General features: G+C 44.1%; 61 protein-coding genes and 1 pseudogene (2 of these 62 cut by a window edge). 46 read left to right on the top strand and 16 right to left on the bottom strand.

Annotated elements, in window-relative coordinates; genetic code table 11:
• The 5 genes from BLT07_RS06560 to BLT07_RS06540 all read right to left on the bottom strand — a co-directional run.
• Positions 1 to 250 carry the start of a sigma-70 family RNA polymerase sigma factor gene (locus BLT07_RS06560; RefSeq protein WP_091867357.1) on the bottom strand. 311 nt of this gene lie to the left of the window's left edge, so 250 of the gene's 561 nt are visible here — the first part of the coding sequence; it begins with the start codon at positions 248 to 250; the stop codon falls past the left edge of the window.
• 71 nt (positions 251 to 321) lie between these two features.
• Positions 322 to 843 carry a 5' nucleotidase, NT5C type gene (locus BLT07_RS06555; RefSeq protein WP_091866988.1) on the bottom strand — a complete coding sequence of 174 codons (522 nt, stop codon included), beginning with the start codon at positions 841 to 843 and terminating at the stop codon, positions 322 to 324.
• A 300-nt stretch (positions 844 to 1,143) separates the two neighbouring features.
• The gene (locus BLT07_RS06550; RefSeq protein ID WP_091866986.1) at positions 1,144 to 3,168 is read right to left on the bottom strand and encodes a M3 family metallopeptidase; all 2,025 of its coding nucleotides are present in this window, start codon (positions 3,166 to 3,168) and stop codon (positions 1,144 to 1,146) included.
• A gap of 124 nt (positions 3,169 to 3,292) precedes the next feature.
• Entirely contained in the window at positions 3,293 to 3,784 is a 492-nt protein-coding gene (gene purE, locus BLT07_RS06545) for a 5-(carboxyamino)imidazole ribonucleotide mutase (RefSeq protein WP_091866984.1), read from the bottom strand.
• Between the two features lie 260 nt (positions 3,785 to 4,044).
• On the bottom strand, positions 4,045 to 5,217 hold the full coding sequence (locus BLT07_RS06540; RefSeq protein WP_091867356.1) for a 5-(carboxyamino)imidazole ribonucleotide synthase: 1,173 nt from the start codon (positions 5,215 to 5,217) through the stop codon (positions 4,045 to 4,047).
• 106 nt (positions 5,218 to 5,323) lie between these two features.
• Between BLT07_RS06540 and BLT07_RS06535 the strand changes: the two genes are divergently transcribed.
• From BLT07_RS06535 to BLT07_RS06515, 5 genes are all read left to right on the top strand, one after another.
• On the top strand, positions 5,324 to 6,430 hold the full coding sequence (locus tag BLT07_RS06535) for an adenylate kinase (protein ID WP_091866983.1): 1,107 nt from the start codon (positions 5,324 to 5,326) through the stop codon (positions 6,428 to 6,430).
• A 103-nt stretch (positions 6,431 to 6,533) separates the two neighbouring features.
• A complete protein-coding gene (gene obgE, locus BLT07_RS06530) occupies positions 6,534 to 7,535 on the top strand; it encodes a GTPase ObgE (RefSeq protein ID WP_091866981.1) in 1,002 nt (333 codons plus the stop codon).
• 184 nt (positions 7,536 to 7,719) lie between these two features.
• Positions 7,720 to 8,238 carry a DUF4136 domain-containing protein gene (locus BLT07_RS06525; RefSeq protein ID WP_091866979.1) on the top strand — a complete coding sequence of 173 codons (519 nt, stop codon included), beginning with the start codon at positions 7,720 to 7,722 and terminating at the stop codon, positions 8,236 to 8,238.
• 246 nt (positions 8,239 to 8,484) lie between these two features.
• Positions 8,485 to 8,832, top strand: coding sequence for a hypothetical protein (locus tag BLT07_RS06520; protein ID WP_091866977.1), 348 nt, complete (start codon positions 8,485 to 8,487; stop codon positions 8,830 to 8,832).
• A gap of 266 nt (positions 8,833 to 9,098) precedes the next feature.
• Positions 9,099 to 9,371, top strand: a complete 273-nt coding sequence (locus BLT07_RS06515; protein ID WP_394331306.1) for a hypothetical protein — start codon at positions 9,099 to 9,101, stop codon at positions 9,369 to 9,371.
• Positions 9,372 to 9,440: 69 nt separating this feature from the next.
• On the opposite strand, the gene BLT07_RS06510 is transcribed toward BLT07_RS06515, so the two are convergent.
• From BLT07_RS06510 to BLT07_RS06490, 5 genes are all read right to left on the bottom strand, one after another.
• Entirely contained in the window at positions 9,441 to 15,644 is a 6,204-nt protein-coding gene (locus tag BLT07_RS06510; RefSeq protein ID WP_175455272.1) for an alpha-2-macroglobulin family protein, read from the bottom strand.
• Positions 15,645 to 15,749: 105 nt separating this feature from the next.
• Positions 15,750 to 16,535 carry an SDR family oxidoreductase gene (locus BLT07_RS06505; RefSeq protein WP_091866973.1) on the bottom strand — a complete coding sequence of 262 codons (786 nt, stop codon included), beginning with the start codon at positions 16,533 to 16,535 and terminating at the stop codon, positions 15,750 to 15,752.
• A gap of 139 nt (positions 16,536 to 16,674) precedes the next feature.
• Positions 16,675 to 16,992 carry a cupin domain-containing protein gene (locus BLT07_RS06500; protein WP_091866971.1) on the bottom strand — a complete coding sequence of 106 codons (318 nt, stop codon included), beginning with the start codon at positions 16,990 to 16,992 and terminating at the stop codon, positions 16,675 to 16,677.
• Positions 16,993 to 17,045: 53 nt separating this feature from the next.
• The gene (locus tag BLT07_RS06495; protein WP_217633296.1) at positions 17,046 to 17,390 is read right to left on the bottom strand and encodes a type II toxin-antitoxin system PemK/MazF family toxin; all 345 of its coding nucleotides are present in this window, start codon (positions 17,388 to 17,390) and stop codon (positions 17,046 to 17,048) included.
• Positions 17,383 to 17,613, bottom strand: coding sequence for a hypothetical protein (locus tag BLT07_RS06490; protein ID WP_091866967.1), 231 nt, complete (start codon positions 17,611 to 17,613; stop codon positions 17,383 to 17,385). Before BLT07_RS06490 ends, BLT07_RS06495 begins: the two co-directional genes overlap by 8 nt.
• 387 nt (positions 17,614 to 18,000) lie before the next feature.
• On the opposite strand from BLT07_RS06490, the gene BLT07_RS06485 reads away from it, so the two are divergent.
• The 6 genes from BLT07_RS06485 to BLT07_RS06460 all read left to right on the top strand — a co-directional run bounded on the left by BLT07_RS06485 (position 18,001) and on the right by BLT07_RS06460 (position 24,885).
• A complete protein-coding gene (locus BLT07_RS06485; protein WP_091866965.1) occupies positions 18,001 to 19,353 on the top strand; it encodes a UDP-N-acetylmuramate--L-alanine ligase in 1,353 nt (450 codons plus the stop codon).
• A 57-nt stretch (positions 19,354 to 19,410) separates the two neighbouring features.
• Complete coding sequence (gene radC, locus BLT07_RS06480) at positions 19,411 to 20,109, top strand: RadC family protein (RefSeq protein ID WP_091866963.1); 699 nt, start codon at positions 19,411 to 19,413, stop codon at positions 20,107 to 20,109.
• Positions 20,110 to 20,244: 135 nt separating this feature from the next.
• Positions 20,245 to 21,540: a polysaccharide deacetylase family protein gene (locus tag BLT07_RS06475; RefSeq protein WP_091866961.1), complete on the top strand. Its 1,296-nt coding sequence runs from the start codon at positions 20,245 to 20,247 to the stop codon at positions 21,538 to 21,540.
• Between the two features lie 161 nt (positions 21,541 to 21,701).
• Positions 21,702 to 22,250, top strand: a complete 549-nt coding sequence (locus BLT07_RS06470) for a hypothetical protein (protein ID WP_091866959.1) — start codon at positions 21,702 to 21,704, stop codon at positions 22,248 to 22,250.
• Positions 22,247 to 23,674 carry a DUF5723 family protein gene (locus BLT07_RS06465; protein WP_091866957.1) on the top strand — a complete coding sequence of 476 codons (1,428 nt, stop codon included), beginning with the start codon at positions 22,247 to 22,249 and terminating at the stop codon, positions 23,672 to 23,674. Before BLT07_RS06470 ends, BLT07_RS06465 begins: the two co-directional genes overlap by 4 nt.
• 221 nt (positions 23,675 to 23,895) lie before the next feature.
• Positions 23,896 to 24,885 carry a hypothetical protein gene (locus BLT07_RS06460; RefSeq protein WP_091866955.1) on the top strand — a complete coding sequence of 330 codons (990 nt, stop codon included), beginning with the start codon at positions 23,896 to 23,898 and terminating at the stop codon, positions 24,883 to 24,885.
• On the opposite strand, the gene BLT07_RS06455 is transcribed toward BLT07_RS06460, so the two are convergent.
• Complete coding sequence (locus BLT07_RS06455) at positions 24,882 to 26,159, bottom strand: replication-associated recombination protein A (RefSeq protein ID WP_091866953.1); 1,278 nt, start codon at positions 26,157 to 26,159, stop codon at positions 24,882 to 24,884. The two genes, BLT07_RS06460 and BLT07_RS06455, sit on opposite strands and share 4 nt — an antisense overlap.
• Positions 26,160 to 26,260: 101 nt before the next feature.
• On the opposite strand from BLT07_RS06455, the gene BLT07_RS06450 reads away from it, so the two are divergent.
• Complete coding sequence (locus tag BLT07_RS06450) at positions 26,261 to 27,010, top strand: rhomboid family intramembrane serine protease (protein ID WP_091867352.1); 750 nt, start codon at positions 26,261 to 26,263, stop codon at positions 27,008 to 27,010.
• Positions 27,011 to 27,102: 92 nt separating this feature from the next.
• On the opposite strand, the gene rlmB is transcribed toward BLT07_RS06450, so the two are convergent.
• The 5 genes from rlmB to BLT07_RS06425 form a co-directional block, all read right to left on the bottom strand.
• Positions 27,103 to 27,843 (bottom strand): 23S rRNA (guanosine(2251)-2'-O)-methyltransferase RlmB, encoded by a 741-nt coding sequence (gene rlmB, locus BLT07_RS06445; RefSeq protein WP_091866951.1) that lies wholly within the window; start codon positions 27,841 to 27,843, stop codon positions 27,103 to 27,105.
• A 21-nt stretch (positions 27,844 to 27,864) separates the two neighbouring features.
• Complete coding sequence (locus BLT07_RS06440) at positions 27,865 to 28,665, bottom strand: carboxylesterase family protein (protein WP_091866949.1); 801 nt, start codon at positions 28,663 to 28,665, stop codon at positions 27,865 to 27,867.
• 13 nt (positions 28,666 to 28,678) lie between these two features.
• A complete protein-coding gene (locus tag BLT07_RS06435; RefSeq protein WP_091866947.1) occupies positions 28,679 to 31,402 on the bottom strand; it encodes a T9SS type B sorting domain-containing protein in 2,724 nt (907 codons plus the stop codon).
• Positions 31,403 to 31,556: 154 nt separating this feature from the next.
• A complete protein-coding gene (locus tag BLT07_RS06430) occupies positions 31,557 to 32,987 on the bottom strand; it encodes a SusD/RagB family nutrient-binding outer membrane lipoprotein (RefSeq protein WP_175455271.1) in 1,431 nt (476 codons plus the stop codon).
• A gap of 10 nt (positions 32,988 to 32,997) precedes the next feature.
• Positions 32,998 to 36,261, bottom strand: coding sequence for a SusC/RagA family TonB-linked outer membrane protein (locus BLT07_RS06425; RefSeq protein WP_091866944.1), 3,264 nt, complete (start codon positions 36,259 to 36,261; stop codon positions 32,998 to 33,000).
• A 575-nt stretch (positions 36,262 to 36,836) separates the two neighbouring features.
• Here BLT07_RS06425 and rpsL point away from each other — a divergent pair.
• The 34 genes and pseudogenes from rpsL to eno all read left to right on the top strand — a co-directional run.
• Positions 36,837 to 37,211, top strand: a complete 375-nt coding sequence (gene rpsL / locus BLT07_RS06420; protein ID WP_091866942.1) for a 30S ribosomal protein S12 — start codon at positions 36,837 to 36,839, stop codon at positions 37,209 to 37,211.
• A 94-nt stretch (positions 37,212 to 37,305) separates the two neighbouring features.
• Positions 37,306 to 37,782, top strand: a complete 477-nt coding sequence (gene rpsG, locus BLT07_RS06415) for a 30S ribosomal protein S7 (protein WP_091866940.1) — start codon at positions 37,306 to 37,308, stop codon at positions 37,780 to 37,782.
• 83 nt (positions 37,783 to 37,865) lie between these two features.
• On the top strand, positions 37,866 to 39,995 hold the full coding sequence (fusA, locus tag BLT07_RS06410; RefSeq protein WP_091866939.1) for an elongation factor G: 2,130 nt from the start codon (positions 37,866 to 37,868) through the stop codon (positions 39,993 to 39,995).
• 111 nt (positions 39,996 to 40,106) lie between these two features.
• Entirely contained in the window at positions 40,107 to 40,412 is a 306-nt protein-coding gene (gene rpsJ, locus BLT07_RS06405; RefSeq protein WP_091866937.1) for a 30S ribosomal protein S10, read from the top strand.
• A 247-nt stretch (positions 40,413 to 40,659) separates the two neighbouring features.
• The gene (gene rplC, locus BLT07_RS06400; RefSeq protein ID WP_091866935.1) at positions 40,660 to 41,283 is read left to right on the top strand and encodes a 50S ribosomal protein L3; all 624 of its coding nucleotides are present in this window, start codon (positions 40,660 to 40,662) and stop codon (positions 41,281 to 41,283) included.
• Positions 41,283 to 41,912 (top strand): 50S ribosomal protein L4, encoded by a 630-nt coding sequence (gene rplD, locus BLT07_RS06395; protein WP_091866933.1) that lies wholly within the window; start codon positions 41,283 to 41,285, stop codon positions 41,910 to 41,912. The genes rplC and rplD overlap by 1 nt, the downstream gene beginning before the upstream one ends.
• Positions 41,913 to 41,919: 7 nt before the next feature.
• Positions 41,920 to 42,210, top strand: a complete 291-nt coding sequence (rplW, locus tag BLT07_RS06390; protein WP_091866931.1) for a 50S ribosomal protein L23 — start codon at positions 41,920 to 41,922, stop codon at positions 42,208 to 42,210.
• 79 nt (positions 42,211 to 42,289) lie between these two features.
• Positions 42,290 to 43,114: a 50S ribosomal protein L2 gene (rplB, locus tag BLT07_RS06385; protein ID WP_091866930.1), complete on the top strand. Its 825-nt coding sequence runs from the start codon at positions 42,290 to 42,292 to the stop codon at positions 43,112 to 43,114.
• 13 nt (positions 43,115 to 43,127) lie between these two features.
• Positions 43,128 to 43,406 (top strand): 30S ribosomal protein S19, encoded by a 279-nt coding sequence (gene rpsS / locus BLT07_RS06380; protein ID WP_091866928.1) that lies wholly within the window; start codon positions 43,128 to 43,130, stop codon positions 43,404 to 43,406.
• A 3-nt stretch (positions 43,407 to 43,409) separates the two neighbouring features.
• Entirely contained in the window at positions 43,410 to 43,817 is a 408-nt protein-coding gene (gene rplV / locus BLT07_RS06375; protein WP_091866927.1) for a 50S ribosomal protein L22, read from the top strand.
• Between the two features lies 1 nt (position 43,818).
• A complete protein-coding gene (rpsC, locus tag BLT07_RS06370) occupies positions 43,819 to 44,544 on the top strand; it encodes a 30S ribosomal protein S3 (RefSeq protein ID WP_091866926.1) in 726 nt (241 codons plus the stop codon).
• A gap of 38 nt (positions 44,545 to 44,582) precedes the next feature.
• On the top strand, positions 44,583 to 45,011 hold the full coding sequence (gene rplP, locus BLT07_RS06365; protein WP_091866924.1) for a 50S ribosomal protein L16: 429 nt from the start codon (positions 44,583 to 44,585) through the stop codon (positions 45,009 to 45,011).
• A gap of 6 nt (positions 45,012 to 45,017) precedes the next feature.
• The gene (gene rpmC / locus BLT07_RS06360; protein WP_091866922.1) at positions 45,018 to 45,209 is read left to right on the top strand and encodes a 50S ribosomal protein L29; all 192 of its coding nucleotides are present in this window, start codon (positions 45,018 to 45,020) and stop codon (positions 45,207 to 45,209) included.
• Between the two features lie 13 nt (positions 45,210 to 45,222).
• Complete coding sequence (rpsQ, locus tag BLT07_RS06355; RefSeq protein WP_091866920.1) at positions 45,223 to 45,483, top strand: 30S ribosomal protein S17; 261 nt, start codon at positions 45,223 to 45,225, stop codon at positions 45,481 to 45,483.
• Positions 45,484 to 45,485: 2 nt separating this feature from the next.
• Entirely contained in the window at positions 45,486 to 45,854 is a 369-nt protein-coding gene (gene rplN, locus BLT07_RS06350) for a 50S ribosomal protein L14 (protein ID WP_091866918.1), read from the top strand.
• Positions 45,855 to 45,907: 53 nt separating this feature from the next.
• Positions 45,908 to 46,219, top strand: a complete 312-nt coding sequence (gene rplX, locus BLT07_RS06345; RefSeq protein ID WP_091866916.1) for a 50S ribosomal protein L24 — start codon at positions 45,908 to 45,910, stop codon at positions 46,217 to 46,219.
• Between the two features lie 2 nt (positions 46,220 to 46,221).
• A complete protein-coding gene (gene rplE, locus BLT07_RS06340; RefSeq protein WP_091866915.1) occupies positions 46,222 to 46,773 on the top strand; it encodes a 50S ribosomal protein L5 in 552 nt (183 codons plus the stop codon).
• A gap of 1 nt (position 46,774) precedes the next feature.
• The gene (gene rpsN / locus BLT07_RS06335) at positions 46,775 to 47,044 is read left to right on the top strand and encodes a 30S ribosomal protein S14 (protein WP_091866913.1); all 270 of its coding nucleotides are present in this window, start codon (positions 46,775 to 46,777) and stop codon (positions 47,042 to 47,044) included.
• Between the two features lie 42 nt (positions 47,045 to 47,086).
• Complete coding sequence (gene rpsH, locus BLT07_RS06330) at positions 47,087 to 47,485, top strand: 30S ribosomal protein S8 (RefSeq protein ID WP_091866911.1); 399 nt, start codon at positions 47,087 to 47,089, stop codon at positions 47,483 to 47,485.
• A 45-nt stretch (positions 47,486 to 47,530) separates the two neighbouring features.
• Positions 47,531 to 48,073, top strand: a complete 543-nt coding sequence (rplF, locus tag BLT07_RS06325; protein WP_091866909.1) for a 50S ribosomal protein L6 — start codon at positions 47,531 to 47,533, stop codon at positions 48,071 to 48,073.
• A gap of 10 nt (positions 48,074 to 48,083) precedes the next feature.
• Positions 48,084 to 48,440, top strand: coding sequence for a 50S ribosomal protein L18 (rplR, locus tag BLT07_RS06320; RefSeq protein ID WP_091866907.1), 357 nt, complete (start codon positions 48,084 to 48,086; stop codon positions 48,438 to 48,440).
• Between the two features lie 8 nt (positions 48,441 to 48,448).
• A complete protein-coding gene (gene rpsE, locus BLT07_RS06315) occupies positions 48,449 to 48,976 on the top strand; it encodes a 30S ribosomal protein S5 (RefSeq protein WP_091866905.1) in 528 nt (175 codons plus the stop codon).
• A gap of 113 nt (positions 48,977 to 49,089) precedes the next feature.
• Positions 49,090 to 49,272, top strand: a complete 183-nt coding sequence (gene rpmD, locus BLT07_RS06310) for a 50S ribosomal protein L30 (RefSeq protein WP_091866903.1) — start codon at positions 49,090 to 49,092, stop codon at positions 49,270 to 49,272.
• 19 nt (positions 49,273 to 49,291) lie between these two features.
• Positions 49,292 to 49,744 carry a 50S ribosomal protein L15 gene (gene rplO / locus BLT07_RS06305; protein ID WP_091866901.1) on the top strand — a complete coding sequence of 151 codons (453 nt, stop codon included), beginning with the start codon at positions 49,292 to 49,294 and terminating at the stop codon, positions 49,742 to 49,744.
• 12 nt (positions 49,745 to 49,756) lie between these two features.
• Positions 49,757 to 51,103: a preprotein translocase subunit SecY gene (gene secY / locus BLT07_RS06300; protein WP_091866899.1), complete on the top strand. Its 1,347-nt coding sequence runs from the start codon at positions 49,757 to 49,759 to the stop codon at positions 51,101 to 51,103.
• Positions 51,104 to 51,136: 33 nt separating this feature from the next.
• Complete coding sequence (gene infA / locus BLT07_RS06295) at positions 51,137 to 51,352, top strand: translation initiation factor IF-1 (protein WP_013751343.1); 216 nt, start codon at positions 51,137 to 51,139, stop codon at positions 51,350 to 51,352.
• A 21-nt stretch (positions 51,353 to 51,373) separates the two neighbouring features.
• Positions 51,374 to 51,490 (top strand): type B 50S ribosomal protein L36, encoded by a 117-nt coding sequence (gene ykgO, locus BLT07_RS06290; RefSeq protein ID WP_013305171.1) that lies wholly within the window; start codon positions 51,374 to 51,376, stop codon positions 51,488 to 51,490.
• A 2-nt stretch (positions 51,491 to 51,492) separates the two neighbouring features.
• On the top strand, positions 51,493 to 51,867 hold the full coding sequence (gene rpsM / locus BLT07_RS06285; protein ID WP_091866897.1) for a 30S ribosomal protein S13: 375 nt from the start codon (positions 51,493 to 51,495) through the stop codon (positions 51,865 to 51,867).
• A gap of 103 nt (positions 51,868 to 51,970) precedes the next feature.
• On the top strand, positions 51,971 to 52,396 hold the full coding sequence (rpsK, locus tag BLT07_RS06280; protein ID WP_091866895.1) for a 30S ribosomal protein S11: 426 nt from the start codon (positions 51,971 to 51,973) through the stop codon (positions 52,394 to 52,396).
• An 88-nt stretch (positions 52,397 to 52,484) separates the two neighbouring features.
• Entirely contained in the window at positions 52,485 to 53,090 is a 606-nt protein-coding gene (rpsD, locus tag BLT07_RS06275; RefSeq protein ID WP_091866893.1) for a 30S ribosomal protein S4, read from the top strand.
• Positions 53,091 to 53,107: 17 nt separating this feature from the next.
• A complete protein-coding gene (locus tag BLT07_RS06270) occupies positions 53,108 to 54,100 on the top strand; it encodes a DNA-directed RNA polymerase subunit alpha (protein ID WP_091866891.1) in 993 nt (330 codons plus the stop codon).
• A 71-nt stretch (positions 54,101 to 54,171) separates the two neighbouring features.
• A pseudogene (gene rplQ, locus BLT07_RS21320) lies at positions 54,172 to 54,642 on the top strand (50S ribosomal protein L17); the annotation flags it as partial.
• 440 nt (positions 54,643 to 55,082) lie between these two features.
• A complete protein-coding gene (gene carA, locus BLT07_RS06260; RefSeq protein WP_091866887.1) occupies positions 55,083 to 56,204 on the top strand; it encodes a glutamine-hydrolyzing carbamoyl-phosphate synthase small subunit in 1,122 nt (373 codons plus the stop codon).
• A gap of 107 nt (positions 56,205 to 56,311) precedes the next feature.
• Positions 56,312 to 56,677, top strand: partial view of a phosphopyruvate hydratase gene (gene eno, locus BLT07_RS06255; RefSeq protein ID WP_091866885.1) — the 5' portion only. Its footprint extends 927 nt past the window's final position; the window shows 366 of its 1,293 coding nt (coding positions 1-366); its start codon is at positions 56,312 to 56,314; the stop codon falls past the right edge of the window.

Raw genomic sequence — 56,677 nt, 5'->3', positions numbered from 1 at the left:
CGGCCCTTCCTTTTTTGGAATTGGATCGACGGTAATGGTCGATGACCTTCCGTTTTAAAATGGCGATGAGCCAAGTGCGTTCTGCCGCATCTCCTTTATAATTTTTCGCCGATTTGAGTCCGGCTAAAAACGTTTCCTGCACCAGATCTTTGGCAACTTCGACATCGTTTACACGACCTATCGTATAGTTAAAAAGATAATCGGCGTAGGAATCGACCCATTTTTCCGGATCCAGTACGTGCTCGGTCATTTTGTTTTTGTCGTCTTCAAAGATAAGCGATTTTGGTACAATGATCTTGCATTTGGAAAATGTAGACCGGCTCAAAGCAATTTTTCGGCAACTTCCTGCCAGTTGTTCACCCGCTCGAAACCATTGGTATTCATATTGTGGGGGGATGTAAAGAGCAAAGTCCTACCTTCAAAGTCAGTCAGATTGTAGCTTCGGTCATCGATAAGGATATCCCCTTTTAAAATGTGCTTGTGTCCGCATAGGATACGTTGTTGCCATGTGATGAATGGAAAATATTCATCTAGCCATTCCGACTTTTCCTCAAGGGAATTGGGAAACTGCATGGCGGCCGATGCGATATAGACGTCATAATTGTCGTTCAGTTCCTTTAACACGGCGCGACTGTCAACGATGGGTTTTAAGTCACGAAAGAAGCCGCGGTTACGGGCATGGTTGCGTACACTGGTCTTCCGGTTTTCGGGAACGGTATGCCAGACCTCTTTTCCCCTACAGGCTTCGAGGGTGAGACTTTCTTCGTACTCACGGTTATAAATTTCGACGTGAGCCCCGTAAGTGTCCGCCATTACCTCGTCCATATCAACAAAAAGAATCATAATTGCTATTTTTTGCGAAGTTCGGGAATAAGCGGTTAACGAAAAAAGAATTCCAAAGACTTATCGATTTCTTAAGGCACTTTATTCTAGACATACCCTTAAATTGTAGCGCTTGCAGATGGATTCGGAGCAAGGCTGTAAAATAAAAAAGAGGGCGTCCCCACGCCCTCTTTTTGTCGTTAAAAAAAATTACTTTAACATAACCTTTTTAACCTACTTATGAAAGACAAATGTAGGAGAATAAAATAATAATACATAATCTTTTTCGCAAATATTTTGACTCATTTGTACGTATTGATGTCAGTTTTTTTCTATTAATCCTGCTCTTTTCAAAAGTGCTTCTACCTTAGGCTCGGCGCCCCTAAAACGTTTGTAAAGTACCATCGGATTTTCTGTACCTCCTTTTGAGAGCACGTTATCCTTGAACTTTGAAGCGATTTCTTTGTTGAAAATTCCCTTTTCCTTGAAAAAGGTAAAAGCATCGGCATCGAGCACTTCAGCCCATTTGTAACTGTAATATCCCGAGGAATAACCGCCTTGAAAAATATGGGCGAAGGCCGTACTCATACAGGTTTCTGAGGTTTCAGGATATAGTTTAGTGCCTTCGAATGCTTGGTTTTCATTGGCCTTGACATCGGTGATTTTGGACGGGTCCGTACCGTGCCACGACATGTCCAACAGTCCGAAACTCAATTGGCGGAGCGTTTGCATACCTTCTTGAAAAGTAGCCGAATCCTTAATTTTTTTGATAAGTCTCATGGGAATGGGGGCATTGGTTTTATAATGCGTAGCGAAGAGTTCAAGTGCCTCTTGCTCGTAACACCAGTTTTCCATCACCTGACTGGGTAGTTCGACAAAATCCCAATAGACCGAAGTGCCCGATAGGCTTGGATATACCGTGTTGGCCAGCATCCCGTGCAGGCCATGCCCGAATTCATGGAAAAGCGTGGTTACTTCATTAAAGGTTAAGAGGGATGGTTTAGTGGCCGTGCTACGTGTAAAATTGCATACGTTGGAAATATGGGGACGTATGTTCTCCCCATCCTTTTTATACTGCGGTTTGTAGGAGGTCATCCAAGCACCCCCGCGTTTTCCCTTTCGGGGATGGAAGTCCGCATAAAACAGGGAAATAAATGTATTCTGATCGTCGTACACCCTATAGGTTTTGACCTCTTCATGGTACTTGTCGATGTCGAACACCTCTTCGAAACGAAGTCCAAACAATTTTTCGGCTACTTTAAAGACACCTGAGATGACATTCTCCAATTTAAAATAAGGTTTCAGTTTTTCGTCGTCGAGGTCAAACAGTTTTTGTTTCAGTTTTTCGGAATAATAGCTGCCGTCCCATTTTTCTAGCTGGTCGATGCCGTCGCGTTTTTTGGCGAAATCTTCGAGTTGTTTGAATTCGCGTTCTGCGGCAGGCTTGGCCTTTTCCAGTAGTTCGTTCAAAAATTCCCGGACCTTTTCGGGAGTTTCGGCCATACGCTCCTCCAAAACAAAATGGGCATGGGTTTCATAGCCCAATAGTTTGGCTCGTTCATGGCGTAGATTGGCGATTTTCAGTACGTTTTCTTGGTTGTCGAGTGCATCGCCGTGAAAACCTTTACTGGCGAAGGCCAGGGAAAGATCTCTCCGAAGTTCACGATTTTTGGCATATTTCATAAAGGGGATGTAGCTTGGGTAATCCAAGGTCACGAGCCATCCTTCTTTCTCTTTCGATTGCGCCAATTGCGCGGCCGCTTCTTTTTCGCCTTCGGGCAGGCCATCGAGATCGGCTTCGTCCGTCAGGTGCATTTCGTATTGGTTCGTCTCGGCCAGAATATTTTCTCCAAATGTCAATTTGAGTTTGGAAAGTTCCGCATCGATTTCCCGAAGCCGTTTCTTTTTTTCCTCGGGTAGGTTGGCCCCATTTCTACTGAAGCTTTTGTATTTTTTATCTAATAAGGTCTGCTGTTCGGTGGATAGGTCCAATGCGTCTTTTTGATCGTACACGGATTTTATCCTCTTGAACAAATCCACGTTCAACGTAATATCGTTGCTAAATTCGGAGAGAAGGGGAGAGACCTCTTGTGCTATTTTTTGGATGTCTTCATTCGTTTCTGCGGAATTCAGGTTAAAGAAAACGCTTGAGATGCGGTCGAGCTGTTGCCCTGTAAACTCCAAGGCTTCGATGGTATTTTTGAAGGACGGCTTTTCAGGATTATCGGTAATGGCATCGATTTCTGACCGGGCATCAGCAATGGCCTGTAGAAAGGAAGGTTTGAAATGCTCATTTTTTATTTGGGAAAATGGAGCGGTATCGAATTTTAAAAGTAGGGGATTCATTATGGGAGTTTATGTGTTTATAGGTTTATGGATTTATTTGGTTTTCAGTTAGGAGTTAAAAACTAGAGTTAGGGTTTCATAACTCTGAACTCATAACTTTTTCATTGCTCCCCAAGTCTCGGGACTACTGCTTACCGTTCACTGACTTCGCTCCTTCGATGACTTTTGCCTTCAAACTTTCTTTATAGGCAACAATTTTATCGAGAACGGATGCATCTGAAGTGCCAATGATTTGAGCAGCGAGAATTCCTGCATTTTTGCCACCGTTCAAGGCCACGGTAGCCACGGGAACACCGCCCGGCATTTGGAGAATGGACAGCACGGAATCCCAACCGTCTATGGAGTTACTACTTTTTACAGGTACGCCAATTACGGGCAAAGGCGTTAACGAAGCTACCATACCCGGTAGATGCGCTGCGCCACCGGCCCCTGCGATGATTGCCGAGTATCCTTTTTTGTGGGCATTCTTGCCGAATTCGAACAATTTTTCTGGCGTTCGGTGGGCGGAGACGATATCGACATCGACTTCGATACCAAATTCTTTTAAAATATCTATGGCATCCTGCATTACGGGCATATCACTGGTGCTACCCATTACAACGGCTACTTTGTTCATGAAATGTTGATTTTAAAATTCCAAGATTTTTTGAATCTAGATTTTGTGGTTCTGCTACTGTATTCCTGAACTTGGCGAAATCCCCGCCAAGTTGGTTATTTTGTTTAGAGACGTAAATCGCGATGTGAAATTTCACATTTTTTAGTTTAAAGAACTGTGGATTGCTTAACAACTTCCGATTGAGTCCTCCGGAATTTCCGGACAGTTACTTTTTTGCAACAGTTGCCCAAAAGTGAATACTGCAAAAAATGCACATAGTACTATTTAGAAATCACTTTAATTGTTTCCTTGACCTGCTGCGCAATTTTCCGCGCTTCGTCAACATCGGCATTAACAATAGTTACATGCCCCATTTTCCGGAACGGACGGGTATGTTTTTTCCCGTATATATGTGGTGTTACGCCCTCGAGCTTCAAAATATCGGTCATATTTTCATAAACCACATCCCCAGTATATCCTTCCGCACCGACAAGGTTGACCATGATGCCGGCGACCTTGCTTCGGGTATTTCCCATAGGTAAATCCAGAATGGCGCGGATATGCTGTTCGAACTGGTTGGTGTAGCTGGCCTCGATACTGTAATGTCCGCTATTATGGGGCCGGGGTGCGACCTCGTTGACTAATATCTTGTCGTCTTGAGTCTGAAAAAGCTCTACCGCCAAGAGTCCGACATGTTTAATTTTATCGGCAACCAATAAGGCGATTTCCTGTGCTTTTTGGGCTACTTTGGTGTCGATTCTAGCGGGACAGATAACATACTCCACTTGATTGGCCTCGGGGTGGAATTCCATTTCTACCACAGGGTAGGTCTTTACCTCACCGCTCACACTTCGGGCAACGATCACGGCCAGCTCGTTCTTGAAATCAATCAACTCTTCGGCAATACACTCCCCATCGGGCAACCCGTTGAGGTCTTCCAGTTTTCGTACTACTTTTACACCTTGCCCGTCGTAGCCGAATCGGGCTGCTTTCCAGATGAAGGGAAAATCCATCCCGCCGTTGGCGATACTGTCCTCAATCTCACTTTTGTAGGCAAACCGGTGGAACTCGGCGGTCGGTATCCCCTTATCCACATAAAACAATTTTTGTTGGGCCTTGTTCTGTATGATGCGCAGGGCTTTGGTCGGTGGAAAGACTTTTATGCCTTCTTCTTCCAACTTTTCCAAGGCATCCACATTTACGTTCTCGATCTCGATAGTGAGCACATCTACCTGTTTTCCCAGGTTGTACACGGCGTCGAAATCCATCAGATTTCCCAGGACGAATTCATTGCAGGCGATTTTGCACGGGGCATCCTCGGAAGCATCCATCACCACCGTATGGATATCGAATTTTCGGGTTTCGTAGAGGAGCATTTTCCCTAATTGGCCACCTCCTAAAATCCCCAATTTAAAATCCGAAGAAAAATAGTGTTTTGAATTATCGATTGACATAGGTTCCGTTGTGCTACAAAAATACGTCGAATTCCCAAAACCTACCTCCCACTTTCCAAAAAGCGGAATCAAAATGCTATATTTGGCTTTTTGCTAAATTCGATACGTGATACAGCTCCACGATAAACATTTTAAACCTTTTTTAAGCGAGGCACAGATTTTGGCGGCAGTAAAGACCGTTGCCGAGAAGGTCGCTGCGGACTATAAAAACGAAACCCCTATTTTCGTTGGGGTGCTCAATGGTTCTTTTATGTTCGTTTCCGATTTTTTAAAGGCCTACCCGCATCCGTGCGAGGTATCGTTCGTAAAATTGAGTTCGTACCAGGGCCTTACATCAACGGGTATTGTCGAAACTTTACTCGACGTTTCGGAAAATATCGAGGGTAGAAGCGTGATTATCTTGGAAGATATCATTGACACCGGCCGTACCTTAAAAGAACTGGTACACCTATTTTCCAATACCAATGTAAAGGAGTTCAAGATTGCCAGTCTTTTCTATAAATCGGAAATCTATAACGGCGAATATGCCATCGATTATTGGGGCATAGATATACCCAACAAGTTTATTGTAGGCTACGGATTGGATTACAAAGAACTGGGCCGTAACCTGAGGGAAGTATACCAACTAAACCATAAACATATGATCAATCTCGTTCTGTTCGGGAAACCGGGTGCCGGAAAAGGTACGCAAGCGGAATTTTTAAAGGAAAAATACAACCTAAAACATATTTCTACAGGCGATCTTTTCCGTTATAATATCACAAATGATACAGAGCTCGGTAAACTGGCCAAATCGTATATGGACCACGGCAACCTTGTACCGGACGAAGTGACTATAAAAATGTTGGAGGATGCGGTAAACACCAATCCCGACGCCAGCGGATTTATCTTCGATGGCTTCCCCCGTACCACCGCACAGGCCGATGCTTTGGACAGCTTATTGGAATCCAAAGAGATGAAAATCGATGCCACCATCGCCTTGGATGCCAATGATGAGGTCTTGATACAACGTTTATTGGAGCGTGGAAAACTAAGCGGCCGAACGGATGATCAAGACGAGAGCAAAATCCGCAACCGTTTTGATGAATACAACGAAAAGACCGCCCAGCTCAAGGAGTATTACGAGACCCAAGGCAAGTTTCACAGCGTTAACGGTATCGGCGATATCGATGCGGTTACGCGGCGATTGGGGAAGGTTATCGAGGAATTGTAAAAGGGAGTTTATGAGTTTATAGTTTATAAGTTTATAAAAATTTCATAAGTATCGTTATTCTTTTTTTTACCATCACATTGGCATAAACCCATAAACTTCAGAAATGACCGAAGGCAATTTTGTAGACTACGTAAAGATCCATGCCGAATCGGGCAATGGGGGCAAGGGCTCCGTGCATTTGCATCGGGAAAAATATATTACCAAGGGAGGACCTGATGGCGGCGATGGTGGGCGCGGTGGCCATATCATTCTTCGGGGGAATGAAAATCTTTGGACGCTTATCAACTTCAGGTTCAAAAAACATTTTAAGGCCGGTCATGGCGCGCACGGAAGCAAACAACGCAGTTCGGGAGCGGATGGCGAGGATATCTATTTGGAAGTCCCGTTAGGTACGGTGGTCAAGGATGCGGAAACCGAAGAAACGCTTTTTGAGATTACGGAAAATGGAGAGGAAAAGATGCTGGTCGAAGGCGGTATGGGCGGGCGTGGCAACTGGCACTTTAAAACGAGCACGAACCAGACCCCAAGATATGCGCAACCCGGAATTCAAGGTCGGGAAACCGATGCGATCTTGGAGCTCAAGGTACTTGCGGATGTGGGACTGGTAGGCTTCCCCAATGCGGGCAAATCAACCTTGTTATCCGTAATCACGTCCGCCAAACCAAAAATTGCGGATTATGAGTTTACAACCTTAAAGCCCAACTTGGGAATAGTGGAATACCGCGATTTTCAAAGTTTTGTTATGGCCGATATCCCGGGTATTATCGAGGGTGCGGCCGAAGGAAAAGGTCTGGGGCACTATTTCTTACGCCATATCGAACGCAATGCCACCCTGTTGTTCCTGATTCCTGCGGATAGCAAGGATATCGGAAAGGAATATAGGATTTTACTGGATGAACTCCGCAGATACAATCCCGAATTGATAGATAAGCAACGTCTGGTGGCCATCTCTAAAAGCGATATGCTCGACGCGGAGCTCATGGCGGAAATGCGAACGGAACTTAATAAAGATTTAAAGGATGTGCCCTTTATGTTCATTTCATCCGTAGCGCAGCTGGGCATTACCGATTTAAAGGACCGTCTTTGGGCAATGTTGAACGATTGACCTGTATTTGCCAGTATCGGGTACTAATTTCATTTTGCAGAATCCCAAATGCGACGACGTAATCTGCTGATCCGCTCTAACGTAACAATTTGCTTCTACCCTCACAACCTTCGATAGAAAAAGACTTGTGTGCCAGCTCCTCGCAATGACGGATAGTTTCCCTAATTTTGTTTAAAAAGAAATTATGAGGAAAATAGTATTCTTGCTGGTCGTCACCCTTGTATCCTCCTGCAACGCCATTAAGGTCAACTACGACTACGATAAGGAAGTCGATTTTTCCGATTACACCACGTATAACTATTATCCCGAAATGCAGACCGGATTGAGCGAATTGGATACCAAACGCCTACTCGATGCCGTGGATGCCGAAATGCAGGCCAAAGGAATACAATTGACCGAAGAACCCGATTTTTTCATCAATATTGAAAGCAATTCATTCCAAAAGCCCAGAAATAATTCTGTTGGAGTCGGCCTCGGAGGATTGGGGCGCAGTGTCGGAGGCGGGGTTTCCGTGGGCATTCCTGTAGGTAGCCCGAAAATGGAACGGCAGATTCGTTTTGATTTTGTCGATAACGAAAAGGATAAACTGTTCTGGCAGTCCGAAAGCCAAAGTCCCTTTAAGGAAAACGTCTCTCCTGAAGAGCGTGATGAAAATTTACGAAACTTGGCGGCTAAAGTTTTTGAGAAATATCCTCCGGAATGAAGGCCCTTTTTTCTGATACGATACAGCCATTTACAGCCCCTAAGCAATAGTATTCCTCTCGTATTAATTATGCGGTGGGTTCGGTTCCCTGGTTTTAGAATTAACCCAAGGGAGGGGAATAATGGATTTTTGTGTACGATATCGTATATGACTTTATAAGTAAAAAAATCATCTGCTGTAAGAATACTTCTTTGAGCGAAAACTTTCGTTTGCAACGGATTCGATATTGCCTACTTTCGATTACTAATGGCGAAACTTGCAACCTATTATATTGAAAACCATAAAATCGAGGTGGTCAAAACGCTGTTCGGAAAAGAAAAAGTGCTTCTTAACGGAACCCAAATATCCGAGAAGACTTCCGGCGATACGACCCAGCACCATTTCGAAATTGCTGGCCATCGCTATACAATCTCACAAAGGGATAGTTCACAATCTGAAAAAATGAACGCCTACCAAATCTTAAGGAACGAATCCCCTATTGCCTTGATAAATATAGAGTCCCAAACTTCCATTAAAATATTAGTGCTGATTGTTGCCATTGGGCTCGGCTTGGGATTTATGGTCGGGGTGTTGGTTTACAATTTGGTTTTATAGTAAGTCAACACCGGCATCCTCTTCACCGAAATTATCAAATTATATAAAAGAATTTGACTAATTTTAGAAAATGAACTCTTTTAGACTTTTTCTATTACCTACGAATATCACATTTTGAGGCCCTATTTCCCCATTTTCGAAAACCGTAGCCCTGCTATGCCGTTAAAAAATGACATCATTTGACCTCAAAGGCCAATATTCCCCGTTCCAAGCAATTCCTCTAAATAAGTTCAATAGAATACTTCAACTTGATACCAGATTTTGTTATGAAACTTTTAAAATATCGTAGAATCCTATTTCTCGCCTTGTTTTTTGCCATGGGTCAATTTGTATTCGGCCATGATGGACAGATGTATGAAAGCGGCTCGGGACTCGGTGAATTTGCCGGGCAACAGGGTATAGGTTTAGGAAGCGCTATTGCAGTGGTGGCTTCGTGGTCTCGAAATAAATCGATTCTATGGGCTATTCTTCACGGTTTTCTTGGTTGGATTTATGTCATTTATTTTGCAATCACCAGAAGTAATAAATTAGAAGTGTAATAGTTAGTTTCATAAAATGCCCAATTGACCTTCTTAAAATCTGCCATACAAGTCTGATTGACATCATTTTTATTTTTGAGAAGCTTCCCCGTCCACTTTAACTCGAATTCCTTCGCTATGACTGCTAAACTCCGGCGCATACATACTTTGTATGGTTGTAATACCATTGCTGAATTCCCCGGCATTGTTTACACGTAAGTCATATTCGAACACATAAACGCCTTTCGGTAGATAATCGAAAAAGAAATGGGTACTGGCATCTTTGGTGCTTTCGTAATAACCTAGGCCATCTTGCCATTTAAATTGCGAGCGTACATTAATAGGTTCGAAACCTGCCGCGCGCATATCTTTCATATGTAGGAATTCCATATCCCGGTCTGCGCGGAGCTCAATGCGTACGCGGACCAAGTCGCCCACTTTTAAATCACTTTTTTTAGTGATTTCGGAAATTTCCTCTCCGGTATCGGTATTCTTTTTCAGGAAAAGTTTTTTCTGCAGTGTCAAAGGGGTCTCTGCGGAGGTTATTTTGTCCATATCCTCAAAATATTGCCAGTACAGGGCACCCCAAGCAATGCCTTCTCCTTTTTTGCTGATCTGTACTTCGGCCATTTTGGGCTTGATTTCGTTAGCTTCCCATGCTATTTTGTAATAACCGGTACCCGCTTCGACCTTGACATTTTCAAGCTGGGAAGGTGCAATTTTATTCCCCCCGACAAGCACATCAACGGCATCGGTTACGGACAGCCAATTGCTACCTTGAAGCAGCAGTGCATACACCGCTTCGGTGGTGGCTTTGGTAGTACTCCATTGGTTGGTCTGTTTGTTTTTTAGCAACCAGACCTTTAGATTGTCGATGGTTTCGGTGTCGTTTTGGATTTCCTCGAAAGCCTCGATTATCACCGCCTGGGTTTCGATGGGTGCTTCGTACCAATACCAAGATGCGGTATTCCCTTTCCAATACATGCCCAATTCATCTGAGGTGATACTGTTCTCTTTTAGCGCCTGTAGTATTTTGTTCGGTGTGACGGAATCGTTCATGCGGTGCAAGGCCAACGCCAGCATTCCTTTAGCATACAATCCTTTTTTTGTCCAATATTTTTGTGCTTGTTTCTTATAATACATTGTAATTTCATCCACTTTTTTGGAGGTTTTGATATTGGGGAAGAAACTACGCATGTAGAGATATTGAATCTGGGTTCGGCTCAGATGGTCGTCGTTGCTATTGGAAGTATGGTTTTTCATGGAATCATATTCGCCGATAAATTCGGCATCCAAATAGGCGATGGCGTTTTCCAGCATTTCTGCCAATTCGAAATTCCGCCCCTGCTCCGCCTCTGAACCAGCGGCCGAAGTGTGATTGCCGGTTTTGCTTGTCGATACCCCTGCTGCTGCCGAAGTGAGTTTTTCGAGATGGCCCAAGCCAGCAACGATGTGCTGGGTGATATACCGATTATCCGGTCCGCCATTGAACCAGGCCCAGGCACCTGATGGATTTTGGTTATGCTGCAGCTTGTTTAGCGCGTTGGCCTGCTCGTTTTTCATTTTGTTCAAATTGAACAACAAGGCGATACGCTTTTTCTGCTCGGTTTCCGATTGGGCATCCCGCAGCCATGGGGTTTCCTGAATCAACAACGACTTGAATTCCTCGTTTTTCTCGAGGTTACTGAGCAGGACATCGGAATTTGCCCATTGTTTAAAGACTTCCCGAATTCGCGGATTTCCGTTGGCGATATGGCTTGCTAGACTGTTCGCATAATAGCGCGCAAAGGTCTGCTCGTTACAGTCATACGGAAATTCCATCAAATAGGGGAGGGCCTGTACGGCGTACCAAGCCGGGTTGGAAGTGATTTCCAAGGTCAGTTTGTGGTTCTTTAGGCTAGTTGAAGTATTTTCCTTTAGTTTATCCAAAGTAAACGTTTTTGTCTGATTGCTGCGGACCCACATCGGGAGGGTTTCAGTTACCAACATCCGATTGGTCAATACCGGAAGCAGGTTTTGTTCCCCATCGCTGAAATCCCCGGCTTTTGCGATGATCTTGTACTGAACCGCTTGAATACTCTCGGGAATTTTTAAACGCCAGGCGACTTGGGTGTTGCCCATTGAATCGACCTTGAAATTTCTGCTGGGTTCCCCCTGGCCCCCTCCGCCTGCGGCACCTCCGGCGCCTTCTGCCTCTGGCATCTCCCCCTCGGAGAATGCAATAAGTAGATTTTTTGATATATCGGTATTCGTTACCGCATCGGTCAGCACCAGTTTCGCTTCTCCTGAAAGTGGCTTGTCCGTTAGATTGGCGATTTTGGTGCTGATGGTGATTTCATCGCCTTCCCGAAGAAATCTCGGCGCATTCGGAATGACCATCACTTCTTTTTGGGTGACGGTCTCCAAAGTCGTCACTGCACTTTTCAAGGCTTTGGTATGGGCCAAGAGTTGCAGTTTCCACTTGGTTAAAGCTTCCGGCGTGGTGAAATTGAAAGAGACGTTTCCTTGGGCATCCGTTTTTAATTGTGGAAAGAAAAAGGCGGTTTCCTGTAGGTTTTTACGAATTTTCACATCGCTGAATTCGGTTTCCTTTACTTCCTCTTTCGGTTTACCCTTGATTTCCTCCGAGCTATCCTTTTTTCCTTCCGCGCTACCATAACCAGTGGTGGCAACCTCATTGAGCACCCCTTCATCAGCTTCCATTTCCATGGCTACCTTCGATATCGGTGAAGCCGTTCTCAACATCCCATTTCTAGTTCGATACCCAAAATTAAACCCGAACCAATCTAACGAATCATAATATTGCGGAGTAAAGCTGTAAGTGTCATTATCAATATATGCGCTGAACGAGGCTACTCCAAAACTTTGACTTGCGTCGGTATATAGGTTGGAATAATAAGTAGACCGCATCATCGGATCGAAACGCCAAGTATGGTCGCGAAAGGTATCTAAAGAGACATCGTACATACTGGCCAAAAGTTCTGCGGATACCTGATCGCCCTTAGGTCCTTTGATAGTAAAAGCCCAGGTTTCGTCCTTCCCAGGCGCCAACTTATCGCGGAAGGTCAGGGTCTCGATCTCAAGGTCCGTTTTTGGGTAGGGCACTGCAATAGGCAGGGAACCAAATTCAAAAGAATTATAGGCCGAAAAGCTGTAGTTGACGGAAAAGCCGCCCGGATCATCCGAGGTAACCGGAACGGAAAAGGTGGTTGTATTATCGCTTAAGCGAACAATATGGGTATCTACGATTTTTTTATCTTTTTCAACAAAAACCGAAACTGTCATATTTTCGGATGCCGATCCAATTTTCACTTCGACCGTATCCCCGATGGCATAGTTTTTTTTATCGGACGTAATCTCGAATAGTTGGTTGTCAGGCAGCTTTTTATCCACATCGCTGTACAAGGTCGTTTGCGCCAAGGCTTTTACTTCTTGCCCGAAGGTATCGGTAGTTTTCAGCTCGATGACATACGTTCCGGAATCCCATTTTTTCGAAATTTTTAGAGGTACTGTGGTGGATTTTCCGGTATCGAAGTCTTTCTCCCAGACCAATTTCCCCCATTCCCAATTGGTCGGGTCGTCTTCATTGGTAAAGGCATCATGCGGAAAGCATTTTTTAAATTCCGGTTTCTCCCAATTTTGGTAATCGGGAGCCGCCCAAGGTCTAGGTCGCAACACATGATCGGGTGCTTGCAGTTTATACATTTTAACCGTGCCTCGAGCATTTACAGGCTGGTCGTTGAGGTTGTTTGTTACAATCGTAAGGGTATCCGCTTTTTTAGTTTTGTCCAACCGGTCCGATACATCGATGTTTGCGGTAAGTGCATGATAGCCTACGGAAACAAGGGTAGTCGCGGTATGGGTTTCCCCATTGATATCGGTAACATCCGCAGTTACTTCATACTGAAAAGTGGGTAGGTTTTCTTTGGATAAACCGGTATCCGGCAATGCCTTAAATTCGATTTCATAGTTGCCGGAAGCATCCGTTACCGTCTCGCCATGCGCAATTTCTTGGGGCATTATTTTGAAATAAGGATGATACCAATAGTACCATATCGGAAAGTAGACCACGCGCTTGACCCTATAGCCGACCTTGGCATCGGTAATAGTACTTCCGGCATAGGCAGTTGCGGTTCCTTTGACGGTGATGCTATCGTTCACCCGAAAAGTTTCGGTTATCGGGCTGAACGAAGTCTCAAACTTAGGTCGTTTGTATTCCTCGACGGAAAATTGGGTGTATCCGTTAAGCGCCACTTTTTTTGAACTTGCCTGCAATGAAAAATTGCCTGTTAATCCGGTGTCGGGCAGAATAAATTCCCCCGAAAACGAACCATAGTCATTGGTCTTAAATTGCTGTGTGCCGACGGTCTGTCCATTGACATCTTTAAGTTCAATTTGGACTTCGGTATTTTCGAGGATGCTCGATTTTCCGTGGTTGTTATGCAGGGCTATTCCCTTAAAATATAAGGGTTGCCCCGGTCTGTAGATACTACGATCGGTAAATAGAAAACAGGAGTAGTCGGTATACGGTGGATTTGAATCTTCTCTGGCATTGACATAATAGGGTCCGAAATGCGCCTGTTCCTTTTTATGGGTTACAAGGATATTGACATCACGCCAATATACGTTGGATAAAGGGATGCTGACAATCCCGTTTTTATCGGCTAGCAAGGTAGCGCTAGAATCCTGTGTGTTGCCATTTTTCCGGTAGGTAAGTTGTAATTCTACACCGGAAATAGGGTGGCCATTTTGACGGTCTACGACCTGAAATTGGTAAGCATCCGATGTCTGGGTGGCCACCAGGGCCATATTGGTTACCTGAATGGGACTAAAAGCAAAGGTTTTGTTCCCGGCTTTTTTCCCATCCTTCGCAGTCGGAGTCGCCAAAATTACATATTGCCCGTTTTCCAATGCGGGAAGTAGCACCTCGATACTGTGTTGCTGATAGTCATTTTCATTTTTTAAAGTGGCTTCCCAAGTTTTCGTTACGGAAAGTTTTCGCAAAAATTCAAATTGTTCGGGCTGTCGATAAAGTTCGTTCAGCTTTTTCAGCTCCTTTTGCGATATTTTGAGGGCGCTTAGCTTAAGGGCTTGTATGTTTTTATACTTGACCAGTAGCCGAGCATCTGTAGTGATGGGAATGTGATTTTCGGTGGTCAATTGAAGGTGGGTTGCCAGAATTTGGGATTTCAGGGACTTGCATTTTTCCACCCCACGGCTATCGGGAAATTGGGAGATGACCGATTCACAGAGTTCCAAGGCCGCTTTTAGCGCCCAGCGGTTATCCTCATTTGTTTTTGGGGAATACCCGTTACCCTTTTCTACATAGAGCTGGGCGACTTCATAGGTATATAAAGCGGATGCTTCGTGCTGCTTTAAGTTCTCTGCAGAATTTTGAAGCACTTCAAGGTAAACAGCATCTTTATTCGGGAACACGGCGTTTTCGTGGATGTAGCTCAGCCGCTCGATATCCACCTCGACAAGGGCATCCAATTTCGGATCGGGGAAATGGAATTTCAACAGTTCTTGATAGACCAGCAGCGCTTTCGATTGCAAGGAAGTCCGGTCTTGGGTATCAATTTTCTTTTGCGTGTATTGATAGGCTTCACAATACATTTCAGGATCGGCAATCTCGAACTGGTCTGCAGGACGGGTGATATTGTTTTCGTCCGTTTTATAAAATTCCAGCGCCGCATGTGCCAGCACATCGAATAGGCTAGGGCGGTAGATTTCGGAACCGGTTTGGTTGTTCAGGATTTCCTTAAAATCTTCGAGGCCTGTATTTTGAAGGGCTTCCTTGTTCTTCAAGGATGCCTCAAAATGGCTGCTAATTTCGTGGAACAGCGTAGTCAGATCCCAAGTACGAAAATCGACGGAATCTACTTTGGAGGCTGTTTGGGTACGATCATAAAAGGAATAGCGGTTTTGTTGGAAATACTGCCAATAGAGGTTTGCTAAATAGCTTTCCAACACATTTTTAGTAGGGAATTCCGCTTTCTCGATTTCAGATCTGAATTCGTTAACTATGTTGAGTTGTGCATTCTCTTCTAAGGTCAGTGCATATTTTGAGGTATACAGTAAGGTCTTGACATTCTGATCAGCATTCTTTTCCTTTTTGGCCTTTTCGGAAATGGCCCGGACTTGTTTTAAGGCGGATTGGGTCAAGTTGTCGTTTTCGAGTTGCCCGACCTTTTTCCAAAGTATATCGTACGAATCTTTTGAACTTTGCGCAGCCCCCATAGTCACTGTCAGGATTAGAATTTGTAGTACGAATAGGATTTTAGGCTGTTTCATGTCTAGCATTAAAATTACGGAACAAAGATTTACAAAAGCTATGCCATGGGCAACCTCAAATTAGGGATCGCGGGTTTTGGGTGAGGGATGTCCGTCCTAAAAATATCAAAGTGACTTTAACAATCCACCATCTATGGGAATCTGTGTACCAGTAATAAATGCTGCCTGTTCGGAAGCCAAAAACGCCACCAAATACCCATATTCCTTAGGGTCGCCAATACGTTTTACAGGTACCTTCGCTTCCATATCCGAACGGACATCGGCTTGGGAAATACCTTGCTGTTCCGCTTTTTTAGCGTTGAGCTGGTGGATGCGATCGGTGTCGAAATAGCCGGTTAGGATGCTGTTTACCGTAATATTATATTCGCCCACATCGCTGGCCAAGGATTTGGCCCAAGTGACCACGGCCGCCCGGATCGTGTTCGATAATGCCAGATACGACAAAGGTTCTTTTACGGAAACCGAGGCGGCATTGATAATACGGCCCCAATTGTTTTCAATCATGTGTTTTAAGGCCAGTTCCGTAGTGAAAACCACAATTTTAAAAAGCAGGTCGAAGGCCTCCTGATAATCGGGCACTTGTTTCTCCAAGGTGTTTCCGGCATCGGGACCTTGGGTGTTGTTGACGAGAATGTCCACCGAATTGCTATCAAAGTAGCTGGATATTTTTGTTTTGTATCCCTCGAAATCTGAAAAATCCACTACTACATATTGATGCGTTTGTCCCTGATTGGTGGGAAGTTCGGCAACAATGGACTCCAATTTGGCCTCGCTATGTGACATCAAGGTGACGCTGGCACCACTTTCCGCAAGCTGAATCGCAACGGCCTTGCCGATGCCGCCGCTACTGCCGCCGACTAGAGCTGTTTTTCCCTTTAAGGTAATATTCATCTTTAATTAGTTTTTAGGAAACGATTTTTTCCGACGCTCGGACTAAACGAACAAAAGGTTATATTTCGACCAGGTTCAGTAACTGTGAATTTATTGGTTTATGAGTGAGTGTTCGTTTTACCAAATACCATACCCCAAACTATTTGTATTCTTCTCGGACCGGACTAAAAACATCCATCAACTTACATGGCGTCAATGCTTTTCCGCTGTGCTTTTTGTAGGGTGCAATTACGACTAAATCGCCCGGATGATAAACGTTGGTTTCGTCATCCAAAGTTAATTCGAATTTTCCTTCGATAACATGCATTACCTGCTCGTTCATGTGGGCATGTTCATGCACTTCTGCGCCTTTTTCGACCTCCCAAAAGACAAGGCTCATATTTTCCGTATGCACCAGTTTGCCATGAAGGCCGGGCATGATTTCTTTGGAAGGGAGGGTGGAGAGGTTTATAGCCATTATTTTTAATTTTATCTACGAAGATAATAAGAAATCAGGTCTGCGCTTTCCATTCAATCGAGATCAAGAACAATCGATAGGTTTCTTCGTACTTCATCGATCAAATCTATGGGCAAAGAACCAAGTTTTTCAACCAATCTTTGATTGTCTATTGCCCGGATTTGATCGATAAGCACATGGGAATCCTTTTTCAAATTGGCCTGTCCTCTTTTTAGGGATACCCGTAAAATTTGGGCTTCACTTTTGGTATGGGTTGTTATCGGACAAATAATGGTTGAAGGATGCGGGATTTTGTTCAAAAGATTGCTCTGAACTACTAGTACCGGTCTTTTTTTACCCGGTTCCGTGTCAATTCGAGGGTTTAAATCGGCAATCCATATTTCGAAAATTTTAATCATTATAGCCTAAGTCTTCGAATTCCCTGAGTACATTCATCGATTCTTCACGGACGGCATATGAATCGCTTTTAAGTTGTTTTTCGATCAAATTTCTTTTTTGCAACCGATTGTAGAAATCTATGGCCTCGTTGATGTACCTGTTTCTGGGCATTTTCATCTCGGAAATAATTTTCTCCGTTTCGCTGAAAATAGCGTCGTCTATTTTTAAGGATACTGCTTTCATAGCTATTAGGATAGAATATCCGTAAAAGTATATCTTTTTGGTATATCATGCAAGTAAATCGGCAATATGGTGTTTTGTACTTTTTGGTGTTTCGAACATTCCTTTAGTCCCATTTCACGATCACCAGCTCACAGCGCCGGTTCCATTCGTGGTCTTCTTCACTACAGCTTTCTTCGGTAGCGCATTTTACGAGGGGTTTTGATTCGCCGTAGCCTTTGGCGATAACGCGGTCGGTGGCGATGCCGTTTTAAGCGGATATTTTAGAATCACATCGGCCTAGATTCCATTCAATGCCAGATAATTCATTCCTGGTAAGATTTAAACGGCATCTCTTTCTTCCCTTTTCTTTTAACATCCTTTGTTATCTTTGGCAAAAACCGTTAGGAAATGAAAATCCACTTTATAGCCATTGGTGGCAGTGCGATGCATAATCTGGCCTTGGCCCTTGAGCATAAAGGGTACACCATCACCGGAAGCGATGATGTCATTTTCGAACCTTCTAAGTCGCGCTTGGCCGAAAAAGGATTACTTCCAGAGGCATTTGGATGGTTTCCCGCTAAGATTCACGGGGCATTGGATGCCGTTATTTTGGGGATGCATGCCAAATCCGATAATCCCGAACTGTTGCGAGCGCAGGAAATAGGATTGGAAATCTATTCCTATCCCGAATTCTTGTACGAGCAGTCCAAAAATAAGACTCGGGTGGTTATCGGCGGAAGTCATGGTAAAACCACGATTACTTCAATGATCCTGCATGTGCTAGATTATCACGACCGCAATGTCGATTATATGGTCGGCGCCCAGTTAGACGGCTTCGACCGAATGGTGCATCTCACCGAAGAAAATGATTTTATCGTTTTGGAAGGGGATGAATACCTGTCCTCCCCGATCGACCGGCGTCCGAAATTCCATCTGTACAGACCTAATATCGCCTTGTTGAGCGGTATTGCGTGGGACCATATCAACGTGTTTCCCACTTTCGAAAATTATGTGGACCAATTCCGGATTTTTGTGGATAGCATCGTCAAAGGCGGAAGTATTACCTACAATGAAGAAGACCCGGAGGTGAAAAAAGTGGTAGAGGCTTCCGACAACGCTATCCGGAAATTGCCGTATGTAACTCCTGAATATACCGTCGAAAACGGACAGACCCTTTTGGAAACCCCCGAAGGCCCGATGCCCATCGAGGTCTTTGGTAGGCATAACCTGGGCAACCTCGCCGGTGCCAAGTGGATCTGCCAGAACATGGGGGTCGACGAAGACGATTTTTACGAGGCCATTGCCAGCTTCAAGGGAGCCTCGAAGCGTCTGGAAAAGTTGGCGGAAGGAAAAACAAGCGTTATTTATAAGGATTTTGCCCATTCCCCCAGCAAGGTGGCCGCGACCACTAGGGCCGTAAAAGAGCAATACCCCGACAGAAAATTAATTGCCTGCCTCGAACTCCATACCTACAGCAGTTTTGAACCGGAGTTTTTGAAAGGATATAAAGGTGCTTTGGATGCCGCCGATATGGCAACCGTTTTCTATTTACCGGAATCCGTTTCCATCAAAAAACTGGATCCGGTTTCCCCCCAACAGATTTCGGATGCCTTTGAGCGCGACGATCTGCAAATTTTCACCGAGGCATCCTCCTTTAAGGACTTTGTTTTTAAACAGAATTATACCGATTCCGTCTTATTGCTCATGAGTTCCGGTAATTATGGGGGGCTTGATTTGGAGGAAGTCGCGGAATTAGTGTAATATCCTGCTTCAATCTGCGTTAACCACTAACCGCTACTGATTAACACAGCCTCACGCATGCCACAGAAAGAACCTTCCTTCTCCATAAAACACTGGTCCGACGACGACAAACCAAGGGAAAAACTGGTGCAGAATGGGAAGTCCGCCCTTTCGGACGCCGAACTGATCGCGATCCTTATCGGTTCGGGAAGCAGAAACGAAAGTGCCGTTGCCCTATCTAAAAGGATTTTGGTCTCGGCCGACAACAACCTGAACGAGTTGGGAAAATTATCCATAAAACAACTGACGCAGTTTCACGGTATTGGGGAAGCCAAAGCAGTGACCATTATTGCTGCCTTAGAAATCGGACGGCGAAGAAGGGATGGGGAAGTCCTAAAAATTACCAAAATCAACAGTAGCCGCGATGCCTTTGAGCTCCTACAGCCCCGAATGGGGGATTTAGGGCATGAAGAGTTTTGGATTCTCTATCTGAACAACGGCAATAAAGTATTGACTAGCGCCCTACTCAGCAGAGGCGGACTTACCGGCACCCTGGTCGATGTACGCATCGTCATGAGGAAAGCACTCGAACTAGGTGCGGTAGCTTTGGTACTGGCACATAACCATCCTTCCGGAACCCTAAAGCCCAGCAAAGGGGATAGGGATGTCACAGCGAAACTAAAACGGGCCGCTTTGGCATTGGATATAACTATTTTAGATCATATCATCGTTACCGAAAAAGATTATTTTAGCTTTGCGGACGAAGGAGTTTTGTAAGTAAGCAGTAAATCTATGGCATACCGAAAAAATGTAAGGTCGATCGCTACTTGGTAGCTTAACCGCGGACCGCCACTGCCCACTGCCTACTTTCCCTTGGAATTTGAAATTTGTATTTTTGGAATTTGAACTACGATGCTGTTAATCTACACCCATAAAATCACCCCTCGCTTCACGTATATTATGAAGCAAGTGTTCACACGTATTTTGGGAATCGAAGTGTCCTTTACCACCAAAGTTGAGGATTTTATAAAGCATACAGGGCCTAAGATTACCTACACCAAACAGCCGCTTCAGAACGAATTTTTTGTACGGAGCAACGACCTGTTGTTCGAACAGGGCATTAATGACTTTAATATCAAGATTTCAGAATGGGAAGGTGTACCTTGCTTCTTCGCAGCAGGGGAACGCAGTACTATTCCTTTCGATATTTTTTCGGCCAGTTTTTATCTGATAAGCCGTTATGAAGAATACTTGCCGCATGTCAAGGACCTTCATGGAAGATTTCCACCAAAAGAAAGCCTTGCCTATCGCCATGTGTTTTTACAGTCGCCCGTAGTCGATATTTGGGCCTATAAGCTTCTGGAAGTCCTAAAAGATAGGTTTCCCGAAATGGAACGCAAATCCAGATCTTATTCCTATACCTCGGTCATCGATGTCAACACCTCGCATGCTTTTGCACACCGAGGCTTCGTTAGAACCATCTCTGGCCTTTTCTATGATTTGGGATTCTTGAGGTTGGGTCGGGTGGCGGAACGAATCAAAGTTTTGATTTATCCGAAGAAAGATCCGTACGATAATTTTGCATTCTTGATCGAACTGCATAAAAAATGTGTAGTTAAGAGTTTATTTTTCTTCCAGTTCGCGACCTATTCGACTTACGATAAAAACGTTTCGCCGAATAGTAACAAGTTCCGGTTTTTGATTAAGTACATCGCCGATTACAGCAAGGTCGCCTTGGCCGCCTCATACAGTTCCTTCAACAATTTTAACCTCTTGAAAAAGGAAAAGAAAAGATTGAGCGGGGTAATCAATAGGCCGATAGATACCTGTCGCATGCGCTATAACCGCTGCAATTTGCCGGATACCTACCGCACACTGATAGAGGCGGGTTTTAGTGACGACTATACGATGGGCTATACGCACGAACCCGGATTTCGCGCAGGTACCTGTACCCCATTTTATTTTTATGATATGAATTTAGAAATCCAACAGCCCATACGCATACACCCTTTTACGTTTCACGATTATGCCTTTACGAACGTCGGAGGTAAAGATACCATCCTACAACGCATGGATGTGCTTTACCAAGAAATAAAAAAGGTCAACGGTAGCCTTGTATCGGTTTTCTCCAACGAACTTTTAGGTACGCAGCATAAGGTCGATTGGAAAGCACTTTATACAGAGGTTTTAGATAAGTACAACAGTTAATTAGCCGTCGGCTTCCATATCCTACATTTCAACGGACATAATGCTCCGCTGCCCGAAAATTGCGAAATGATTCATGACCTGAACGAAATAAAAAACTTTTTATGGAGTTATAAGGGTAAGGAACACTGCCTCTTCTTTTCGGCATTTATCAAGGTTTGCAAATGAATTCATTTTTAAGATATGTACTCTGTTTTTCTCTGTGCCTGACCACCCTGGTCTCCTGTATCGAAGATCAGGATTTTGGTCAGTATGACGATTTAAATCTCACCCCTACCTTAGAGGCCAGTATTCTTTACATCGAGTCACCGGAATCTTTTATCAATGCTGCCGGTGATGTCGATATAATTTCCAGAGACTTCAATTTTGATGCATTCAGCTCCGATGTTTTTGCGAAAAGAGTGCTAGATGGTACGATTACCTATATCGTGGAGAATACCACTAGTAAGGATGATATTAGGGTGCGCGTTGAGTTGTTGAATGCTGACGGTGGGGTTATTGATGTTGAGAATATTCCCCCTGTAGCACCTGGTAGTGAATACCGACTTGATATTGCGTACGGCAATTCAGGAAAAAACATCAATATCATCAAATTTACTTCGAGTATACGCGTCACGGCCACGAATGAGGGCGATAGTACAAGCACCTCGGACTTGCCCGATCCTAAAATCATTTTGAAATCAAGCGGAAAATTCCGAGTAGATATAAAATGAGAATCTCCCAATTACTTTTTGTTGTCCTTTTTTGGTCCTGTCTCGTTGTGCAGGGCCAGAACAAGCAGTTGCTGTACGATTTTGTGGAAATCCCGCAAGCAGGTATGGTCAATCCCGGTATGGAAACCGATTTTCAATGGTATAGCGGGGTTCCTGCGCTTTCAGGCATTATGCTGCAGGCCGGTTCCAGCGGTATTTCGGTAAACGATATTTTTGCTAATGACGGACTTAGCATTAACGATAAGGTCCGCGATCGTGCCGTGTTTGGTATGAAACCCACGGATGAGCTCAGTGGCACCTTTCAGATGGAATTCCTGAATTTCGGATTTCGGGGCCGAGATCCCGATATTTTTTATTCCGGGGGAATGTATCTTGAAGGCGATGCTATTGGCTATTGGTTTAAGGATTATGCCATTTTGGGGTTTGAGGGAAACGCTGATCGTCTGAACCAACGCTTCGATGTCAGCCATTTAAAGACGCGCGGGGAATTAGTGAATATTTTCCATTTTGGCGTTAACAAAAGGGTAGATCGCGACCTGACCATCGGCGGAAGGGCCAAAATCTACTCTAGTATTTTCGATTTCAACTCCACCAAAAACAAAGGGTATTTCGTGACTACGGAAGGGGAGAACAACATCTTTGCCAGTACCCTAAATACCGATATGGTCCTCAGAACATCGGGTTTACAAGCACTTTACGATGCTAATGAAGAGGATAACATCGCCGGTACCGCAATCAAAAGGGCCCTGTTCGGGGGCAATCTGGGTGTAGGGGTCGATGTAGGCTTCACCTATCACTTGAACGAACAGACCGTACTGACCGGAAGCCTGTTAGATCTCGGCTTTATCTACCATACAAACGATACCAAGAACTACACCTTAAAAGGCACTGCTACGGTCGAAGGCGTGGTCGTGACCCCTGAGGAAACCATAAATCCAGATACCGATTTTTGGGAAAATCTTGTCGATGACATCGAATCTTTCGTGCCCTATGAAGAGAATTCGCAGTCTTATATCGCTTTCAGACCCACAAAATTGTACGCTTCCGTGCGCTATAATTTTGGGGAACAGGTCGCAAGAAGGGGTAATTGCGAGTGTGGTATAAATGCAACGCGCAATAGTTTACGTTCAAAGTATGCCAATAGTGTAGGAGGTCAATTGTACATAATCAATCGTCCAAGAGGTCCGCAGGCCGCGTTAACTGCCTTTTATCAAAGACGTTTGGGCAATATTTTGGCGGTAAAGGGAACGTATACGGTCGATAAGTTCTCATACACCAACCTCGGTCTGGGTCTTAACTTTCAATTAGGCCCCGTAAACCTTTACGCCATGGCCGATAACCTGCTTGCCTACCGCAATCTCGCGGATAGCCGATACACTTCTTTTCAGTTAGGATTAAATATTATATCTTGGGGCAAGAAATGATGTAATTAATCGATTTTGCCGTTTTCAAACTTCTACCATAACCCTACTTAGGTGTTATGATATACATTTGATTTTATTTGCGAAACATCCCATGGCATAATTGTTGACAATAATTTACTCGATAGCCTTTAATTTTCAGTCTTGGTTCTTGGTTCTAGCAACCCCGAAGCTTCGGGGGTTTAGTATCATTACCGGACACTAATGATTCAACGCAATTCTATATGAAAAATACGATAGTAGCACTATTCTTTCTAATATCCCTGACCGGTATGGCCCAAGAACAACTTAATGATTACAAGTACATCGTCGTACCCAAACAATTTGCGGAATTCAAGCGTGAGAACCAATACCAGACCAGCACTTTGGTCAAATATCTTTTTGTCGAAAAGGGCTTTGAGGCGGTCTATGAAGATGCGCTTCCCCAAGATCTTAAAGACAATGGCTGTTTGGGCCTTCGGGCAAAATTGGTCGATGGATCTTCCATGTTTACCACCAAAGCTATTATAAAGCTGGAAAACTGTAGCGGAGAGGAAGTATTTACCACCGAAGAAGGCAAAAGCAAGGAAAAAGATTATAAAGAATCATATGGAGAGGCAATACGGGAGGCCTTTACATCTTTCGACACCATGAATTACGCCTATAATGGCAAAGCAGAAAACTCGGGGCCCATCACCGTCAGTATGAAAAACGACGTGAAGAAATTAGCGGAAGAAAGGCGCCAAAACCATTCAGCCGCAAACCGGCCCGATGTCATGGTCGAGCAGGAAGCCACGCGTGAAAATCAGCGCTATGTCGATAGGCGACCCGTGCCATCGGACCTGAAAAAGGCGGAGCCGAAAACCGAGATCGTCGAACAAGAGGGCAACGAAGAACAACTAAGTTATAATGACCAAAATTCGGGGGAATCGGATATAAGCAAAGGGGAAGGCAAAGATAAGTCAGCAACTTCGGGGATGAAACAGGGAAAGGATTCTGAACTTTCAACCCTTGCATCCGGAACGCTGTATGCCCAAGAATTGCCTAACGGATACCAACTGGTAGATAGTACCCCAAAAATTAGGATGAAAATTGAAAAAACCTCGATGCCCGATTTCTATATGGCCAAAGTTGGCGATACGAGCGGAACGGTTTTCAAGAAAAACGGAACCTGGTTCTTTGAATACTATTCAAGGGGTAACCTTATTTCCGAGGAACTGGATATTAAGTTTTAGGAATTATATTTCCCCTTCCAACGTTTGTCCAAAAACTCCTTAATCGCATTCTCCCTAGAATTGTTTCCCGGCTCGTAGAACGAAGTCCCCGATAGATCTTCCGGTAAGAATTCCTCATTTACAAAATTGTTCTGATAGTTATGGGCATACTTATATTCCTTCCCGTAACCTAGGTCCTTCATCAATTTGGTAGGGGCGTTGCGCAGGGGTAGGGGTACTGATAAGTCCCCGGTTTGTCGCACCGTTTGTTGCGCTTTGCCAATGGCCGCATAACTGGCGTTACTTTTTTGGGAAGTGGCCAAGTAGATGGCGCATTGGCTCAAAATGATCCGCGCTTCGGGATAACCAATGGTCGTGACCGCCTGAAAGGCACTATTGGCGATGACCAGGGCGGTCGGGTTGGCCAGTCCGATATCCTCAGATGCCGAAATCAGCAATCGCCGCGCAATGAATTTGACATCTTCCCCACCTTCAATCATCCTTGCGAGCCAGTAAACGGCTCCATTAGGGTCGCTCCCGCGAATGGACTTGATAAAAGCCGATATAATATCGTAATGCTGTTCCCCGGTTTTATCGTAGAGCACCGTGTTTCTCTGCACCTTGCCCAAGACCAATTCATCGGTGATGGTAATCGTATCGCCATCCTCGGAATTAACGACCAGTTCGAAAATGTTCAAAAGTTTCCGTCCATCACCGCCGGAAAGCCGCATAAGGGCTTCCGTCTCCTTCAAATTAATTTTTTTGGACTTTAAAACGGAATCTTCCTTTATGGCCCTTTTCAGTAAATCCTCCAGGTCTTCTTTTCCGAAAGGATTGAGCACGTACACCTGACAACGGGAAAGTAAGGCGGGAATCACCTCAAAACTCGGGTTTTCGGTCGTAGCCCCGATTAAAGTCACCCATCCCTTTTCCACGGCCGCTAAAAGGGAATCTTGTTGCGACTTGCTAAAACGATGAATTTCGTCAATAAATAGAATGGGGTTTTTGGCCGTGAAAAGTCCACCGCTCTGTTTGGCCTTGTCGATGACCTCGCGAATATCTTTCACGCCACTGTTTATGGCACTCAATATATAAAAAGGCCGTTCGCTTTCGTTGGCGATGATATTGGCCAAGGTAGTTTTGCCTGTTCCTGGTGGTCCCCATAAAATCAAAGAGGGAATCATTCCCTTTTTAATCTGTCCGGTCAAGGAACCGTTCTCGCCAACGAGATGCCGTTGGCTGATGTAATCTTCAAGGGTTTTCGGGCGTACGCGTTCCGCTAGGGGTGAATTCATAATGCAAAAGTAAGATATTTACAGTATTTGTTTTTCGATTTTGGATGTGCCAATATTTCAGTTTTTACATTATCGGCGAACTTATTGCTAATTTTGAGAGTATGTCCGAAAATCAGTATTTTAAGTTCACCAACGCAGTCGTTATCGCTCCCTTAATTGCGGTGATAAGCATTTGGACGGTTTTTTGGATTGAACTTCGATTTCAGGTCAACCTGAACGAGTACGGCATATATCCTCAAAAAATTTCAGGACTAAAGGGTATTATTTTTAGTCCTTTTATTCATGGTTCGGCCGAACATCTTTACAACAACACCATTCCTTTGGCGGTCTTGACCGCCGCCCTGTTTTATTTCTACCGGAATATTTCCCTGAGAATACTGCTTATCGGAATATTGGTATCCGGCTTCTTTACATGGGCCATTGGCCGACCCTCGTATCACATCGGTGCCAGCGGTGTAATTTACCTATTGGCCAGTTTTATTTTTTTTAAAGGGATTTTCACAAAACACTACCGTTTAATTGCCCTTTCACTGATTGTAGTCTTTATTTATGGCAGTATGCTATGGTATATTTTTCCGGTAGCGGATGGTATTTCTTGGGAAGGTCATTTGGGCGGTTTTTTAGCTGGACTTGCCCTAGCTTTTTTCATGAAATCAGATATTCCCCCGCCGAAAAAGTACGAATGGGAACACGAAGATTATAACGATGAAGCCGACGAGTTTTTGCAACAGTTCGATGCCGAGGGTAATTTTGTTGGAAGAACAAAGGATGAAGGTAATGGGGACAAAGCACCAATTGAAATCATCTATCATCTTAAAAAGGAAACTAGAGGAAAAAGTGATCAAGAATGATGGCTTTGATAGGCTAGTTCAACAAAGCGGTTCATCATACAAATTCACCCACTGCCGAACGGAGCACCGCACATTGCACATTGCTCTACCTACTAAAACTGTCTCCGCTGTCTCACCACCTCATATAAAAAAACCGCACAGGCTACCGAAACGTTCAGCGATTCGATTTCGCCCAACAATGGCAGTTTTGCTAACTGGTCCGCAGCCTTCAGGGTAGAAGGGGAGATACCCCGATCTTCCGACCCCATAACAATGGCACAGGGTTCTGTGAAGACAAGGTCATAAACCGTGTTATCGGTCTTTTCGGTGGCTGCAACTACCGTAATTCCGCTCGCTTGCAAATAAAAAACGGCATCCTTGATATGGTCAACCTTGGCAATAGGTACTTTAAAAGCCGCTCCGGCCGAAGTTTTTATGGTATCGGCCGTAACCGGCGCCGCTCCCTTTTTTTGTATGATAATACCATCGACCCCGGTACATTCCGCCGTCCGTATGATGGCCCCGAAATTGCGGACGTCGGAGAGTTGATCGAGTAATAGAAAAAGTGGGATTTTTTCACTTTTGAGCACTTTTTCAACAAGTTCCTCTAACCCATAAAATGTAATGGGGGAGATATTGGCCACGACCCCTTGATGATTGTTTTTGGTCAGGCGATTTAGTTTTTCGATCGGTACGTAGGATGCGTTGATACCGCTTTTACGGATCAAGCTTTCCAATTCCTTCGACAGGTCACCCTTCAGTCCTTTTTGGATAAAGACCTTATCAATGGGCTCGTCGGCATTTATGGCCTCTATTACGGCGCGGATGCCGTAGATTTGGGTTTTATTTTGCATAGTGCAAAGATAATCGAATTCTTACCAGACTGAAGTATTTAACCATTCGATCGCATCTTTCAGATAGGGAACGTAGTCGCAGGCTTGGTTATGCGTTAAACCGGGTGCGACAACAAATTCAATAGTGCTACCGGCTTCTACAGATTGGTCGACCCAAGCCTGGGTTTCTGCCAACGGAAATAATTCATCATTCTCGCCGTGGATAACATACAGTGGGATATCGATTTTTCTAGGTTGCCCATCTGGGCCGATAGTGCTGTAGGAGCTGGCCATGGGAATTCCGGCCGAAAATAGTTCCGGTCGGGTTTCCGCATAGAACCAACTACCGTTTCCACCATTGCTGTATCCCAAAACCACTACTTTGGTCGGATCGATGTCCCAATATTTTAGCGCTAATGTCACTAGACCGACTACTTGCGATTGATTAATGGGTTCTTGCCATTGGTTGGTGCCACCATTAGGGCTTATCACAAAGGCTTCGATGCCTTCGAGTCCTGGTTCTACGTAACAAGAAGTAGACTTATGTGCATTGGGGTCCCCGCCAGCTGCGCCGTGAAGATTCACAAATAAAGGTTTTTTGGTGCCATCCGAAATATCCGGCGCAATGACCCTGAAATTCCAGGCCAGTCCGCCGGGCACCGGAATACTAAAGTCCGAAATTCCCTCTTTGACCTCCAACGCTGAAAAATCCTTTTCGACATCTTCAAAAGTTCGTTCGGGCGGGGTTTCGTTTTCGTTGGATGAATCACCTGAGCTGCATCCGAATAAGAATAGGGTGGCAATAACGGCTAGGGTTAAGTAAAACCTTCGATTTTTTTTCATAGCGATAGGTGTATTATCTTTTTAGGGTAAAATGGCCTCTGAGTGTTCTGCCGTTATCTAATGCTACGCTGAACCAGTAATCCGAGGAGACGAGCGGTCGACCTTTAAAGTTTCCGTCCCAACCTGACGAAACAGGATCGATTTGGGCCAGAAGGCTGCCGAATCTGTCGAAAATGAAAATCGGGGACTGAAGGTCAAATTCAGAACTCAACCCATCTAACTGCCAATAGTCGTTGACTTGATCTCCATTAGGGGTAAAGAACTTAGGGTAGGCAATAATCGATACTTGGCGAGACGTAATACCACAGCCATCCTTATTTCTTGCGAACACGGTAACGATTCCAGAAGGTAAATTTTGAAAAATGGGACTTTCTTGATAGGTGCCATCTTTGTCATTGATCGTATATTCATAGGGGCCACTTCCGGTCATGAATACTTCGAGCCTATTATTCGTAACGGCGATATTCTCAATTTCTGGAAGTTCGGTCTCGATTACCGAAATCAAGCTTTCTGAGGTGCACCCGATGGCATTGGTTACCATCACGGAATAGTTCCCGGACTCTTTAATAGAAATAGTAGAAGTGCTGGCTCCGGTCGACCAAAGGTAGGTGTTTTTGTCTTCGGGGCCCACATCAATGCCAGCGGTAAGCGTCGTCCCGTAGTTTTCAGAACCACATAGTAGCACTTCTTGATTCGCTGCAACGGCGAACGCTTCTATTTCAAGGTCGAATTTCCCGGAACCATAACAACTATTTTCGTGGTCTATGCGAACATATATGGTCTCGCTGCCGGAGATATAGGTGTCCGGCAAATAGTCTTCGGTGCCAACTTTTGCTTTATTCTCAGAGGTGTAAAACCGGATCGAACTACTTTCTGAGAGGTTCAATTCGTTACTGATAGCCTCCCTTTTTAAATCAAAGTGAAATTCTCCCTTCCCATCGCCCAGATCGCAACCTTTCATGTTTGCTATGTCCAAACGGGCGCTAAGTTTCATCTTTAATTGAACTTCCGCATAACTCTGGCAACCACTGATAGGGTTTACAACTTTCGCCACGAGAATTTCATCGGGTTTGGTGTTGGTGTATTGAAAAGCTAATGCGTTCGCATTTGTGGTATCCTCTTCTGCACTTATGAGGTCTTTGTAATAAAAAACGTTTATGATCTGGTCGGTATCCAGACTTACGGTGGTGTTGATTTGATTCAGATTGAATATGCCTATACCATTTTTGTTCGGGTCTTCGTTACACTGAAAATATTCTGCCATTTCTGCCGGTACTTGAGGAGCGTCGTAGATGTTGATGTCTTTGGATACGGGGTCGGATGCAACACCGCCTGCATACCTTATCAGTGACACCGTATAGTCTCCAGGTGCATCGAAAGTGTGTTTAGGGGATGTTTCTGTGCTGGTGGTTCCGTCCCCAAAGTCCCACGCAACGGAATCGAAAGGAGCATCCCCGGTAATCATAAACTCGGTAGCATCTCCATAACATACATTGGTAAATTCGAACTTTAACAGGAAAAAGGATTGAACGTATGGGGGAAGCCCCAATTCAGCTGCTTTTCCATCAAGGGAAACCGTATTTTGTTTAAAATTACATAAGGCCCCTTTCAATTCGGGATTCTCAATGACCGAAATATTGAATCCAAATCCACTGACCGGATATCCGGCGCGATAGATTTTTCCATCGATGGCCAATTGCAGGCCCCCGGCGACATTGGTAGACTTACTGATCACTTCTTTGGATTTTATAATGTTGCTTGCGGAAAGGTCGAACTGGTATAGGGAGCTACCCAATGGCCGTCCGTCGTTTTCATAATTGTTAACGGTAGTATACAATTTGGTAGACTTTGGAGAAAACTCAATGCCGTAGGGTACGCTATTGCTCATCAGGGTCAGCTCATTGGAAACCCGTCCCGTATTGGCATCAAAATCGTATAATAACACTTTACCCGTCTGTATACCCGGTAGTTTAGGGCCGGCGTAATTACTAGAACTCACCTGACTATGGGCAACTCCTATTTTCTTGCCATCAGGGGATACCTTTAAGTAACCTATCCCATTTTGTTTATAGCCACCGGTAGGTACGATCGTGTTGGTCTTGCTGGTGACCGGTGTGGTGTTGACTCCATTTTCATCCACTTCGAAAGCATAAAAAGTATCCCTAAAATGGGTGATAACCCAGATGGAGCGTTCATCATTATGCTGTACCGCGGTGATTTTTTCGGAGCATTTGAGTAGCGTTTCGGCAGGGTCGCTTTGATTATAGGTAATCAAAGGCATGTTTTTTTCGGAAGTGACCACATCGCCAAAACCATTATGTAACGATAGGTCTATCAGCGTATAGTTTAGTCCATAATTGACGGATTCTTCGGGGTCAGGCTCATCTACAGTAAATAGGTAATATTGGGTTTTGGAACCTTCTTTCGGAATGATAATCGCCGATTGTGTACTTGATTCGTGTCCTAAAAGTCCAGTGCCATTAGGCATTAATCGGTGTGCCTTGTCCCAGACCTCTATACCATTGGAATAAAACAGAAGATTACCGTTTTGGTCCGATAGGGTCGAGCAGCCTTCATGGGTATTCAGTTGGCCATCGGTCAAGGCAACGGGAACACCACTGTTAAAATCCAACCCTGCACCGTTTCCAAAATACCATCTACTGGCTTCCCTTTGCGCAAAAGAACATTGGACAAGAAGAAATACCGTTATTGTAATCAAGAAACGACTAGGGCGCATTGCGATGGATTCGAATACGAAATATAACTATAATTGTTGAAAAACACGTTTAAATTAAGCCAAGCTGTCCAAACAGTCATCAAGCATTTCGGGATAGTTTAAAAAAAAAGCCTACTCGTAAAAGTAGGCTTTAAAAATGAATTCAATTTAGATATCAGGGAACATCCCAAAATACCCGAGACGTTTTTTCATCACCTCCCATGGCGCTTGCACCGGCCGTATATCCGGGTCCGTTAACCGATGGTTCGTCGTTGGGGTAGGTGTATCTTCTTGGCGATTGCTCGTTAGAAAATGGAGTGGTTTTAAGATCAGGTGCTCCGTATAGCCTATATGTTGTCCAGGCCTCAAACCCTCTATTAAAAAGATGTATCCATTTTTGCACGGCTACGGTCTCTTGCCACGAACCTGAAGCGGTTGCGTAAGCCACGTTAGGTTGTGCAAGATAGGCCGCGGCACCTTCCGCACCCCAATATTCAAGGGAAGCAGTTACCGCAGCATTATAGTTCTCCTCAGGAGTACCCGCTGGATCTGCAAGGCCTAATTCTTCGGCTTCCGCTAATAAAAAGGAAACTTCTGGATAATCCATTAAAATACCTTCGGTATCAGGCTCATGGAATATATCACCCAAATTGGTGTGGGTGGCGTACGGTGCGTTTTCGCCGTAGGCACCCCCTTTATAAACTCCCTCACCTAAATTGGGTCTGAAGAAAATAGGTATTCTTGGGTCATCAAGACCGACCATAATATTAACTACAATATCGGAGGGAATAAAATCCTGTCTTCCGCTTTCGACTAAATCCGTCCAAACGGGGTTGGCGTTTGGCGAACCATCTAAATATTGGAAGTTGGCATTATCTGCATTAGATTCGAAAACTCCACTTGCAATGGCTTCACTAGCCATTGTGGCCGCAGTACCGGCGTCAACACGGGCAATACGGACCGCCATTCTTAATTTAAGTGAATTTGCGAATTTTTTAAACCCAGCCATATCCCCACCGTAAAGGTAATCGGAAGCTCCAAAAGAACCCGCGTTGACATCAATGCTATTAATAGCTTCGTTCAATTGTGTACTAATTGCGCTATAGATTGCAGCATCGTCATCGTACATTGGGTTTACGTTGTTGATGTCCAAAGCTTGCGTGAAGGGAACATCACCAAAAACATCTACCAGCACGTGATACGTAAAGACTTCCAAGATACTGATAGAGGCCAATTGGTTTTGAATGACTGCTGGGTCAATCCCTCCGTTCTCGCTTGCGTTGATCACCTTCCGCGATTCGTCTAAATCCCTAAGGATATCGCGATAGGATGTATCCCAATGATCACCGGGCTGATCACGTACCTTAAGGTCATAGTTAGGTTCATCGGTGTACGTTGTCGATGTCCAAGATTGCGCCATAAAGCGGAAAATATTAGTGTTGACACTGCTCTCGGTCATAAGGTCCACAAGATTCCTTGTGGCATTCGCGTACAGTGTTTCCGGCGGTACCGATGTCGCTGCTTTCGGGTCTTGATTTAAATCCCCAAAATCGGAACAGGAGATTGTCAATGACAATGTTAGAAATAATATTATCTGTTTTTTCATAGTTGTATGTTTAAAAGTCAAATCGTATGTTGAAACCATATTCTTTAGAAGTAGGATACGGACTGGACTGATACCCTTGAAGGTTACCGGCACTTAAACCAGCTTCCGGATCAGAATAGGGCATGTTTTTGTCGATAATCCAAAGATTTCTTCCCGTTAAAGAGAACGTCATATTGTTAATAGGAATATTTTTAAGAAGCGCTGCCGGTAATTTATAAGACAACGTCATCTCCCTTAGTTTGACATAGCTAGCATCGTAAACATGCAAGGCATTGGGTGCCGAACGATATCCTAATGCATTTTCGAAATCCACCAAACTTCGTGTGGTATTCGGCGCTCCGTCGGGATTGATACCCTCTAAAAGTATCCCGCCTCCAGTTTCGACCGGGTCACGTACGAGATTACCAAGTTCGTTATAGCCAGCAGTTACATCATAAACACCCGTTGCAAAACCATACCAAGTATCTAACGAGAACACATCGCCACCTTTTTGCACATCGATCAAAAAGCTGAACGATAAGTTCTTATAGGTAAGCGTATTGCTCACACCGCCTTTCCATTCGGGATTGATATCGCCAATGGGCTGGGGGGTTGCATCCCGGACATATTTCCCAGTTTCCGCATTAATTACCGGACTAGGGTTGGTAATGTTGCCCTCAGCATCCCTTAAATAGGTGAAATTAGATCCCCAAATGCTTCCGTAAGGTTCACCCACGGTGGCATTAACGGAGATACCGCCTTGAAATGAGCCCAATTGAACATTGTCAACACTTTCACCTGTTGTCTCATTTGTAAATAGCGAAATTACTTTACTATTGTTTTTGGCCCAGGTAGCATTGATTCTCCACTCAAAATCTTCGGTTCTCACCGGAGACACAAAGACTGCGGCTTCAATACCGTCATTTTGAACTTCCCCGGAATTGATAACTCTTGAGCTAAAACCGGTTGCTCGGCTTACTGTAACGGGAAAAATTTGATCAATCGTATTGGTCTTATAATAAGAGACATCAAAACCTGCTCGCTTATTGGCAAAGGTCATTTCCAATCCTAACTCGAACGAGTCGGATAATTCATTCACCAGATTATCGTTACTTTTTTGACTCGCAACCGAGAATAAAGGAACAGAGAAGTTAGTTGGACTAAAATAAGTATCAAATACGCGGTATGGTCTTGTACTGTTACCTACTTGCGCGTAATTAGCTCTAAATTTACCCAATGATAACCAATCTACGTTCAAGAGCTTGGAAAAGACCAAAGAGGTCGATACCGCCGGATAGAAAAATCCATTGCTATCCTCTGGTAGCGTTGATGAAATATCATAACGGCCTGAAAGATCTAGATATAGAAAACCATCATAAGCGAAAGATGCGTTGGCAAAAAAGCCATACTGCTTTAGCTTGTCTAAATCCTCTGTTGGAGGCTCCAATAGGTTAACAGAATTGCTTAGAGAGTATAATTTTGGAACGACCAAACCACCACTAGTGGACGCTCTCACCGCTTCGATGCTATTTTGACGTGCGGTAGCACCTATTACACCGTCCAGCGTAAGCTTTTCAGCTAAATCAAAATCATAGTTGAAGAGTAAATCGTAATTAAGTTCCGTGTAGGTACGGTTAACGCGTTCATATTGGGATACACCCACACTGGTAATCGCCAGTCTTTCTTCTTGAAACTCTGAATAGGTATCTAAAGAAGTTCGACCAGTGATACTTAGCCAGTCCGTAGCATCATAGTTCAGGTTGATATTACCGAATAGGCGGTTTCTAGTATCCGTCTCATAATTCTCGTATTGCGTGAAATATGGGTTATCAAAGAAAATGGCTGCCTGTCCTTCCGGGGTAAGTGGATTACCACCATAGTTCCAGCTAATATTACGTCCTGTATCGAAATAGGCTTCTTCTTGTTGTTTATAATCTACGTTAATCTGGTTCCATTGTCGAAACTGTTGCATGATGTTTTTGCCATCATAGCCAGTACCATATCGGCCTTTACCATCCGTTTTGGTGAAAGTGGCTTTTACGCCAGCAGTAAGTTTTTCGGATAATTGTTGGGAGCCATTGAAATCGATACTGTTCCTTTTAATTTTACTATTAGGTACAATACCGGTTTGGTCAAGACTGGTATAGCCCAGACGAAAGGAACCGGTTTCACTACCTGCGGATACCGAAACACTATTGCTTAAGGTAACGCCGGTATTAAAAATATATTCCGGACCGTGTTTTCGGGCCACCCAAGGGGTCGCTTGAAGATAGTTCGGGGATTCGGGATAAAAGGCATCCCATTGGTATACCAATAAATTAGGGTCAAAGGCGCCACCTTGTGAAGCGTCCTCCGTAAAAGGCGTAGTTAAATCATCAACACCGTCACCATCGACATCCAATGCGGAAAAATAATCACCTGGGCCGTTTCCGTAGAAAGGTCCGTAACCGGCACCATACTGATTTTGGTATTTAGGAAAAGTGTCCTTATCATAATTGGCCAAGGTAACACCCGAATTAATGGTAATACCAAGCCCTTTGCTTTTCGACCCCTTCTTCGTTGTAACGATAATAACGCCGTTTGCAGCTCGCGATCCGTAAAGGTTAGAGGCGGCCGCACCTTTTAGTACGTTTACCGATTCAATGTCTTCGGGGTTGATGTCCATTGCAGCATTACCATAATCGTAGCCCCCTCGACCGGTATCCTGATCTGTTGATATGGCATTATCGTTGCCGATTGGAGTGCCATCAACAACAAATAGAGGCTGGTTATTCCCCGTAAGGGAAGTATACCCGCGAAGAATAATATTGGAAGATCCACCAAGTGAGCTACTTTTCTTGATATCAAGGCCCGCAACCTTACCGGAAAGCGAGTTGATAAAGTTAGTTTCCTTAGCCGTATTTACTTCATCTCCCGTAACTTGGGTAGTAGCATAACCCAGCGCTTGTTTCTCCTTGGAAATGCCCAAGGCTGTAACCACAACTTCATCCAGCGCCTGTGCGTCTTCTACCATCTGCACATCGACGGTGTCGCTCGCGCCAATAGTTTCCGCTTTATCGGCTTGTCCGATATACGTAAATAGAAGTACGTCTCCTTCATTTGCGGAAATCGTATAATTCCCATCAAAATCAGTTTGGGTACCATTGGTAGTACCTTGAACTAAAATATTGACCCCGGGTAACGGGAGGCCATTTTGATCCGTCACCGTACCGGTCACCGATTTTTCTTGTGCAAAAGATAATTGCACGACTAACGCCAGTAAAAGCGTCAGCAATCCTTTGTGTCTTGCTCTCATTTTATGTTTATTTGAATTAGCTTAACGCAAAAGTGCTAGATCTAAGTTAATTATCCAAGTATTTTTAACATTAAGTTATGCACGCATAGCTTTTTGATTGTTAAATTTCCATTGCCAAGGCGGTGTTGTGTGTTCTATTTGTAACAATTTTGCATATTACATAATATCAAATCGACTATTATTGAGCGAAGTTGTTAACCAATTACGAATTATGCAAATATTTGATTTTGGGATGCCGTTCGTAATAAATGTGATAGAGTAGTTATTTATTTTGGTTTTGAGAGAAGGTTTTGGGGTTTTGAATGAGATAGGCGACCCTTATATGGGTTTGGTGGCTTTGATAGGTGTTAGGAATATTTCTTTAATTCATAAGTTTTCCTTGCTCAGGTGTATTATCCATTTTATCCGAATAAAAAAACATGTTAAGAAGATGATGTTGAGCCTGGTTGTGATGTAAAAAACAGTCTTTAAAAAAAACCTTTAAAATAATTCCCCCACGATTTGAATTTCTATGAAATAGTCTTACATTTGCCAGCCCTTAAACAAAGGGTTAATTTTTCATACATATAGTTAGTATGCCAACAATTTCACAATTAGTACGAAAAGGAAGGTCCACGATTGCCAAGAAGAGCAAATCGGCGGCTTTGGATTCGTGTCCCCAGCGCAGGGGCGTTTGTACACGTGTTTACACGACCACACCCAAGAAACCGAACTCGGCCATGAGAAAAGTGGCCCGTGTTCGATTGACGAACGGGAAGGAAGTGAACGCTTACATACCCGGCGAAGGACATAACCTCCAAGAGCACTCGATAGTATTGGTAAGGGGCGGAAGGGTAAAAGATTTGCCAGGAGTTCGATATCATATCGTTCGGGGTGCCTTAGATACCGCAGGTGTTGCGGGTAGAACCCAACGAAGATCGAAATACGGAGCAAAAAGACCCAAAAATTAAAAGAGGTACAAGGTGTAAAGGTTAGGGGTACGGAGTTAAAATGTTTTGAAACTTCAACCTGTAACTTGTAACCTTCTATCTGAAACTTGTAAGAATGAGAAAAAAACAGGCAAAAAAAAGACCCTTGTTGCCGGATCCCCGGTTCAACGATCAACTGGTGACACGTTTCGTGAACATGATGATGTGGGACGGAAAAAAATCAGTCGCTTTTAGTGTGTTCTATGATGCAATGGATATTGTAGAGGAAAAAAAGAACGATGAGGAAAAAACTTCCTTGGAACTTTGGAAGGATGCCCTTTCGAATGTTATGCCCCACGTCGAGGTGCGGAGCAGAAGGGTAGGGGGCGCAACGTTCCAGATTCCTATGCAGATCCGTCCGGATAGAAAGATTTCGACTGCTATGAAATGGTTGATCAGCTATTCGAGAAAGCGCAATGAAAAAGGAATGGCCCAAAAGTTGGCCGCCGAGGTTTTGGCCGCTTCAAAAGAAGAAGGCGCCGCGGTTAAAAAACGTGTCGATACACATAAAATGGCAGAGGCCAATAAGGCGTTCTCCCACTTTAGATTTTAAGTAATATAATATAGGTATAGTAGGCATCCCTTTTTTTGGATGGGGGCTGCTTGTAGAATAGCCAAAACACAGTAAAGTCAAAAATGGCAAGAGATTTAAAATATACACGAAATATTGGTATCGCCGCACATATCGATGCCGGAAAAACAACGACTACCGAGCGTATCCTTTTTTATACGGGGGTAAGTCATAAAATTGGCGAGGTGCATGACGGTGCCGCTACGATGGACTGGATGGAGCAGGAGCAGGAGCGCGGTATAACGATTACCTCCGCGGCCACGACCTGTTCGTGGACTTTTCCAATGGAGAATGCACAGCCTACCGAAGATGCCCATCCGTATCATTTTAATATTATCGATACTCCCGGGCACGTTGACTTTACGGTTGAAGTAAACCGTTCGCTGCGGGTGCTTGATGGTTTGGTGTTTTTGTTCAGTGCGGTCGATGGAGTTGAACCTCAGTCCGAAACCAACTGGAGACTGGCCGATAACTATAAGGTGCCAAGAATTGCCTTCGTTAATAAAATGGACCGTCAGGGTTCTGATTTTCTCGGTGTAGGTAAGCAAATTCGAGAAATGTTGAAATCCAATGCCGTGCCAATCGTATTGCCGATTGGTGACGAGGCCGATTTCAAGGGCATTGTGGATTTGGTGAAAAACCGTGCCGTTGTTTGGCACGAAGATAATTTCGGTGCGACGTTTGACGTAATCGACATACCCGAAGAAATGAAGGCCGAGGTCAAAGAACATCGTGCGGCTCTTATCGAGGCGGTTGCCGAGTATGATGAGAATTTGATGGAAAAATTCTTTGAGGATGAAGATTCTATCACCGAAGATGAAGTACATGCAGCTTTAAGGGCGGCAGTGATGGATATGAGTATCATTCCCATGATCTGTGGCTCGTCTTTTAAAAATAAAGGTGTGCAGTTTTTGTTGGATGCCGTTTGTAGATATTTGCCTTCCCCAATGGATAAGGAGGCTATTATTGGTATTAATCCCGATACCGAAAAAGAAGAAAAAAGAAGGCCTGATCTTAAGGAGCCTTTCGCAGCATTGGCCTTTAAAATTGCTACCGATCCATTCGTAGGAAGGTTGGCATTTTTTAGGGCGTACTCAGGTAAATTGGATGCCGGATCCTACGTTTTGAACAATCGTTCTGGAAACAAGGAGCGTATTTCGAGGATTTACCAAATGCATTCAAACAAACAAAATGCCGTTGATTCCATCGGCGCCGGTGATATCGGTGCAGCTGTTGGGTTTAAAGATATTAAGACCGGGGATACGCTCTCCGACGAGAAGCATCCTATCGTTTTGGAGAGTATGAACTTTCCAGATCCCGTTATCGGTATCGCGGTCGAACCTAAGACCAAGGCGGATGTCGATAAATTGGGGATGGCCCTTAGCAAATTGGCCGAAGAGGATCCCACTTTTCAGGTAAAGACCGACGAAGCTTCCGGCCAAACCATTATTTCAGGTATGGGGGAGTTGCACTTGGATATTATTGTCGATCGTTTGCGACGGGAGTTTAAAGTTGAGGTGAATCAGGGTGAACCCCAGGTAGAATATAAGGAGGCCTTGACCAGAGCTGCCGATCACAGGGAAATTTACAAAAAACAGTCCGGTGGTCGTGGTAAGTTCGCCGATATCGTCTTTACGATGGAGCCAAGCGATGATCCAGAACTGACGGGATTGGAGTTTGTCAATGTAATTAAAGGAGGTAACATCCCTCGGGAATTTATCCCATCCGTGGAAAAAGGATTCAAGCAGGCGATGCAGAACGGTCCCCTGGCCGGATTTGAAATGGATAGTATGAAGGTGACCTTGCGAGATGGTTCTTTTCACGCAGTGGATTCCGATTCGCTATCTTTCGAATTGGCGGCAAAAATGGGGTATAAAGCAGCTGCAAAAGCAGCACGTGCCGTACTTATGGAGCCGATTATGAAGATAGAAGTCTTGACCCCGGAAGAAAACATGGGTGATATCGTGGGTGATTTGAACCGAAGAAGGGGAACGATTTCCAATATGAGCGACAGGGCAGGTGCCAAGGTAATCAAAGGTGAAGTGCCGTTATCGGAAATGTTCGGTTATGTAACTTCTTTGAGGACTTTATCATCTGGTAGAGCAACCTCGACCATGGAGTTTTCGCACTATGCCGAGACCCCATCGGGTATCGCGGAGGAAGTTATCAAGGCGGCCAAAGGAATAACCGCCTAATTTTAGAAGAATATAAAATAACATAGAGAAGAGGCATGGGCGGTAAATAAAGGCGCAATGGACGGCCTTTTGACTCCATAACTCATAACTCATAACTCTGAACTTGTAAAGATGAGCCAGAAAATTAGGATTAAACTGAAATCTTACGATCACAACTTGGTGGATAAGTCCGCCGAGAAAATCGTAAAGACGGTAAAGACGACCGGAGCTGTGGTTACGGGTCCCATTCCCTTACCTACGCATAAGAAGATATTTACGGTCTTGCGTTCTCCGCACGTCAACAAAACAGCTAGGGAGCAGTTCCAGTTAAGTTCGTATAAAAGACTTTTGGATATTTATAGCTCCTCGTCAAAAACTATCGATGCCCTTATGAAGCTTGAGCTTCCTAGCGGGGTCGAGGTCGAGATCAAGGTGTGATACTTCTGAATCCTAAATTCAGGATTCAGGATTGAAGAACATGTCCCGAGCTGCGAGCAAGGGAAAAACGGAAAAAAATTATTCGGGGTCGAATCGTTTTTTGACCCCTTTTTATTTGCGATCGGATTTAAGAATTTAATGCAAAGTATCCCCGAATTTTCGGGACCAATTAAATATAAACGGATTGGCGGTTATGGTTTTCAATTCAGAAAATCAATAATCAATAATCAATAATCAATAATCAATTATGTCTGGGTTAATAGGAAAAAAAGTAGGCATGACCAGCATCTTTGACGAGAACGGAAAGAATGTTCCGTGTACCGTTATTGAAGCAGGGCCATGTGTGGTTACCCAAGTCAGAACCGAGGAAGTTGATGGCTACATTGGTCTTCAACTGGGTTTCGATGACAAGACGGAGAAACGTGCGAACAAGGCTGAAATCGGTCATTTTAAGAAAGCAGGTACTACTCCCAAGAAAAAAGTCGTCGAGTTCCAAGGTTTTCAGGGGAAGTACAAATTAGGCGATACCTTGGGTGTCGATATCTTTGTAGAAGGTGAATTTGTAGATGTCGTAGGCACCTCGAAAGGTAAAGGCTTTCAAGGTGTGGTGAAGCGACACGGTTTTAGGGGTGTGGGCCAATCGACCCACGGCCAACATAACCGATTGCGAGCTCCTGGTTCTATCGGTGCGGGATCAGATCCCTCACGAGTATTCAAGGGTATGCGAATGGCCGGCCGTATGGGTGGTGATCGAGTTACCGTACAGAACCTTCGGGTTTTGAAGGTAGTGCCCGAAAAGAATCTTCTCGTGGTAAAAGGTGCAGTTCCCGGCCACAAAAGTGGGTACGTAACTATTCAAAGGTGGATGTAATGAAGCTAGCAGTTTTAGATATCAAAGGAAAAGAAACAGGAAGAAAGGTAGACCTTTCCGATGCTGTTTTCGCCATAGAGCCTAATGAACATGCCGTGTATTTGGATGTCAAACAATATTTGGCCCATCAGAGACAAGGTACTCATAAGGCGAAGGAACGAGCAGAAATTGCGGGGAGTACGCGCAAGATCAAAAAACAAAAGGGAACCGGTACTGCCCGTGCGGGTAGTATTAAATCCCCGATTTTTAGGGGGGGTGGCCGAATTTTCGGTCCAAGACCTAAGGATTACACCCAAAAACTGAACAAAAACGTGAAGCGTTTGGCACGTAAATCCGCCCTGAGTATAAAATCAAAGGAGGAAGCGATTTTGGTCGTTGAGGACTTCAATTTCGATGCTCCAAAAACAAAGGATTTTGTGGGTGTTTTAAAGTCTTTGGGACTAGAGAATAAAAAATCTTTGTTTGTCTTGGGCGATTCAAATAATAGCGTATATTTGTCCTCACGAAATTTGAAGGGTTCCGAAGTCATAACATCCTCAGAAATAAGCACTTATAAGATATTGAACGCGAATAACATCGTGTTGCTGGAAGGTGCTTTGGAGGGATTGGAATCGAACTTAATTAAATAGGAAAACCATGAGCGTGTTGATAAGGCCGATTATAACCGAAAAGATGACTGCCGAGAGCGAGTTGTACAACCGTTACGGTTTTTTGGTCGATCCAAGAGCTAACAAGATTCAAATTAAAGATGCTGTTGAGGCAACTTACGGGGTTTCGGTCAAAAAAGTACGTACCATGAATTATGGGCCTACTCGGAAATCGCGTTATACGAAGACCGGCATCCAGCATGGAAAGACGAACGCCACCAAAAAGGCGATTGTCGATGTAGTGGAAGGCGATATGATCGATTTTTACAGTAATCTATAAAGTTAATTGGATGTCTTGCCGTTGAATTGTTGGATAGCAATCTGAAATTAGGCAATCATTCTCTAAAAAGGCACATTAAATGTCAGTTAGAAAATTAAAACCCATAACACCCGGACAGCGGTTTAGGATCGTAAACGGCTTTGATGCCATTACGACCGATAAACCCGAGAAGAGTCTTCTTGCTCCGCTAAAGAAGTCCGGTGGCAGAAACAGTCAAGGTAAGATGACCATGCGCCATAAAGGTGGTGGTCATAAAAGAAGATATCGCGTTATCGATTTCAAGAGAGACAAACAAGATGTTTCCGCAACGGTAAAATCGATTCAATACGATCCTAACCGAACTGCTTTTATTGCATTGGTAGAATATGGCGATGGTGAAAAAAGGTACATTATTGCTCAAAATGGTTTACACGTAGACCAAGTAATTTCTGCAGGAAAGGCAGTGGCCCCCGAAATTGGCAATGCGTTGCTTTTGAGTGAAATTCCGTTGGGTACTATTATCTCCTGCATAGAGCTTCGTCCCGGTCAGGGTGCCGTAATGGCAAGAAGTGCCGGAACGTTTGCCCAGTTGATTGCGCGGGACGGTAAATTCGTGACCGTTAAGATGCCCTCTGGTGAAATACGATTGATATTATCCGCGTGTATGGCTACCATAGGTGCCATATCGAATTCCGATCACCAGTTATTGGTTTCGGGTAAGGCGGGTAGAAGCCGATGGTTGGGTAGAAGGCCGAGAACAAGGCCGGTAGCGATGAACCCTGTAGATCACCCCATGGGAGGTGGCGAAGGTAGAGCTTCCGGTGGGCATCCTAGATCAAGAAACGGTATTCCTGCTAAAGGATATAGAACACGTTCCAGGACCAAGAAAACGAATAAGTACATCCTCGAACGTAGAAAGAAATAAATAAGGTAGAAAAATGGCAAGATCGTTAAAAAAGGGACCATACGTTCACTACAGTCTGGAAAAGAAAATCCAGCAAACGGCAGCTTCTGGCAAAAAAAGTGTCATCAAGACTTGGTCAAGGGCGTCAATGATTACCCCTGATTTTGTAGGGCTTACTATAGCCGTACATAACGGAAGACAATTCGTACCGGTTTTTATCACCGAAAATATGGTAGGGCACAAGTTGGGTGAATTTTCTCCCACACGATCTTTTAGAGGTCACGCAGGGGCCAGGAACAAAGGTAAAAAGTAAGCTATGGGAGTTCGAAAAAGACAGATGGCCGAAAGGTTCAAGGCAGAAAAAAAGGATATCGCCTTTGCTAAACTGAACAATTGTCCAACCTCGCCAAGAAAAATGCGTTTGGTCGCAGATTTGATTAGGGGGGTTCAAGTTGAAAAAGCATTGGCCATATTAAGGTTCAACCCGAAGGAATCTTCGCGGAAACTTGAAAAGCTATTACTTTCCGCTTTGGCCAACTGGCAAACCAAAAATGAAGAGGCCAACGTAGAGGATGCAGAGTTGTTCGTGCAGGAAATCCGCGTTGACGGAGGAACTATGTTAAAAAGATTGCGTCCCGCACCACAAGGTAGGGCACATAGGATTAGAAAGCGTTCCAACCATGTGACTTTGGTATTGGGATCTAACAACAATATTGAAGCATAATATGGGACAGAAAACCAATCCAATAGGAAACCGTTTGGGAATTATCAGAGGATGGGAATCAAACTGGTACGGCGGTAACGATTATGGCGACAAACTTGCCGAGGATAGCAAAATACGTAAGTATATCCACGCTCGTCTGTCGAAGGCAAGTGTTTCGCGGGTCATCATAGAACGCACCTTAAAGTTGATTACCATTACCGTGACCACGGCAAGACCGGGAATTATTATCGGTAAAGGTGGGCAAGAGGTCGATAAGCTCAAGGAAGAGTTGAAAAAAATCACGAACAAGGAGGTTCAGATCAATATCTACGAGATCAAAAGACCTGAATTGGATGCCAATCTTGTTGCTGCGAGTATAGCTCGACAAATCGAAAGTAGGATTTCGTTCAGAAGAGCCATCAAAATGGGAATAGCCGCTGCCATGCGAATGAATGCGGAGGGAATTAAGATACAGATTTCAGGTCGTTTGAACGGTGCTGAAATGGCGCGATCGGAATCCTATAAAGATGGGCGTATACCCCTTTCTACTTTCCGCGCCGACATCGATTATGCCTTGCATGAAGCCCAGACTACCTACGGTAAATTGGGAATCAAGGTTTGGATTATGAAAGGTGAAGTGTACGGAAAGCGCGAACTTTCTCCCTTAGTGGGAATGACTAAAGGTCAAGAAGGTAAAGGAGACAAGCGCGGTGGCGGTGGCGCTAGAAAGCAACGTCGAAGAAAGTGATTTTAAAAGATAGTAGATTTAAATAAAGTAATAAAGCCATGTTACAACCGAAAAGGACGAAGTTTCGAAAAATGCAGAAAGGCCGCATGAAAGGTAATGCGGGCAGGGGGCACCAGCTTTCCAATGGTATGTTCGGTATTAAGACTTTAGAGCAAAAGTTTATAACCTCTCGACAGATAGAGGCAGCGCGTATAGCTGCGACTCGATATATGAAGAGACAGGGTCAACTTTGGATAAAGATTTTTCCGGACAAACCGATTACCAAAAAACCACTCGAAGTACGTATGGGTAAAGGTAAGGGAGCTCCAGAATATTTCGTGGCCGTAGTGAAGCCAGGTAGGGTGATGTTCGAAATCGCCGGGGTACCGATGGATATAGCGAAAGAGGCGTTGCGTCTTGCCGCACAAAAGTTGCCGGTTCGCACGAAGTTCATGGTCGCACGTGACTACGTAGAAGAAATAATATAAGGTAGCATGAAGAATAAAGAGATAAAGGAATTATCGGTGGAGGAGCTTCAAGATAAGCTTTCCGAATACAGAAAACAGCATGCCGATTTGAAAATGGCACACGCCGTTACCCCGTTGGAAAATCCTCTTCAAATCAGAAAGGTAAGAAAAACGGTGGCACGATTGGCGACCGAAATAACTAATAGGGAAAACCAATAATTGGTTCTGCTTTATGGAAGAAAAAAGAAACTTAAGAAAAGAGAGAGTCGGGGTTGTAACCAGTAACAAAATGGAGAAATCCATTGTAGTTGCCGAGGTTAAGCGAGTGAAGCACCCTATGTACGGTAAGTTCGTCTTAAAAACGAAGAAGTATGTTGCCCACGATGAAAAGAATGACTGTAAAGAAGGCGACACCGTGAAAATCATGGAGACCCGCCCCTTAAGCAAGACCAAGTGTTGGCGGCTAGTAGAAATTTTGGAAAGAGCTAAATAATTATGTTACAGCAAGAATCAAGGTTAAAGGTAGCGGACAATACCGGTGCCAAAGAAGTGTTGACCATCCGGGTTCTCGGTGGTACCAAACGAAGATATGCTTCTATTGGTGACAAAATCGTTGTGTCCGTTAAGTTGGCCACCCCGAATGGTGGAATCAAAAAGGGTGCCGTATCGACTGCAGTAGTAGTTCGGACGAAAAAAGAGGTGAGAAGACCTGATGGTTCTTACATACGATTCGACGATAATGCCTGCGTACTTTTGAACCCAACAGGCGAAATGAGGGGAACACGTGTTTTTGGACCCGTCGCCCGTGAACTGCGTGATAAGCAGTTCATGAAAATCGTCTCGTTGGCACCGGAAGTACTTTAAACCAAAATGTCGCCCCAAGCGCAGTCGAGGGGTTGAACTTGAACTAAACAGCAATGAAACTAAAAATAAAAACAGGAGATACTGTTCGGATTATTGCCGGCGACCACAAAGGCGTCGAAGGCAAAGTGATGACTGTAGATCGTGAAAAGAATAAAGCTATTGTGGAAGGTGCCAATATGGTTTCAAAACACCAGAAACCAAGTGCACAGAGTCCTCAGGGCGGAATTATTAAGAAGGAAGCAGCTATTCATATATCCAATCTTTCGTTAATCGATTCCAAATCCGGGGAAACGACACGTGTAGGCTATGAGATGCGCGACGGTAAGAAAGTCCGATTTTCCAAGAAATCCAATGAAGTAATATAGGTATGGCTTACGTTTCAAGATTAAAGAAAGAATATAAGGAGCGCGTCGTAAAGACGTTGAAAGAGGAATTCGGTTACACCAATGTAATGGAAGTGCCCAAGCTTCAAAAGATAGTTGTCAGCAGGGGCGTCGGCGCTGCGGTAGCGGATAAGAAACTCATTGACCATGCTGTTGATGAGTTGACCAATATCACTGGGCAGCGGGCTGTGGCTACGATGTCTAAGAAAGATGTTGCGGCTTTCAAACTGCGTAAAGGTATGCCGATAGGCGCCAAAGTGACGTTGCGTGGCGAACGCATGTACGAATTCTTAGATCGTTTGGTTACTAGTGCATTGCCTCGAGTACGTGATTTTCAGGGCATCCGTGCCACAGGTTTTGATGGACGCGGGAACTATAGCCTAGGGATTACGGAACAAATTATTTTTCCTGAAATCAATATTGACAAGATCAATAGAATGGATGGAATGGATATTACTTTTGTTACCACCGCACAGACCGATAAGGAAGCAAAATCGTTGTTAACAGAATTAGGATTACCCTTTAAAAAGAAATAATATGGCTAAAGAATCAATGAAAGCCCGAGAGCGTAAGAGAGCAGCTACTGTTGCAAAATACGCTGAGAAAAGGAAGGCGCTAAAAGAGGCAGGTGATTACGAGGGGTTGCAGAAATTGCCACGTAACGCATCTCCGGTACGTATGCATAATCGGTGTAAGTTAACCGGTAGACCCAAAGGGTATATGCGAACCTTCGGAATTTCTAGGGTAATGTTCAGGGAAATGGCTAATGCAGGATTGATTCCCGGAGTAAGAAAAGCCAGTTGGTAAATAAATAATTAGCAATTACTAATTGATAAGTATTAAAAAGAAATGGTTACAGATACTATAGCAGATTATTTAACGCGGGTCAGAAATGCGAGCAGGGCAGGCCACAGGGTGGTCGAGATTCCCGCTTCCAAAGTGAAAAAAGATATTACTAAAATCTTATTTGATCAAGGGTATATCTTGAGTTATAAGTTTGAAGAAGATAAAGTTCAGGCTACGATTAAAATAGCCTTGAAATACGATAAGTTGACCAAAGAGCCTGTAATTAGAAAACTGCAGCGCGTGAGTAAGCCCGGGTTGCGCAAGTATACGGGTTCCGATAGTCTGCCCAGGGTACTTAACGGATTGGGAGTGGCGATAGTCTCGACCTCCCATGGAGTGATGACTAGCAAGCAGGCCAAGAATGAAAATGTAGGCGGCGAGGTGCTTTGCTATATTTATTAGGAAGTATTAATAATCAATACGAATCAATTGATAATTAAGTAAAAAATGTCAAGAATAGGTAACAATCCGGTAGCGATTCCTGAAGGGGTGACCGTAGATGTAAAGGATAACGAGATCGTAGTCAAGGGTAAAATGGGTGAATTGACCCAAGAATATGCTGCGGTAGAGATAAAAATAGCCGACAATCAAGTTTGGGTTACCCGGCCGTCCGACTCTAAAGAGCATAAGGCAAAACATGGACTTTACCGTTCGCTGCTTGTGAATATGATTGAGGGGGTTTCTAAAGGATGGACTAAGGAACTTGAATTGGTAGGCGTAGGATATAGGGCGAGTAACCAAGGCCAAAAATTGGAATTGGCATTGGGTTTTTCCCACAATATTGTGTTAGACCTTGCGCCGGAAGTGAAAATCGAGACCGCTTCTGAAAAAGGAAAGAATCCGGTTATAAAATTAACTTCTCACGACAAACAATTGGTAGGTCAGGTAGCCGCCAAGATACGGTCTTTCCGTAAACCGGAACCTTACAAAGGTAAAGGTGTGAAATTTGTTGGAGAACAGTTACGAAGAAAAGCAGGTAAATCAGCTTAATTAGCATATCATGGCATTATCAACTAACGAAAGAAAGAAAAGAATACGAAGAAGAATCCGAAAGGTCTCTTCGGGAACTGCCGACAGGCCTAGATTGTCCATTTTCAGAAGTAACAGCGAAATTTATGCTCAGGTTATTGATGATACCCAAGGCACCACTCTGGTAGCCGTTTCATCAAGGGACAAAGATTTGGCCAAGGAAAAAGGCACAAAGACCGAGATTTCCAAAGTGGTCGGTAAGGCTATTGCCGAAAAATGTAAAAAAGCAGGTATAGATAAAGTTGCTTTTGATCGCGGCGGTAACCTGTACCATGGAAGAGTGAAATCTTTGGCAGAAGGTGCAAGGGAAGCAGGACTTAATTTTTAAATAGCAGTATGTTCCAGAAATATAAAAATGTAGAGACGGTTAAACCCGCAGGTCTAGACCTTAAAGATAGATTGGTCGGTATACAACGCGTAACGAAGGTTACAAAAGGGGGTAGGGCTTTCGGCTTTTCCGCCATTGTAATCGTGGGCGATGAGAACGGGGTAGTCGGTAGTGGCCTTGGGAAATCCAAGGAAGTTGCTACGGCTATTGCCAAAGCTATTGAAGATGCCAAAAAGAACCTCATCCGTATTCCTTTGACCAAGGGCGGCACGTTGCCCCATGAGCAAAAAGGTAAGTTCGGTGGTGCACGGGTATATGTTCAACCGGCTTCCCATGGTACTGGTGTTATCGCTGGTGGTGCCGTACGTGCCGTTCTGGAATCTGTAGGAGTGAAGGATGTGCTGTCTAAATCACAAGGATCTTCTAACCCGCATAATGTGGTAAAGGCCACCTTTGATGCTCTTTTGCAGCTTCGGGACGCAGGCACGGTAGCAAAACAAAGAGGTGTCTCTTTGGAAAAGGTCTTTAAAGGATAATAAAAAGAGTATTGAGTATTAAGTACAAAGTATAAGCTACTTACTTGATTATCTGGTAAATTTAGCAAAAAACTAAAAGTACTAATTACTAATTACTAAGTACTATAAAACAAATGGCAAAGAAAATACAAGTCAAACAATTGAAAAGCGGTATCAAAAGACCGCAGAACCAAAAACGTACCCTTGCTGCACTGGGTTTGCGGAAAATCGGCCATGTTGTTGAGCACGATGCAACGCCGAACATTCTGGGTATGATAGATAAAGTTAAACATTTGGTTTCTACACAGGAAGCCTAAAGGAATAAGGGACAGTACTATGGATTTAAGTAATCTAAGACCAGCGAAAGGCGCGACCAACAGGCCTGGAAAAAGAGTAGGAAGAGGTCAGGGATCCGGTAAGGGCGGCACGGCTACAAGAGGCCACAAAGGTGCCCAATCCAGATCGGGATATTCCAAAAAAGTCGGTTTCGAAGGGGGTCAAATGCCTTTACAGCGACGTGTGCCCAAATTCGGTTTTACCAATATCAACCGCGTGGAATACCAAGGTATCAATTTGGACAAACTGCAACACCTCGTGGACAATAAAGTAGCCAACGACACCATTACCCTTGAGACTTTGGTGGAAAACGGAATGGCCAAAAAAAGGGATTTGGTAAAAATATTAGGAGGAGGGGAATTAAAGGCCTCTCTAAAAGTTTCCGCGCATAAATTTACGGCAAGTGCCAAGGCGGCCATTGAAGCTGCTGGTGGAGAAGCGATAAATTTATAAGCCGACCGTACTATGAAGAATTTTTTCGAGACCATATCCAACATGTGGAAGATTGAAGAGCTAAGGAATAGAATCCTTCTTACGCTCGGACTCTTATTGGTATACCGTTTTGGATGCCAAATTGTTCTTCCGGGTATCGATACTTCGCAATTGGACCAATTGACACAAGGAACCGATTCGGGTATCTTGGGACTTTTGAACGCTTTTACCGGTGGTGCGTTTGCCAAAGCTTCCATTTTTGCTCTGGGTATCATGCCCTATATATCGGCATCGATTGTGGTGCAGCTAATGAGTATCGCTATACCTTATCTGCAGAAATTGGATAAAGAGGGCGAAAGTGGTCGAAAAACAAAGAATCAGATTACCCGATGGTTGACGATTGGTATTTGCGTTGTTCAAGCACCGGCCTATCTTTACAGTCTAACTAGTGCTTTCGGAGTTCCTGAAAGTGCTTTTGTCGAAGGTAGAGGTCTCGATTTTATGATTCCTTCCGTAATTATCTTGGTTACCGGTTGCGTTTTTGCAATGTGGTTGGGCGAGAAAATTTCGGATAAAGGTATCGGTAACGGTATTTCCCTATTAATAATGATCGGAATTATTTCTAAAATGCCCCAAGCGTTTATTCAGGAGTTCGTTTCTAGAACTACGGATAATACAGGTGGTTTGATGTTCATTTTGATAGAGGTTATTCTTTGGTTCCTAGTGATTTTGGCGAGTATTCTTTTGGTGATGGCTACGAGACAGATACCGGTTCAATATGCAAGACGAACCGCTTCGGGTGGCTATGAAAAAAATATAATGGGATCACGCCAATACATTCCCCTTAAATTGAATGCATCCGGGGTAATGCCCATTATTTTTGCGCAAGCTATCATGTTCGTGCCGGGTTTGATCGGTAAATCTTTTGATAATACGGCCGTGGGACAATGGATGCAAGTGAATTTTCAGGATATTTTCGGTCTGGCCTATAATATTTTGTTTGGGGTGTTGATTATAATTTTCACTTATTTCTATACGGCAATTACCGTACCGACCAATAAAATGGCCGATGACCTGAAAAGAAGTGGTGGTTTTATTCCTGGAATACGACCTGGAAAAGAAACCGGTAATTTCTTGGATAAAATTATGTCGTTGATTACATTACCAGGATCGATATTTCTAGCTTTGTTGGCTGTTTTACCTGCAATTGTGGTCAAGTTGATGGATATCCAAACCGGATGGGCCCTGTTTTATGGTGGAACCTCACTATTGATTATGGTGGGTGTAGCCATCGATACAGTACAGCAGGTCAATGCCTACTTATTGAATAGACATTATGATGGGCTGATGAAAACGGGAAAAAATAGAAAAGTAGCGTAATTGAAATTAATACAATAATTACCAAAATTTAAAATGGCCAAACAAGCTGCAATAGAACAAGATGGAAGTATCATAGAAGCCTTATCCAATGCGATGTTTCGTGTTGAATTGGAAAATGGTCATGTGGTCACCGCCCACATTTCGGGCAAAATGCGCATGCACTATATCAAATTGCTTCCCGGTGATAAGGTAAAGTTGGAGATGAGTCCCTATGACCTTTCCAAAGCTAGAATTACATATAGATATTAAGTTAGATAGAAAGATAGAACGATGAAAGTAAGAGCATCCGTAAAGAAAAGAAGTGCCGACTGCAAGATTGTACGCAGAAAAGGCAGGTTGTACGTAATCAACAAAAAGAATCCTAGATTTAAACAAAGACAAGGATAGTTATGGCAAGAATCGCAGGTATAGATATACCAAAACAGAAAAGAGGCGTAATTGCGCTGACCTATATTTTCGGTATCGGCAGAAGTAGGGCCAAAGAAATTTTGGCAAAGGCCGAAGTAAGTGAAGACACCAAGGTTTCCGATTGGGACGATGACGAAATCGGCCGAATACGTACTCAGGCTTCATCGTACACTATCGAAGGTGAGTTACGTTCCGAAACCCAGCTGAACATAAAACGTCTAATGGATATCGGATGTTACCGCGGTATTCGCCATAGATCGGGTCTTCCGTTACGTGGACAACGGACCAAGAATAACTCCAGGACACGGAAAGGAAAAAGAAAAACGGTTGCCAACAAGAAAAAGGCGACCAAGTAATAAAATAGTATTAAGTACTGAGTACAAAGTATTAAGTACTGCGGTTAACAACCCGAAGTAAAAATACTAAGTACTAACTACTAACTACTAAATACTAACAAGAATGGCAAAGGCAACTACAAAAGGTGGCGGAAAGACTGGAAAATCCGGTAAAACGGCGGCCAAAAAGCGCAAAGTTAACGTTGAGTCGTTGGGCGAGGCGCATATTACGGCATCCTTCAACAACATTATCATATCCTTGACGAACAAAAAAGGGGATGTCATATCATGGGCATCCGCCGGAAAAATGGGCTTTAGGGGTTCTAAAAAGAATACCCCCTACGCAGCTCAGGTCGCCGCCGAGGAATGCTCGAAAACGGCGCATGAGGCTGGTCTTCGAAAAGTAAAGGTCTACGTCAAGGGGCCAGGTAATGGAAGGGAGTCCGCAATACGGGCGGTACATAATTCGGGTATCGAAGTAACCGAGATTATCGATGTTACCCCACAACCGCACAACGGTTGTAGGCCTCCGAAAAGAAGAAGAGTTTAAACAATCACTATATTTTTCACGGAAGCGTAATTTACGATTATCGAAGGATAAGCCTTAATTCATAGTCACGCTCCCAAACCTAAAGAAAATGGCAAGATACACAGGACCTAAAAGTAAGATCGCCCGAAAGTTCGGCGAAGCAATCTTCGGAGACGACAAGTCTTTTGAGAAAAAGAACTACCCCCCAGGCCAGCATGGCAACACGAGACGTCGTGGGAAAAAATCAGAGTACGCCATCCAGTTGATGGAAAAGCAAAAAGCTAAGTATACCTACGGTATTCTTGAAAAGCAATTTAGAAACATCTTTGCAAGCGCCAAGCGGAAAGAGGGTGTTACCGGTGAGATTTTGCTACAGCTTTGCGAGTGTCGATTAGACAACGTAGTTTACAGAATGGGTGTTTCCAGATCACGGAGTGGGGCAAGACAATTAGTTTCACACAGACATATCACCGTAAATGGCGAATTGGTGAACATACCCTCTTATTCGCTGAAACCGGGTGACGTAGTAGGCGTCCGTGAAAAGTCGAAATCATTACAGATTATCCAAGACGCCCTCGATGCGAACAGCAGTGTATACGAATGGATGACTTGGAATTCCGAAAAATCGGAAGGTACGTTCGTTGCCGTTCCCGAAAGAATGCAAATTCCCGAGAACATCAAAGAACAGTTAATCGTCGAGCTTTACTCTAAATAACTAAGAACACTATTTCTATGGCATTATTTAATTTTCAGAAACCTGATAAGGTTATAATGATCGATTCTTCGGATTTCGAGGGGAAGTTTGAATTCCGACCCTTGGAACCTGGCTACGGATTGACCGTTGGTAACGCATTAAGAAGGGTATTGCTTTCATCTTTGGAAGGCCATGCCATCACTTCGGTCAGAATTGACGGGGTAGAACACGAATTTTCAGTGATTTCGGGTGTTGTGGAAGACGTTACCGAAATCATCCTGAATCTAAAGCAAATGCGCTTTAAGAAACAAATCGATGATTCGGAAGCCGAAGTTGTTGCCGTTTCCGTAAGCGGAAAAAACCAATTGACCGCAGGCGATTTTCAGAAGTTTATTTCCGGCTATCAGGTATTGAACCCTGATTTGGTAATCTGCAATATGGATTCAAAAGTGAGCATCAACATGGAAATTGTCATCGACAAAGGTCGTGGGTATGTTCCTGCCGAGGAAAACAAGAAATCCAACGCTGCCTTGGGCACTATCGCTATCGATTCGATCTTTACACCGATCAAGAACGTAAAATATAGTATCGAGAACTTTAGGGTAGAGCAGAAGACCGACTACGAAAAATTGGTTTTCGAAATTGCTACCGATGGTTCTATCCATCCTAAAGACGCTTTGACGGAAGGTGCCAAGGTGCTTATTCATCACTTTATGCTATTTTCCGATGAACGGATTACGCTGGAGGCCGATGAGATCGCGCAGACCGAAACGTATGACGAAGAGTCCTTACACATGCGGCAATTGCTCAAAACAAAATTGGTCGATATGGACTTGTCCGTTCGTGCCTTGAATTGTTTGAAAGCTGCCGAAGTCGATAGTTTGGGAGACTTGGTTTCCTTCAACAAGAACGATTTGATGAAATTCAGGAATTTCGGTAAAAAATCATTGACCGAACTCGAAGAATTGGTCATCAACAAAGGTCTTAGCTTCGGAATGGATCTTTCAAAGTACAAATTGGATAAAGATTAATACACTAATAATAGCTGTTTCCTACAGGAAGGCAGAGCGCCTCAGTTGGGGAAATACACAGTACATACACCATGAGACACGGTAAAAAATTCAATCATTTAGGACGAAAGACAGCGCATAGAAAGGCGATGTTGGCCAACATGGCCTGTTCCCTAATCGAGCATAAGAGAATCAATACAACGGTAGCCAAGGCAAAAGCCTTGAGGCAGTTTGTCGAGCCGTTGATTACAAAATCTAAACCGGAAAACAATGTGACCGCCGAAAAAGGCACACACAACCGCCGTATCGTTTTTAAGAACCTTCGCGACAAATATGCGGTTACCGAATTGTTCGGCACGGTCGCGGAAAAAGTTGCGGACAGGCCCGGTGGCTATACCCGAATCATTAAATTGGGGAATCGCCTCGGTGACAACGCGGACATGGCCATGATCGAATTAGTAGATTTCAACGAAATCTACAACGCCGGTAAAGCTAAAAAGAAAACCACCCGTAGAAGTAGAAGGGGCGGAAGTAAAAGTGAGGATAAGCCAGTTAGCGAAACTGTAGAAGCAACAAAAGCGGACGCAGGCAAGACCCAAGAGGACAAAGCGGATAAAGGAGCCGAAGCGAAAGCGAAAAAGGAAGCGGAAACCAAGAACGAAACGGAAACTAAAACGGAATCCGAAACCAAAGTAGAAAATACCGAGCAGAAGGAAGCTGCTCCTGAAAAAGAAGCGGTATCCGAAGAAAAGGTTGAAGCCAAAGCCGACGAAAAGCCGGAGGCAGAAACCAAACCCGACGCTAAGGATGATGACTCGGAAACTAAAAAGGACGACAACAAAGCATAAAATGTCGATAAATTTTGAACATAGTTAAAGGATAGACCTAAGCGTCTATCCTTTTTTTTTGTTTTTTTGTAAAATGGAAATAAGGGTTGACAATTCTTTTTCCTCTGTCCGCTTTGACCTATTAATTAATAAAAATCAATAATTCCTTCCCGATTATGAAGTACCAAGCAAAAAAGAAAGCAGTAATACTATTGGCCGACGGCACCATTTTTCACGGTAAAGCCGTTGGCGACAAAGAAGGTACGGCCTTCGGTGAGGTCTGTTTCAATACGGGCATGACCGGGTACCAAGAAATCTTTACCGACCCATCCTATTTCGGGCAATTAATGGTTACCACCAATGCGCATATCGGTAATTATGGAACCAATTCCGACGAGGTAGAATCGGATTCGGTAAAGATATCAGGACTCATATGTAGAAATTTTAGTTATGAGTATTCCAGGACCGTGGCGGACAAAAGTCTAAAACAGTTTTTGGACGAAAACGATATTTTCGCCATTTCCGATGTTGATACCCGGGCATTAGTTAGTTATATCCGGGATCAAGGTGCGATGAATGCGGTAATTACAACCGACATTGACAATTTGGAGGCTTTAAAAAAGAAACTCTCCGAAGTGCCCAGTATGGAAGGCTTGGAACTGGCTTCAAAGGTATCCACCACCGACCCTTATTTTTTCGGGGAAGAAAATAGTACCTATAAAATTGCTGCACTAGACATTGGTATCAAAATGAACATCCTTCGAAATTTGGCCAAAAGGGGCGCCTACATAAAAGTTTTCCCCTATAATAGCAGCTTTGAAGATATGGAAGTCTTTGCTCCGGACGCGTATTTTATATCTAATGGCCCCGGAGATCCGGAGCCCCTGAGCGATGCCATAGCGGCTGCCAAAAAAATGATTTCCAGTGGAAAACCGGTGTTCGGTATATGTTTGGGCCATCAGATCATCGCCCTCGCCAACGGGGTGTCCACTTATAAAATGCACAATGGGCATCGGGGCATTAATCACCCGGTTATGAACCTTCGCACCGGTAAAGGGGAGATAACTTCCCAAAACCACGGTTTTGCTGTAAATCGGGAAGAGACCGAGGCCAATACCGACCTTGAAATTACGCACGTACACTTGAACGATAAGACCGTGGCCGGAATTCGGATGAAAGACAAGGATGTATTCTCGGTACAATACCATCCCGAAGCGAGTGCCGGTCCACACGACGCCGAATATCTTTTTGATCAGTTTTTTGATGTGATCAAGTCGAAATCGTCGCAGGCAGTATAGCAATCGATTTTTTGTATCCGTTACAATATAAAGGAATACCACAATGAAATAAGTCTTCGGTTTCGTATATTTGATTTTACTGAAATCAATCCTAAATAAGCAATAACATGAGTATCATTCTTAGCGTTCACGCACGACAAATATTTGATTCAAGAGGAAATCCAGCTGTAGAAGTAGACGTAATTACCGAAAACGGAATTATGGGAAGAGCTGCGGTGCCCTCGGGTGCCTCGACAGGCGAACACGAAGCCGTCGAATTAAGGGACGGTGGAAAGGCCTATATGGGCAAAGGCGTCAGTAAGGCCGTGGAAAATGTCAATACGACCATCGCGGAAGAAATCGTGGGCATGTCCGTCTTCGAACAAAATCTTCTCGATCAAACCATGATCGATCTTGACGGTACCCCGAACAAATCGAAACTGGGTGCCAATGCGATTTTGGGCGTATCCTTGGCCACTGCCAAAGCCGCTGCC

Source organism: Pricia antarctica (assembly GCF_900101815.1).
GTDB classification, from domain to species: Bacteria; Bacteroidota; Bacteroidia; order Flavobacteriales; family Flavobacteriaceae; genus Pricia; species Pricia antarctica.
The sequence above is the reverse complement of the archived record's forward strand: the minus strand, read 5'-3'. Positions and strand labels throughout refer to the sequence as shown.

Coding starts and splice junctions, on each gene's coding strand:
- BLT07_RS06555 (WP_091866988.1), bottom strand. CDS start 843: ATGATTCTTTTTGTTGATATGGACGAGGTAATGGCGGACACTTACGGG.
- BLT07_RS06550 (WP_091866986.1), bottom strand. CDS start 3,168: ATGAATCCCCTACTTTTAAAATTCGATACCGCTCCATTTTCCCAAATA.
- purE (WP_091866984.1), bottom strand. CDS start 3,784: ATGAACAAAGTAGCCGTTGTAATGGGTAGCACCAGTGATATGCCCGTA.
- BLT07_RS06540 (WP_091867356.1), bottom strand. CDS start 5,217: ATGTCAATCGATAATTCAAAACACTATTTTTCTTCGGATTTTAAATTG.
- obgE (WP_091866981.1), top strand. CDS start 6,534: ATGACCGAAGGCAATTTTGTAGACTACGTAAAGATCCATGCCGAATCG.
- BLT07_RS06525 (WP_091866979.1), top strand. CDS start 7,720: ATGAGGAAAATAGTATTCTTGCTGGTCGTCACCCTTGTATCCTCCTGC.
- BLT07_RS06520 (WP_091866977.1), top strand. CDS start 8,485: ATGGCGAAACTTGCAACCTATTATATTGAAAACCATAAAATCGAGGTG.
- BLT07_RS06515 (WP_394331306.1), top strand. CDS start 9,099: ATGAAACTTTTAAAATATCGTAGAATCCTATTTCTCGCCTTGTTTTTT.
- BLT07_RS06510 (WP_175455272.1), bottom strand. CDS start 15,644: ATGAAACAGCCTAAAATCCTATTCGTACTACAAATTCTAATCCTGACA.
- BLT07_RS06505 (WP_091866973.1), bottom strand. CDS start 16,535: ATGAATATTACCTTAAAGGGAAAAACAGCTCTAGTCGGCGGCAGTAGC.
- BLT07_RS06500 (WP_091866971.1), bottom strand. CDS start 16,992: ATGGCTATAAACCTCTCCACCCTCCCTTCCAAAGAAATCATGCCCGGC.
- BLT07_RS06495 (WP_217633296.1), bottom strand. CDS start 17,390: ATGATTAAAATTTTCGAAATATGGATTGCCGATTTAAACCCTCGAATT.
- BLT07_RS06490 (WP_091866967.1), bottom strand. CDS start 17,613: ATGAAAGCAGTATCCTTAAAAATAGACGACGCTATTTTCAGCGAAACG.
- BLT07_RS06485 (WP_091866965.1), top strand. CDS start 18,001: ATGAAAATCCACTTTATAGCCATTGGTGGCAGTGCGATGCATAATCTG.
- radC (WP_091866963.1), top strand. CDS start 19,411: ATGCCACAGAAAGAACCTTCCTTCTCCATAAAACACTGGTCCGACGAC.
- BLT07_RS06475 (WP_091866961.1), top strand. CDS start 20,245: ATGCTGTTAATCTACACCCATAAAATCACCCCTCGCTTCACGTATATT.
- BLT07_RS06470 (WP_091866959.1), top strand. CDS start 21,702: ATGAATTCATTTTTAAGATATGTACTCTGTTTTTCTCTGTGCCTGACC.
- BLT07_RS06465 (WP_091866957.1), top strand. CDS start 22,247: ATGAGAATCTCCCAATTACTTTTTGTTGTCCTTTTTTGGTCCTGTCTC.
- BLT07_RS06460 (WP_091866955.1), top strand. CDS start 23,896: ATGAAAAATACGATAGTAGCACTATTCTTTCTAATATCCCTGACCGGT.
- BLT07_RS06455 (WP_091866953.1), bottom strand. CDS start 26,159: ATGAATTCACCCCTAGCGGAACGCGTACGCCCGAAAACCCTTGAAGAT.
- BLT07_RS06450 (WP_091867352.1), top strand. CDS start 26,261: ATGTCCGAAAATCAGTATTTTAAGTTCACCAACGCAGTCGTTATCGCT.
- rlmB (WP_091866951.1), bottom strand. CDS start 27,843: ATGCAAAATAAAACCCAAATCTACGGCATCCGCGCCGTAATAGAGGCC.
- BLT07_RS06440 (WP_091866949.1), bottom strand. CDS start 28,665: ATGAAAAAAAATCGAAGGTTTTACTTAACCCTAGCCGTTATTGCCACC.
- BLT07_RS06435 (WP_091866947.1), bottom strand. CDS start 31,402: ATGCGCCCTAGTCGTTTCTTGATTACAATAACGGTATTTCTTCTTGTC.
- BLT07_RS06430 (WP_175455271.1), bottom strand. CDS start 32,987: ATGAAAAAACAGATAATATTATTTCTAACATTGTCATTGACAATCTCC.
- BLT07_RS06425 (WP_091866944.1), bottom strand. CDS start 36,261: ATGAGAGCAAGACACAAAGGATTGCTGACGCTTTTACTGGCGTTAGTC.
- rpsL (WP_091866942.1), top strand. CDS start 36,837: ATGCCAACAATTTCACAATTAGTACGAAAAGGAAGGTCCACGATTGCC.
- rpsG (WP_091866940.1), top strand. CDS start 37,306: ATGAGAAAAAAACAGGCAAAAAAAAGACCCTTGTTGCCGGATCCCCGG.
- fusA (WP_091866939.1), top strand. CDS start 37,866: ATGGCAAGAGATTTAAAATATACACGAAATATTGGTATCGCCGCACAT.
- rpsJ (WP_091866937.1), top strand. CDS start 40,107: ATGAGCCAGAAAATTAGGATTAAACTGAAATCTTACGATCACAACTTG.
- rplC (WP_091866935.1), top strand. CDS start 40,660: ATGTCTGGGTTAATAGGAAAAAAAGTAGGCATGACCAGCATCTTTGAC.
- rplD (WP_091866933.1), top strand. CDS start 41,283: ATGAAGCTAGCAGTTTTAGATATCAAAGGAAAAGAAACAGGAAGAAAG.
- rplW (WP_091866931.1), top strand. CDS start 41,920: ATGAGCGTGTTGATAAGGCCGATTATAACCGAAAAGATGACTGCCGAG.
- rplB (WP_091866930.1), top strand. CDS start 42,290: ATGTCAGTTAGAAAATTAAAACCCATAACACCCGGACAGCGGTTTAGG.
- rpsS (WP_091866928.1), top strand. CDS start 43,128: ATGGCAAGATCGTTAAAAAAGGGACCATACGTTCACTACAGTCTGGAA.
- rplV (WP_091866927.1), top strand. CDS start 43,410: ATGGGAGTTCGAAAAAGACAGATGGCCGAAAGGTTCAAGGCAGAAAAA.
- rpsC (WP_091866926.1), top strand. CDS start 43,819: ATGGGACAGAAAACCAATCCAATAGGAAACCGTTTGGGAATTATCAGA.
- rplP (WP_091866924.1), top strand. CDS start 44,583: ATGTTACAACCGAAAAGGACGAAGTTTCGAAAAATGCAGAAAGGCCGC.
- rpmC (WP_091866922.1), top strand. CDS start 45,018: ATGAAGAATAAAGAGATAAAGGAATTATCGGTGGAGGAGCTTCAAGAT.
- rpsQ (WP_091866920.1), top strand. CDS start 45,223: ATGGAAGAAAAAAGAAACTTAAGAAAAGAGAGAGTCGGGGTTGTAACC.
- rplN (WP_091866918.1), top strand. CDS start 45,486: ATGTTACAGCAAGAATCAAGGTTAAAGGTAGCGGACAATACCGGTGCC.
- rplX (WP_091866916.1), top strand. CDS start 45,908: ATGAAACTAAAAATAAAAACAGGAGATACTGTTCGGATTATTGCCGGC.
- rplE (WP_091866915.1), top strand. CDS start 46,222: ATGGCTTACGTTTCAAGATTAAAGAAAGAATATAAGGAGCGCGTCGTA.
- rpsN (WP_091866913.1), top strand. CDS start 46,775: ATGGCTAAAGAATCAATGAAAGCCCGAGAGCGTAAGAGAGCAGCTACT.
- rpsH (WP_091866911.1), top strand. CDS start 47,087: ATGGTTACAGATACTATAGCAGATTATTTAACGCGGGTCAGAAATGCG.
- rplF (WP_091866909.1), top strand. CDS start 47,531: ATGTCAAGAATAGGTAACAATCCGGTAGCGATTCCTGAAGGGGTGACC.
- rplR (WP_091866907.1), top strand. CDS start 48,084: ATGGCATTATCAACTAACGAAAGAAAGAAAAGAATACGAAGAAGAATC.
- rpsE (WP_091866905.1), top strand. CDS start 48,449: ATGTTCCAGAAATATAAAAATGTAGAGACGGTTAAACCCGCAGGTCTA.
- rpmD (WP_091866903.1), top strand. CDS start 49,090: ATGGCAAAGAAAATACAAGTCAAACAATTGAAAAGCGGTATCAAAAGA.
- rplO (WP_091866901.1), top strand. CDS start 49,292: ATGGATTTAAGTAATCTAAGACCAGCGAAAGGCGCGACCAACAGGCCT.
- secY (WP_091866899.1), top strand. CDS start 49,757: ATGAAGAATTTTTTCGAGACCATATCCAACATGTGGAAGATTGAAGAG.
- infA (WP_013751343.1), top strand. CDS start 51,137: ATGGCCAAACAAGCTGCAATAGAACAAGATGGAAGTATCATAGAAGCC.
- ykgO (WP_013305171.1), top strand. CDS start 51,374: ATGAAAGTAAGAGCATCCGTAAAGAAAAGAAGTGCCGACTGCAAGATT.
- rpsM (WP_091866897.1), top strand. CDS start 51,493: ATGGCAAGAATCGCAGGTATAGATATACCAAAACAGAAAAGAGGCGTA.
- rpsK (WP_091866895.1), top strand. CDS start 51,971: ATGGCAAAGGCAACTACAAAAGGTGGCGGAAAGACTGGAAAATCCGGT.
- rpsD (WP_091866893.1), top strand. CDS start 52,485: ATGGCAAGATACACAGGACCTAAAAGTAAGATCGCCCGAAAGTTCGGC.
- BLT07_RS06270 (WP_091866891.1), top strand. CDS start 53,108: ATGGCATTATTTAATTTTCAGAAACCTGATAAGGTTATAATGATCGAT.
- carA (WP_091866887.1), top strand. CDS start 55,083: ATGAAGTACCAAGCAAAAAAGAAAGCAGTAATACTATTGGCCGACGGC.